Source organism: Frigoribacterium sp. CFBP 13707, from assembly GCF_014842245.1.
Classification (GTDB): Bacteria; Actinomycetota; Actinomycetes; order Actinomycetales; family Microbacteriaceae; genus Frigoribacterium; species Frigoribacterium endophyticum.
In genome coordinates, this window is sequence record NZ_JACYVL010000002.1 from 226395 (window position 1) to 282802 (window position 56408).

Genomic DNA, 56408 nt, shown 5'->3' on the forward strand with positions numbered 1-56408 from the left:
AGCTCACGACGGCGGGGGAGATCGAGCGGCTGCTGCCGCACCCTCCCGAGGTGCGCCTCCCGGTCTTCTGGGTCGACGCCGTGGCGCCCCTGGCCGACGCCGGCGAGGCCGGGGTCTCCGTGGCCCTGCGCCTGGCGCTCGGGCTCGACGCGACGTGCATCGTCGAGGACGACTGAGCCGCCCCGTCAGCCTGCCCCTGGCGATCGACGGTCGCCCGGCGCGACGAGAGGCCCGGACCCCCTGGGGGAGTCCGGGCCTCTCGTCGTCGGAGGGCGGTGCCGACGGAGGCTAGGCCCGCCCGCGCAGGACGGCCTGCTTGACCTCGGCGATCGCCTGGGTCACCTGGATGCCGCGGGGGCACGCCTCGGTGCAGTTGAAGGTGGTGCGGCAGCGCCACACCCCCTCCTTGTCGTTGAGGATGTCCAGGCGCACCTGGGCGCCCTCGTCGCGCGAGTCGAAGATGAAACGGTGCGCGTTGACGATCGCGGCGGGGCCGAAGTACTGGCCGTCCGTCCAGAAGACGGGGCAGCTCGAGGTGCACGCGGCACAGAGGATGCACTTGGTCGTGTCGTCGAACCGTTCGCGCTGCGTGGCGCTCTGGATCCGCTCCTTCTCCGGCTTCGACGAGGCCATCAGGAACGGCTGGATCTCGCGGTACGACTGGAAGAAGGGCTCCATGTCGACGACGAGGTCCTTCTCGAGCGGCAGCCCCTTGATCGCCTCGACGTAGATCGGCTGGGTGATGTCGAGGTCCTTGATCAGGGTCTTGCAGGCGAGCCGGTTGCGACCGTTGATGCGCATCGCGTCGGAGCCGCAGACCCCGTGGGCGCACGAGCGGCGGAAGGTCAGCGAGCCGTCCTGCTCCCACTTGATCTGGTGCAGGGCGTCGAGGACGCGGTCGGTGGGCAGCACCTCGACGTCGAAGTCCTGCCAGCGCGGCTCCGTGTCGACGTCCGGGTCGAACCGTCGGATGATCAGGGTGGCGGTGAAGGTGGGGATCGCGTCGGCGCCGGTGGGGGCGTTCTCGAGGACAGCGGTGCTCATGCTCAGTACTTCCGTTCCATCGGCTGGTAGTTCGTGATCACGACGGGCTTGGTGTCGAGGCGGATGTGGTCGCCCGCCAGCGACGAGTGGGCGTCGCCGGTGAGGTAGGCCATCGTGTGCACCAGCCAGTTCTCGTCGTCGCGCGTCGGGTAGTCCTCGCGGAAGTGCCCGCCGCGGCTCTCCTGGCGGGAGCGGGCCGAGTAGACGACGACCTCGGCGAGGTCGAGCAGGAAGCCCAGCTCGATCGCCTCGAGCAGGTCGGTGTTGAACCGCTTGCCCTTGTCCTGCACGGAGATGTTCTTGAAGCGGTCGCGCAGGTCGGCGATCACGTGGGTGACCTCGTCGAGGGTCTCCTCCGTGCGGAACACCTGGGCGTTGCGGTCCATGCTGTCCTGCAGCTCCTTGCGGAGGGTCGCGATGCGCTCGGTGCCGGTGGCGGCCCGCACGTCGTCGACGAGGCCCCGCACGAAGCCCGCCGGGTCGTCCGGCAGCGGCACGAACTCGGCCGTCCTGACGAACTCGACGGCGTTGTTGCCGGCGCGCTTGCCGAAGACGTTGATGTCGAGCAGCGAGTTGGTGCCGAGCCGGTTCGAGCCGTGCACGCTGACGCAGGCGCACTCGCCCGCGGCGTAGAGCCCGGGCACCACGGTCGTGTTGTCGCGCAGCACCTCGGCGTGGACGTTGGTGGGGATGCCGCCCATGGCGTAGTGCGCCGTGGGCAGGACGGGCACGGGCTCGGTGTAGGGCTCGACGCCGAGGTAGGTGCGGGCGAACTCGGTGATGTCGGGCAGCTTCGCGTCGATCACGGCCGGGTCGAGGTGCGTGATGTCGAGGTAGACGTAGTCCTTGTGCGGCCCGCCGCCCCGGCCCTCGCGGATCTCCGTGGCCATGCAGCGCGCCACGATGTCGCGCGGCGCGAGGTCCTTGATGGTGGGCGCGTAGCGCTCCATGAAGCGCTCGCCCTCGCTGTTGCGCAGGATGGCGCCCTCGCCGCGGGCGGCCTCGGAGAGGAGGATGCCGAGCCCGGCCAGGCCGGTCGGGTGGAACTGGAAGAACTCCATGTCCTCCAGCGGCAGGCCCTTGCGCCAGATGATGCCCACGCCGTCGCCCGTCAGCGTGTGCGCGTTCGAGGTCGTCTTGTAGATCTTGCCGAAGCCGCCGGTCGCGAAGATCACGGCCTTGCCCTGGAAGACGTGGAGCTCACCGGTCGACAGCTCGTAGGCGACGACCCCGGCGGGCCGCTCGACCCCGTCGACCTCGCCCATGATCAGGTCGAGGACGTAGAACTCGTTGAAGAACTCGATGCCGTGCTTGACGCAGTTCTGGTACAGCGTCTGCAGGATCATGTGGCCGGTGCGGTCGGCCGCGTAGCAGGCGCGACGGACGGGGCTCTTGCCGTGCTCGGCCGTGTGCCCGCCGAAGCGCCGCTGGTCGATCTTGCCCTCGGGCGTCCGGTTGAAGGGCAGGCCCATGTTCTCGAGGTCGAGGACGGCGTCGATCGCCTCCTTCGCGAGGATCTCGGCGGCGTCCTGGTCGACGAGGTAGTCGCCGCCCTTGACCGTGTCGAAGGTGTGCCACTCCCAGTTGTCGTCCTCGACGTTAGCGAGGGCGGCGGCCATGCCGCCCTGGGCGGCGCCGGTGTGCGAGCGCGTGGGGTAGAGCTTCGAGATGACCGCCGTGCTGGCGTTCGGCCCGGCCTCGATGGCCGCGCGCATCCCCGCCCCGCCGGCGCCGACGATGACGATGTCGTGCTGGTGGTAGTGGATGCCGTCGACGACGGAGCTCTGGGCGGAGGGTGCAGGTGTGGTCACGGTGCTTCCAGGTGGGACGTGGTGCAGGTGGACGGGGTGGTCGGTCGTGGGGCGTCGGCGCGGCGCCCGCCGACGGTCAGCGAGAGCAGATCGACGGGAGGAGGTCGGCCGGGGCGCCCGCGGGGCAGGGGTCGAAGGTCCAGATGACGAGCGAGCCGAGCAGCAGCAGCACGGCGCTGGAGACGACCAGGGCGCCGAGGAAGACCTTGCGGGTTGTCGGGCGGCCCACGTAGTCGTTGACGATCGTGCGCATGCCGTTCGAGCCGTGGATCAGCGCCAGCCAGAGGAGGAGCGTGTCGTAGACCTGCCAGAACGGGTCGGCCCACTTGCCCGCCACGAACGCGAAGTCGATGGCCTTGACGCCGCCCTCGCCCGCGAGCAGGTTGATGAAGAGGTGGCCGAAGATCAGCACGACGAGCACGAGCCCGCTCGCGCGCATGTAGATCCAGCCCCACTTCTCCCAGTTGGTGCTGCGCTGGGCGGTGCGGGCCGACCGGGGGGCCTCGATGGTCTCAGTGGTCATCGCTCTACTCCGAGAAGACGTTCATGAGGTGGCGGGGGGCGAAGCCGAGCATCAGCACGGCCCAGAGGCCGATCACGACCCAGAACATGACGCGCTGGTGCTTGGTGCCGGCGCTCCAGAAGTCGATGAGGATGATGCGCAGGCCGTTGAGGGCGTGGAAGAGGATGGCGGCGACCAGGCCGGTCTCGCCGAGCCCCATCACCGGGTTCTTGTACGTGCCGATGACCGCGTCGTAGGCCTCGGGGCTGATCCGCACCAGCGCCGTGTCGAGGATGTGCACGAGGAGGAAGAAGTAGATGCTGACGCCGGTGATCCGGTGCAGGACCCACGACCACATGCCCTCACGGCCGCGGTAGAGCGTGCCCTGGAAGCGCTTGGCGCGCTGCGGCTCGCTGATGGTGGGTGCACCCGGTCGCCCCGAGGGCGTGCCCGGTGACGCCAGTGTTCCCGTCGACTGCTCGGCCATGAGCTGCCCTCCTCGCGGCTGGGGCGGTCGGCTGTGGTCAGGGAGGACAGCCGTGTCCACCGTGTGTTCTCAGAACACCCCGAGCATACGGAACGCGCGGTGGGCACCGCTGCCGAGGCTGCCCTAACTAGTTCGATGTCGAGAGACGGTCAGCTCGTCGCCGACAGCTGCCGGGCCCGGGCGGAGGCGCGGGTCGGCACCGCCGGAGCCGCCACCGCGTCGGCGTAGTGCCCGAGCAGCTCGTCCCCGAGGCGCTCCCAGGTGCGGCCGACGACGGCGCGGCGCCCCGCCTCCCCGAACCGTGCCCGGAGGGCCGGGTCGTCGACCAGGAGCCGGACGGCCCGGCGGAGCGAGTGGTCGTGCAGGGGGTCGACCAGGAACCCGTCGACGCCGTGCCGGACGAGGTCGAGGGGCCCGCCCGCGGCGGGGGCCACGACCGGCGTCCCGCTCGCGTGCGCCTCCTGGACCGTCTGCCCGAAGGTCTCCGTGACGCCGGTGTGCACGAAGACGTCCAGCGCCGCGTAGGCGTCCGCCAGCTCGTCGCCGTGGAGCGCCCCGGTGAACACGGGGTCGAGGTGGCGGAGCCGCCGCCGCAGCGACGGCAGCGCCGGGCCGTCGCCGACCACGACGAAGCGGGTGCCGGGCGTGCGGTGCAGGGCCGCGAGCCGCTCGACCTGCTTCTCGGGGGCGAGGCGTCCCACGTAGCCGACCAGCGCCTCCCCGGGGGCCGCGCCGACCGCCGCGCGGAAGGCGGCGGACCCGCCCGTGCCGCGCCGGTTCGGGTGGTAGCGCACCGAGTCGACGCCGCGGCCCCAGGTCGCGAGCCGGTCGACCCCGGCGCGGCGCAGGTCGCGCAGCGAGGCCGACGACGGCACCAGGGTGACGGTGGCCTGCTCGTGCAGTCGACGGACCAGGCGCCAGGCGACCGCGGCGGTGACGGGGCCGAGGCCGCTCGTGCTCGCGTAGCGGGCGACGTCGGTCTGGAAGACCGCGACGCTCGGCAGCCCGAGGCGGGCCGCCGCCGCGATCGCGTGACCGCCGAGGAGGAAGGGGGAGGCGACGTGGACGACGTCGGGGCAGAAGTCCGCGAGGGCGCCCGCGACGACCGGCGAGGGCAGCCCGACGGGGAACTGCCGGTACGCCACGCTGGGCACGCGGTGCACCCTGGCGGGGCCGTAGGAGTCGTGGCCCCGGCCCGCGGGAGCGATGACGATGGCCTCGTGGCCGCGTCGCTCCAGGTGGTCGAGCACCCGCAGCACGCTCGTCGTCACCCCGTTGACGGTGGGCAGGAAGCTCTCGGTCACGATGGCGACCCTCATGGGGACCTCCTCGGCTCGGCGTCCTCCCAGGCTCCGCGGGCGGCGTGGCCGGACCGCGGCCGCGCCGTGGCCCCGCGGTGGCGGTCGCGTGAACGCGGGGAGTCGCGGCCGGGGCCCTCGCTAAGGTGGCGGACATGACACAGCCCGAGAGCGTCGAGCGCTTCTACAGCATCATCCCCGCCGGCGGCATCGGGTCGAGGCTGTGGCCGCTCAGCCGGGCCGACGCCCCGAAGTTCCTCCACGACCTCACGGGCAGCGGGTCGACCCTCCTCCGCGCCACCTGGGACCGCCTCGCGCCCCTCGCCGGGGAGCAGCGCATCATGGTGGTCACCGGGCGGGCTCACCGGGCGGCGGTCGAGGCGCAGCTGCCCGCCCTCGCCGACCACAACGTCGTCCTCGAGAGCGAGCCGAAGGACAGCACGGCGGCCATCGGCCTCGCCGCGGCCGTCCTCCGCCGCCGGGAGCCCGACGTGATCGTGGGCTCGTTCGCCGCCGACCACGTCATCTCCGACATCCGGGGGTTCCAGCGCGCCGTCGGCGAGGCCATCGTGGCCGCCGACGCGGGCTGGATCACCACGATCGGGATCACCCCGACCGAGCCGGCCATCGGCTTCGGGTACATCCACGCCGGCGCCGCGCTGGCCGTCGACGGGGCGCCGAGCGCCCTCCGCGTCGAGTCGTTCGTCGAGAAGCCGGACCTCGAGACGGCGGAGGGGTACGTCGCGGGGGGCGACTACCTCTGGAACGGCGGCATGTTCATCTCCCGGGCCGACCGCCTCCTGGAGCAGCTCGGCGAGACGCGGCCGGAGCTCCTGGCGGGCCTGGAGGAGCTCGCCGAGGCCTGGGACACCCCTCGTCGAGGAGCCGCCGTCGACAGGATCTGGCCCGGCCTGGAGAAGATCGCGATCGACTACACCGTCGCGGAGCCCGCCGCCGCGGCCGGCCGCCTCGCGGTCATCCCGGGGACCTTCGACTGGGACGACGTCGGCGACTTCGCGTCCATCGCGAAGCTGCACTCCGGCGGGCGCAAGAGCGACCTCGCCATCCTCGGCGAGAACGCCCGGGTGCTCTCGGACGCCTCCAGCGGCATCGTCGTGGGCCACAGCGGCCGGCTCATCTCGCTGATCGGGGTGAACGACATCATCGTGGTCGACACCCCGGACGCCCTCCTGGTCACCACGACGGCGAACGCGCAGCGCGTCAAGTCGGTCGTCGACGCCCTCAAGCTGAGCGGCCGCAGCGACGTCCTCTGACGGCCCGACCGGGCTGTCCTGTTACGGGCCCGTTACGCGACGGTCGCGGTCGTGTAACGCCTCGGTCTCACTCTCCCGGAGCGGTCGGAGGGGCTCCGCGCAGTAGGTAACCTGTCGCCATACGTGCCCGGCGTCTCGTGCCGGGCAGCACCTTGGAGGACAACTTGACTACAACTGCGCGCAGGGCCGTCTTCGGCGGCCTCGCCCTGGCGAGCACCGTCGCCATCCTGGCCGGCTGTGCCTCGGCTCCCGAGAGCGACGACGCCGCGGGCGGCAGCTCCAGCGACTTCGTGCCCTGCATGGTGTCCGACGCCGGCGGCTTCGACGACAAGTCGTTCAACCAGCTGGGCTACGAGGGCCTGACCGAGGCCGCGGAGACCGCGGGCGCCGAGGCCAAGACCGTCGAGTCGGCCGACGAGACCGTCTACGACGCCAACCTCTCGAACCTCGCCGACCAGGGCTGCGGCCTGATCGTCACGGTCGGCTTCGCCCTCGCCGACGCCACGAAGACGGCGGCCGAGGCCAACGCCGGCGTGAACTACGCCACCATCGACGACGCGTCGATCACCGCCGACAACGTCAAGCCGATCACGTTCAACACGTCGGAGGCGGCCTTCCTCGCCGGCTACGCCGCGGCGAGCTACTCGAAGAGCGGCACCGTGGGCACCTTCGGCGGCATGCAGTTCCCGACCGTCACCATCTTCATGGACGGCTTCGCCGACGGCGTCGAGTACTACAACGAGCAGAAGAGCGCCGACGTCAAGGTCGTCGGCTGGGACGTCGCGTCGCAGACCGGCACCTTCACCGGCGGCTTCGAGGCCGGCACCACGGCCAAGCAGAGCGCCCAGACCCTGATCGACCAGGGTGCGGACGTCATCCTGCCCGTCGGCGGCCCGATCTACCAGAGCGCCGCCGAGGCCATCCGCGACTCCGGCTCGGACGTCGTCCTGGTCGGCGCCGACTCCGACACCTACGAGACCGACAGCGCCAACAGCGACCTGTTCCTGACCTCGGTGCTCAAGGGCATCAAGCAGGCCACGAACGACGTCGTGACCCAGTCGGCCGACGGCTCGTTCTCGAACGAGCCCTACGTGGGCACCCTCGAGAACGACGGCGTGGGCATCGCTCCGTTCCACGACTACGAGGACAAGGTCGACGCCGGGCTCCAGGACGAGCTCGACACGATCAAGGCCGGCATCATCGACGGCTCGATCGAGGTCGAGTCGCCCTCGGCCCTCAGCTGAGCCGAGCCGGCACCCCCTCAGGCATCGTCTAGCATTGCCTGATCGAGGGCCCGGTCCGGACGGTCTCCACCGTTCGGCCGGGCCCTTCCCACGCCTACACCCGAGGTAGATTGACGAGATGAAGCTCGAGCTCCAGGGCATCACCAAGCGATTCGGCGCACTGACCGCCAACGACCACATCAGCCTCACCGTCGAGCCGGGCGAGATCCACGCCCTCCTCGGTGAGAACGGCGCCGGCAAGTCCACGCTCATGAACGTGCTCTACGGCCTGTACCAGGCCGACGAGGGCGAGATCCTGCTCGACGACGTCGTCCAGCGGTTCTCCGGCCCCGGCGACGCCATGGCGGCGGGCATCGGCATGGTCCACCAGCACTTCATGCTCGTCCCCGTGTTCACGGTGGCGGAGAACGTGATGCTGGGCCACGAGGAGACCCGCCCCGGCGGGCGGCTCGACCTGCAGGCCGCCCGCGCGAAGGTGCGCGAGATCTCCCGGCGCTTCGGCTTCGACATCGACCCCGACGCCGTCGTCGAGGAGCTCCCGGTCGGCGTGCAGCAGCGCGTCGAGATCGTCAAGGCGCTCTCGCGCGACGCCGAGGTCCTGGTCTTCGACGAGCCGACCGCCGTGCTGACCCCTCAAGAGACCGACGAGCTCATGGTCATCATGCGCCAGCTCCGCGACGCCGGCACGGGCATCGTCTTCATCACCCACAAGCTCCGCGAGGTGCGCGAGGTCGCTGACCGCATCACGGTGATCCGCCTCGGCAAGGTGGTCGGCGAGGCCGAGCCCACGGCGACCAACGCCGAGCTGGCGTCGCTCATGGTCGGCCGCGCGGTGGAGCTCACCGTCCAGAAGGCCCCCGCCGTCCCGGGCGAGGCCGCCCTGGTCGTGGAGGGGCTCCGGGTGCTCGACCCCATCGGCCAGGTCGTCGTCGACGACGTCTCGTTCGAGGTGCGCCGCGGAGAGGTGCTCGCGATCGCGGGCGTCCAGGGCAACGGCCAGACCGAGCTCACCGAGGCGATCCTCGGCCTCCAGGGCCGGGTCGAGGGCCGCGTCACGCTCGACGGGCGCGACATCACGGGGCTGAGCGTCCGCCGCGTGCTCGACGCCGGGGTCGGCTTCGTCCCCGAGGACCGCAACGAGGACGGCCTCGTCGGCGAGTTCACCGTCGCCGAGAACCTCATGCTCGACCGCTCGCAGTCCGGGCCGTTCGTCAAGCGCGGCTCGCTGCGCCTCGCCGAGCTCGCCGCCTTCGCGGTCGAGAAGGTGCAGGAGTTCGACATCCGCACCCAGGGCATCACCACGCCCGCCGGGCGCCTGTCGGGCGGCAACCAGCAGAAGGTCGTGCTCGCGCGCGAGCTGAGCCGCGACCTGCGCCTCTTCGTGGCGGCCCAGCCCACCCGCGGCATCGACGTCGGGTCGATCGAGTTCGTCCACAAGCGCATCGTCGAGACGCGCGACCAGGGCGTGCCCGTCATCGTCGTCTCGACCGAGCTCGACGAGGTCGTGGCCCTGGCCGACCGCATCGCCGTGATGTACCGCGGCTCGATCATCGGCATCGTCCCCGCCGACACCCCCCGCGACGTGCTGGGGCTCATGATGGCCGGCGAGACGCCGCACGGAACGGAGCAGGCAGCGTGAGCGACGCCAGCACCACGACCACCCCGACCCCGGCAGGCGGCCCGGCCGCCCCGGAGACGCGACCGGACGACTCGCGCGGGTCGCGCCTCCTGCGGGAGATCACGACCGGCAACGCGGCCATCTCGGTCCTCGCCGTGGTGCTCGCCCTCGTCGTCTCGGGCCTGCTGATCGGCTTCACCGACCCCACGGTCCAGTCGACCCTCGGGTACTTCGCGTCGCGGCCGACCGACTTCTTCCAGGCCTTCGGCCGGACGGTGGGCGGGGCGTACTCGTCGCTCTTCCAGGGCGCGGTCTACAACTTCCGGGTCGACGGCTTCGCCGCCGGGATCCGCCCGCTCACCGAGACGCTCAACTACTCGGTGCCGCTCATCGCGGCCGGTCTCGGCGTCGCCCTCGCCTTCCGGGTCGGCCTCTTCAACATCGGTGCCCGCGGCCAGATGCTCGTCGCGGCCGGAGCGGCGGGGTGGGTCGGCTTCTCGTTCGACCTGCCGCTCGCGGTCCACCTGCCCCTCGCGCTCCTGGCCGGCATCGCCGGCGGAGCCGTGTGGGGCGGGCTCGTCGGCCTGCTGAAGGCCAGGACGGGCGCGCACGAGGTGATCCTCACGATCATGCTCAACTACATCGCCTTCTACTTGATCTCGTTCGCCCTGCGCACGCCGGGCCTCCTGCAGGCCCCGGGCAGCCCGAACCCGAAGTCGCCCGCCACGCTCCCGAGCGCCGTGCTGCCCGACCTCTTCGGGGCCCGCTACAACCTCAACTGGGGCTTCATCCTGGTGATCGTCGTGACCGCCGTCGTCTGGTGGCTGATCAACCGGTCGACGCTCGGGTTCCGGTTCCGCGCGGTGGGCGAGAACCCCCACGCCGCCCGCACGGCCGGCATGGACGTCAAGAACATCTACCTGTACGCCATGCTCATCTCCGGCGCGCTGGCGGGCGTCGCGGGCTCGACGCAGGTGCTCGGCACGCTGACCACGGGCTTCACCGCGGGCATCGACGCCGGCATCGGCTTCGACGCCATCACGGTCGCTCTGCTCGGTCGCTCGCGCCCGTGGGGCGTCTTCGGCGCCGGCGTGCTCTTCGGCGCCCTCAAGGCCGGCGGCTACTCGATGCAGGCGGCCAACGGCGTGCCGATCGACATCGTGCTCGTCGTGCAGTCCCTGATCGTGCTGTTCGTCGCGGCCCCGCCGCTCGTCCGCAGCATCTTCCGTCTGCCCGCGCCGGGTGCCCGCAGGGCCCCCCGCGCCTCGAAGAAGGAGGCGGTGGTCACCAAGTGAGCACCCTCACCCCCGACGTCGCGGCTCCCGCCGCGCCCACGCCCGGCCTCGCCCGCGCCGTCACGCGCAGCTTCAAGGCCCCGATCGCGTTCGCGGTCTTCTCGGTCATCGCCGTCGTGCTCTTCGTCGGCCTGCAGCGGGAGGGCCGGAGCACCTTCCGCCTCTCGACGCCCACCGACTTCTTCGCCCTGCCCGACGCGGTGCTGCCGTCCGCCGCGACGGGCGTCGTCCTCACCGTCGTGCTGGTGCTGCTGACCGTCGGCGCGTTCCTCCTGGCCGTCCGCGCCGCGCGCGTGCCGATCTGGCTGGTCAGCGTGTTCGGCGTGGTCTTCCTCGTCGCCTTCCTCACCTGGACGAGCGCCGACGCGACGATCCCCGTGCCGGGCCTCCTGCTCGGGGCCCTCGCGCTCAGCACGCCGCTCATCTTCGGCGCCCTGGGCGGCGTCATCTCGGAGCGGGTCGGCGTCGTGAACGTCGCGATCGAGGGGCAGCTGCTGGCCGGCGCCTTCGTCTCGGCCGTGGTGGCCTCGGCCACCGGGTCGGCCGTCGTCGGCCTCGCCTCGGCCATGGTCGCGGGCGTGCTCGTCTCGATGGTCCTCGCGGTGTTCAGCATCCGCTACATCGTCGACCAGGTGATCGTCGGCGTCGTGCTCAACGTGCTCGTCACGGGCCTCACGAGCTTCCTGTACTCACAGGTGCTCACGAAGTCGGAGGCGCTCAACGAGGGCGTCCGCTTCCCGCAGCTGCCGATCCCCGGCCTGAGCCAGATCCCGATCATCGGGCCGGTGTTCTTCCGCCAGACGATCATCGTCTACCTGATGTACGTCGCGATCGCCGTCGTCTTCTACGGGCTCTTCCGCACCCGGTGGGGGCTGCGCCTCCGCGCCGTCGGCGAGCACCCGCAGGCCGCCGACACCGTGGGCATCAAGGTCAACGCGACCCGGTTCTGGAACGTCTCCCTCGCCGGTGCCATCGCCGGCCTGGGCGGGGCGTACTTCACCCTCGGCTCGCTGGGCAACTTCCAGAAGGAGATGACGGCGGGGGCGGGCTTCATCGCCCTGGCCGCCGTGATCTTCGGCCGGTGGGACCCGATCAAGGCCACGCTCGCGGCGCTGCTGTTCGGCTTCGCCTCGAACCTCCAGAACGTGCTCGGGGCCATCGGCTCCCCGGTGCCGAGCGAGTTCATGCTGATGCTGCCCTACGTCGTGACGATCTTCGCCGTCGCGGGGCTCGTCGGCCAGTCCCGCGGCCCGGCCGCCTCCGGCAAGGCCTACGTGAAGTCGTGAGCGTCGTCGAGTCCACCGACTGGGAGGCCCTCCGGGCCGCGGCCCGGGCGGCCATGTCCAAGGCGTACGTCCCCTACTCGAAGTTCCCCGTGGGGGCGGCCGCGCTGACGACCGACGGCCGGCTCGTCTCGGGCTGCAACATCGAGAACGCGTCGTACGGCATCACGCTCTGCGCCGAGTGCTCCCTCGTCACCGACCTCGTCATGGGCGGCGGGGGGCGACTCGTCGCCTTCGCCTGCGTCGACGGCAACGGCGACGTCCTGATGCCCTGCGGCCGCTGCCGGCAGCTGCTCTACGAGCACTCCGACGCCTCCATGGTGCTCGACACCGTCTCGGGCTTCCGCACGATCGACGAGGTCATCCCCGACGCGTTCGGGCCGCGCCAGCTCGAGGAGTTCCGCGCCTCGCAGGCGTAGGCGCCCCTCGGGGCGTGCACCGCGCCTCCTCGCCCCCGCCCTCCGTCCGGCGTCGTTCCGGGGCCGGCGAGACACCTCCGGAACGACGCCGCCACCGCTGAGGAGACCCCATGACCACCACCGTCGAGCCCTTCGACACCGTCGACCTGATCCGCGTCAAGCGCGGCTCGGGCGCCCTCAGCACCGCGCAGATCGACTGGCTGATCGACGCCTACACCCGCGGGTACGTGGCGGACGAGCAGATGTCGGCGCTGACGATGGCGATCTTCCTCAACGGGATGGAGCGCCGCGAGATCCGCGACATGACCCTGGCCATGATCCGCAGCGGCGAGACGATGGACTTCGCCGGCCTCGGCAAGACCACCGTCGACAAGCACTCGACCGGGGGAGTGGGCGACAAGATCACGCTGCCGCTCGCCCCGCTCGTGGCCTCGTTCGGCGTCGCCGTGCCGCAGCTCTCGGGCCGCGGCCTCGGCCACACGGGCGGCACGCTCGACAAGCTCGAGTCGATCCCCGGCTGGCAGGCGTCGATCTCGAACGAGCGGATGCGCGAGATCATGGCCGACACCGGCGCGGTCGTCTGCGCGGCCGGCTCGGGCCTCGCCCCGGCCGACGGCAAGCTGTACGCGCTCCGCGACATCACCGGCACCGTGGAGTGCATCCCCCTCATCGCGTCGTCGATCATGAGCAAGAAGATCGCGGAGGGCACGGCGGCCCTGGTGCTCGACGTCAAGTTCGGCTCGGGCGCCTTCATCCAGGACATCGAGCAGTCGCGCCTGCTCGCCCGCACGATGGTCGACCTCGGCACCGACGCCGGGGTCGCGACGACCGCCCTGCTCACCGACATGAACGTGCCGCTCGGCCTGACGATCGGCAACGCCCTCGAGGTGCGCGAGTCCGTCGAGACCCTCGCCGGCGGCGGCCCGGCCGACATCCGGGAGCTCACGGTCGCGCTGGCGCGCGAGATGCTGACCCTCGCCGGCCAGCCCGACGCCGACGTGGAGGCCGCGCTCGACGACGGCCGCGCGATGGACGCCTGGAAGGCCATGATCCGCGCCCAGGGCGGCGACCCGGACGCGGCGCTCCCGACCGCGCGCGAGACGCACGTCGTCACGGCAGAGCGCAGCGGGTACCTCACCGAGCAGCGGGCGCTGCCCTTCGGCGTGGGCGCCTGGCGCCTGGGCGCGGGCCGTGCCCGCAAGCAGGACCCCGTCCAGGCCGCGGCCGGCATCGAGCTGCACGCGAAGCCGGGCGACGCGGTGACGGCGGGCCAGCCCCTGTTCACGCTGCACACCGACGAGCCCGCGCGCTTCGAGCGCGCGCTCGAGGCGGTGCAGGGCGCCTGGAGCATCGGCGACGAGCGGACGACCCGCGGCCCGATCGTGGCCGAGCGCGTCTCCTGACGCCCGTCCCGGCGGCGTCCAGCCGGTGCGCCGGGCGTGCCCGACGAGCGCCCGGCTGGCTCGCCGTGGTCGTCCAGGGTCGGGGGCCCGCGCACGGGTAGGTTGGTCCCCATGAGCGCTCCGGACAAGGACTACCGACTGCCTGACGGCGGCCCCAGCATCGTCTCCCTCCCCAAGGTGTCGTTGCACGACCACCTCGACGGCGGGCTCCGCCCCTCGACGATCATCGAGCTGGCCGACGAGATCGGCTACGACCTGCCGGTCGGGGGCGACGCGGAGGCGCTCGGGCGCTGGTTCGTCGAGAGCGCGGACTCCGGCAACCTGCCCGACTACCTCGCCACCTTCGACGTGACGACGGCGGTCATGCAGACCGAGGCGGGCCTGCACCGCGTGGCCCGTGAGTTCGTCCTCGACCTGGCGGCCGACGGCGTCGTGCACGGCGAGGTCCGCTGGGCACCCGAGCAGCACCTCACCGCCGGCCTGTCGCTCGACGCGACCGTGGAGGCCGTCCAGGCGGGCATCGACCAGGCCGTGGAGGAGCTCTCCGGCCAGGGCCACGACATCTCCGTCGGCCAGCTGATCACGGCCATGCGCCACGCCGACCGCGGCCTCGAGATCGCCCAGCTCGCGGTGCGCCACCGGGAGAACGGTGTCGTCGGGTTCGACATCGCCGGCGCCGAGGCGGGCTTCCCCGCCAGCGCCCACCGCCCCGCCTTCGACCTCCTCGCGCGCGAGTTCTTCCCGGTCACCGTGCACGCCGGCGAGGCCGACGGCCTCGACAGCATCCGCAGCGCCCTCCTCGACGGCCGGGCCCTGCGCCTCGGCCACGGCGTCCGCCTCGCGGAGGACATCCGTGTCGTCGAGGCCCGCGGCGGCCAGACCACGGTCGAGCTCGGCCCCATCGCGTCGTGGGTCCGCGACCGCGAGATCGCCCTCGAGCTCTCCCCGCAGTCGAACCTCCAGACCGGGGCGATCTCGGCCTGGGGCTCCGACCTCGACGACCACCCCTTCGACCTGCTCTACCAGCTCGGCTACCGGGTCACGGTCAACACCGACAACCGCCTGATGAGCGACACGAGCCTCAGCAAGGAGCTCGCGCTGCTGGCCCAGGCGTTCGACTACGGCCTCGACGACCTGCTCGCGTTCCAGCTCAACGCCGCCGCGTCGAGCTTCCTCCCGCTGGAGGACCGCGACGAGCTGGCCGACCGCATCACGGCGGGGTTCGAGGCGGTCTGACGTGACGCTGCCCCCGGTGCCCGACTCCGCCGTCGTCATCGCCGCGCCCGTCACCGACTGGCGCGCGGCGGTGCACGCGGCGGCCGACGCGCTGGTCGCCTCCGGGTCGGCGCTGCCCGGCTACGGCGACGAGATGGTGCGGATGATCGACGAGCACGGCCCGTACGTCGTCATCGCGCCGGGCCTCGCGCTCGCCCACGCCCGGCCCGACGACCTCGTGCTGCGTGACGGCCTCGCCGTCGTCACCCTCGCGGCTCCCGTGGCCTTCGGGCACCCGCACAACGACCCGGTGAGCGTCGTGCTCGGCCTCGCCGTCGAGTCGGTGGGCGGTCACCTCGAGTCGATCGCCGACATCGCGAACGTCTTCAACGACGCCTCGGTCATCCCCGCCCTCGCCGGCGCGGCCTCCGCCGACGAGGTCCGTCGGCTGCTCGGCGCTCCCGCCGTGGCCGACGGCGGCCGCTCGACGCCCGAGGAGGGCTCCCCGTGAAGATCGTGACCATCTGCGGCGTCGGCATCGGCAGCAGCGGCATCCTCAAGGTCAACGCCGAGCGCGTCCTGGCCAAGCTCGACATCGAGGCGGACGTCGTCGCGGCCGACATCGGCTCCCTGGCGGGGGTCGCCGACGACGCCCAGGTGATCCTGACCTCCGCCGAGTTCGTCGAGGCCATCGGCCAGACCTTCGCCGACGTCATCGTCATCCAGAACCACTTCGACCAGCAGGAGCTCACCGAGAAGCTGCAGCGTTCGCTGGGCTGACGGAGCCGGTCCGGGCACGGACGCACGGACGCACGGACGGAGGCCGCCCCCCTCAGGGGAGCGGCCTCCGTGCTCGTCTCGCGGCGGACTAGGCCAGCAACGCCCGCATGCCCGCGTCGAGGTCGGCCACGGCCGCCTCGGCGGCGGCCCGGCGAGCCAGGGCGTCTCCGTCGGTGCTCGACGCGTCGATGTAGACCTTGAGCTTCGGCTCCGTGCCGCTCGGGCGCACGATGACCCTCGAGCCGTCGGTGAACCAGAAGCGGAGGACGTCGCCCGCGGGGAACTCCCCGAAGCCGTCCACGAAGTCGTCGACGTGGTCGACCCGTCGCGTGCCGACCTGGCGGGGCGGCGACTGGCGGAGTCGCGTGGTCAGCTCCGTGATGCGCTCCAGGTCGTCGACGCGCAGCGAGATCTGCGAGGAGGCGTAGGCGCCGAACTCCGCGTCGAAGTCGCGCAGGTGCTCGGCGATGCTCGAGCCCCGGCCGTGCAGCTCGGTGGCCAGGGCCAGGATCTCGACGGCGGCGGAGATGCCGTCCTTGTCACGGACCTTCGCGGGGTCGACCAGGTAGCCGAGGGCCTCCTCGTAGCCGTACAGCAGGCCGCCGACGCGGGAGACCCACTTGAAGCCGGTGAGGGTGTCGCGGTAGTCGAGGTCGTAGCGGCGGGCGACCTCGCGGAGGGCCGGCGACGAGACGATGCTCGCCGCGAGGGTCCCGTCGACGTCGTCCCGGCGGGCGCGCTCGGCGGCACGCCACCCCAGCAGGGCCCCGACCTCGTTGCCGGTCAGGCGCCGCCACCCCTCGGGGCCCGGCACGGCGACCGCGAGGCGGTCCGCGTCCGGGTCGTTGGCGATGACGAGGTCGGCGGAGACGCGGTCGGCGGTGGCGAAGGCCAGGTCGAGCGCCCCGGGCTCCTCGGGGTTCGGGAAGGCGACCGTGGGGAAGGCGGGGTCGGGCGCCGACTGCTCGGCGACGGGCACGGGCTCGGTGAAGCCGGCCGTCGCGAAGACGCGACGGGCGACCTCCCACCCGACGCCGTGCATGGCCGTGTAGACGACGCGGGGCTGCGAGCCCGACGCGGCGGTGCCGGCGAGGGCCGCGGTGCGCGCCACGTACTCGCCGACGAGGTCGTCGCCGGCTTCCCGGTGGTCGTCGGAGCGGGGGATCTCCGACACCGGCCGGCGCGCGGCCTCCTCGATCAGGGCGGCGATCTCCGTGTCGACCGGCGACACGATCTGCGACCCGGCGTCGAGGCCGCCGAGGTACACCTTGTAGCCGTTGTCGGCGGCGGGGTTGTGGCTCGCGGTCACCATGACCCCGGCGCTGACGTCGAGGTGGCGGACGGCGAAGGCGAGCACGGGGGTGGGCAGCGCCCGGGGCAGCAGCGTGGCGGAGACGCCCGCCGCGGCCATGATCTCCGCCGTGTCGCGGGCGAAGACGTCGCTGTTGGTCCGGCCGTCGTAGCCGATGACGATCGACGGCGTGGCCTCACGGCCGACCAGGAACGCCGCGAAGCCCGCTGCCGCCTGGGCCACGAGCACGCGGTTCATGCGGTTCGGGCCGGCTCCGAGGGCGCCTCGGAGGCCCGCCGTGCCGAACTGCAGACGGCCGTCGAAGCGGTCGCGCAGCTCGGCGGTCGCCGCGTCGTCGCCCGACCGCGCCGCCGTCAGCAGCGCGGCGAGCTCGGCGCGGGTGACCTCGTCAGGGTCCTGGTCGAGCCAGGCCTGCGCGTCGGCGAGGAGGTCCGTGGTCGCGTCGCCGCTCACAGGGCCGCCACGATGCGGGAGAGCAGGTCGCTGATGGCGGCCTCGGCGTCGCGGCCGGCCTGCAGCACCTCCTGGTGCGACAGCGGCTCCTTCTGGATGCCGGCGGCGAGGTTGGTGATGAGCGACATGCCGAGGATCTCCATGCCGGCCTGGCGGGCGGCGATGGCCTCGAGGGCCGTCGACATGCCGACGATGTGGCCGCCCATGGCCTTCGCCATCTGCACCTCGGCGGGGGTCTCGTAGTGCGGCCCGCGGAACTGCGTGTAGACGCCCTCGTCGAGCGAGGGGTAGATGCCCTTGGCGAGCTCGCGGAGCCGCGCCGAGTAGAGGTCGGTGAGGTCGATGAAGGTCGCGCCCTCGAGGGGGGAGTCGGCGGTCAGGTTGATGTGGTCGCTGATCAGCACGGGGCTGCCGGGCTTCCAGGTCTCCTTGATGCCGCCCGCGCCGTTGGTGAGGATCATCGTGGTCGCGCCGGTGGCGGCCGCGGTGCGGACGCTGTGCACGACACGGCGGACGCCGTGGCCCTCGTAGTAGTGCGTGCGGGCGCCGATGACGAGGGCGTGCTTGCCGCTCGGCAGCAGGATGCTGCGGATCGAGCCGGTGTGGCCGACCACCGCGGAGGCGCTGAAGCCGGTGATCTCGGTGGCGGGCACCTCGGCGACGGTCTCGCCGATCAGGTCGGCCGCCGCGGCCCAGCCGCTGCCCAGCGTGAGGGCGATGTCGTGGCGCTCGACGCCGGTGGCCCGGGCGATGTCGGCAGCGGCGGTGCGGGCGACCTCGAACGGGTCGGCAGCGGGGTCGTCGAGGGGGTGCGTGGGTGTCTCGGACATGCGCTCCACTCTAGGGTCTGCTCCCCGGGCCGGCGGGCGCCGCCGCGGGCGTCAGTCGATGCTGAGCAGCACGTGCCCCGACGACACCGTCTGGCCGACCGTGGCCGAGATGCCCGAGACGACGCCGTCGCGGTGGGCCGCGACCGGCTGCTCCATCTTCATCGCCTCGAGCACGAGCACGAGGTCGCCCTTGACGACCGACTGGCCCTCCTCGACGGCGAGCTTGACGACGGTGGCCTGCATGGGCGACGTCACCTGCGAGCCCGTCGCGGTGACGACGGTCGACCCGCCGGAGCGCCGGCGGGGAGCGGCGGCGGGAGGCGCGGTGCGGGCCCCCAGACCGGCCGGCAGCGAGACCTCGACGCGCTTGCCGCCGACCTCGACCACGACGGTGGTGCGCTCGTCGAGCGCGCGCGGCGCCTCGGCCTCGCCGCTCCAGGCGGGGATGTCGTTCTCGAACTCGGTCTCGATCCACCGGGTGTAGATCGAGAAGGGCGCCCCGTCGGCCGGGGCGAAGGCGGGGTCGCGCACGATGGCGCGGTGGAACGGCAGGACGGTGGGGAGGCCGGCGACCGTGAACTCGTCGAGGGCGCGGCGCGAGCGCTCGAGGGCCTCCTCGCGGGTGGCCCCGGTGACGATCAGCTTGGCCAGCAGGGAGTCGAACGACCCGCTGATCTCGTCACCCGCCTGCACGCCGCTGTCGACGCGGACGCCGGGGCCGGTCGGGGCGGAGAACACGTGGACGGGGCCGGGGGCGGGCATGAAGCCCCGCCCGGCGTCCTCGCCGTTGATGCGGAACTCGAACGAGTGCCCGCGGGCGACGGGATCGCCGTACTCGAGCGCGCCGCCCTCGGCGAGGCGGAACTGCTCGCGCACGAGGTCGATGCCGGTGACCTCCTCCGAGACCGGGTGCTCGACCTGGAGGCGCGTGTTCACCTCGAGGAAGGAGACGGTGCCGTCCTTCCCGACGAGGAACTCGCAGGTGCCGGCGCCGACGTACCCGACCTCGCGGAGGATGGCCTTCGACGCGCTGTAGAGGGCCTCCACCTGGGCCTCCGTCAGGAACGGCGCGGGCGCCTCCTCGACGAGCTTCTGGTGACGGCGCTGCAGCGAGCAGTCGCGCGTGGAGACGACCACGACGTTGCCGTGCTGGTCGGCGAGGCACTGGGTCTCGACGTGCCGGGGCTGGTCGAGGTACTTCTCGACGAAGCACTCGCCGCGGCCGAAGGCGGCGACGGCCTCGCGGGTCGCGGACTCGAAGAGCTCGGGGACCTCCTCGCGGGTGCGGGCCACCTTGAGGCCGCGGCCGCCGCCGCCGAACGCCGCCTTGATGGCGACGGGGAGGCCGTGCTGGTCGACGAACTCGAGCACCTCGTCGGCCCCGGAGACCGGGTTGAGGGTGCCGGGGGCGAGCGGGGCGCCGACCCGCTCCGCGATGTGGCGGGCGCTGACCTTGTCGCCCAGCTGCTCGATGGCCTCGGGCGAGGGCCCGATCCAGACGAGCCCCGCGGCCGTGACGGCGCGCGCGAAGTCGGCGTTCTCGGCGAGGAACCCGTAGCCGGGGTGAACCGCGTCCGCCCCCGAGCGGCGGGCGACGGAGAGGATCTTGTCGATGACGAGGTACGTCTCGGCGCTCGTCGTGCCCTCGAGCGCGTAGGCCTCGTCGGCGAGGCGGGCGTGCTGGGCGTCGCGGTCCTGGTCGGCGTAGACGGCGACGGAGCCGATGCCGCTGTCGCGGGCGGCCCGGATCACGCGGACGGCGATCTCTCCACGGTTGGCGATGAGGACCTTGCTGATACGAGGCATAGTTCCTCACCCTATTGCGCGGTCGACCCTTTTCTTTGGCTGACGTGCACAAGAACACGCGGGAGGCGCGTGATGCTTCCTACGAGGACGCCCCGGTCGGAGAGGTCCAGAGCTCCTGCCAGCCGACGCCGAAGCCTCGCACGAGCGAGCGGAGCACCGGCACGGAGAGCCCCACGACGGCGCTCGGGGTGCCCTCGATGTGGCTGATGAAGGCGGAGGCGCGGCCGTCGATGGTGAAGGCGCCGGCCACCTCGAGGGGCTCCCCGGTGGCCACGTAGGCGTCGAGCTCGGCCGGGTCGAGGTCGTCGGCGAAGGTGAGGTCGGCGGAGGCGACGGCTCCCGCGCCTCCGGACGGGTGCTGCTCCGTCGCTCGGGGCGCGCCTCCGCGGTGGTCGATCAGCCAGTGGCCCGACCAGAGCGTGCCGTGCCCCACCTCGGCCATGCGGCGCCAGCGGTCGAGCGCGAGCCGCGGCAGGTGCGGCTTCCCGTGCACCTCGCCGTCGAACTCGAAGGCGCTGTCGCCGCCCAGGACGAGGCCGTCGAGCGGGCGGCCGTCGACGGTCACGTCGAGCACGGCCTCGGCCTTGGCCTTGGCCAGGAGCGACACGGTCTCGGAGGCCGTCAGGCGTCGCCCCGCCTCCTCCTCGGCCCGCGCGACCGCGGCGTCCTCGTCGACGCCGGGGCTGATCAGGACGGGCTCGACGCCCGCGGCCCGGAGCAGGGCGAGGCGGGCGGGGGAGGTGCTGGCCAGGTAGAGCGCGACGGTCATGCCCGCCAGCCTGTCAGACTCGACGCATGGGAGACATGCTGGGCCGCGAGGTCGAACTGGACGTGACGGGCATCGCACACGGGGGCATCTCGGTGGCCCGCCTCGACGGGCGCGTGGTGTTCGTCAGCGACACCCTGCCGGGCGAGAGGGTGGTCGCCCGCGTCACCGACGACAAGAAGAAGTCGTTCTGGCGCGCCGACACCGTGTCGGTGGTCGAGGCCAGCGAGCACCGGCGCCCGCACGTGTGGTCGGCCGCCGCCCTCGAGGTCGACCCGGTCGACCGGGCCGGCGGCGCCGAGTTCGGCCACGTCGACCTCGCCCACCAGCGCGAGCTCAAGTCGCAGGTGCTGCGCGACGCGCTCGTGCGCACCGGCGGCGTCCCCGAGGCCGAGGCGACCGTCACGGTCGAGGCCCTGCCGGGCGACGACGAGCGCCGAGGGACGGGCTGGCGCACGCGGGTCCGCCTGCACCTCGACGCCGACGGCCGACCCGGCCAGTACGCGGCGCGCTCGCACCGCGTCGTGCCCGTCCGCGACCTGCCGCTCGCCACCGACGAGGTCGCCGCCGCGGCCCCGCTCGGCGAGGCCTTCGCCGGCGAGGAGCACGTCGACGTCCTCGCGCCGAGCGTCGGGGGAGCGCGCCTCGTCATCGGGCGCCAGGCGCCCACCACCATCACCGAGACGGTCGGTGACCGCAGCTTCCGCCTCGACGACCGCGGCTTCTGGCAGGTGCACCGCGAGGCCGCGGCGACCCTGACGGCCGCCGTGCAGCAGATGGTCGACGTCGACCTCTTCGACCCGCGCGCCGACAACCTCGACCTCTACGGCGGCGTGGGCCTGCTGGCGGCTGCGCTCGGAGACGCCTTCGGCCCCTCCGTCCGCGTGACGAGCGTCGAGAGCGACGAGCGAGCCACCGAGCACGCCTCCGAGAACCTCGCCGAGTGGCTCGGCGCCTCGGCCGAGACGGGCCGCGTCGAGCGCTGGGTCCGCCAGCGCGCCGACCGCGCGACCGCCGCCGAGCGCGACCGCGCGCGGGCCGCGACCGTCGTGCTCGACCCGCCGCGCTCGGGCGCCGGCAAGGAGGTCGTGGCCGCCCTCGGCGAGCTGTCGCCGGCCCAGGTCGTCTACGTGGCCTGCGACCCGGTCGCCCTCGCCCGCGACGTCGCCCTGTTCCGCGACGCGGGCTACGACGCCGTCCGTCTCCGGGCCTTCGACCTCTTCCCGAACACGCACCACGTCGAGACCGTCGTGCAGCTGCGCCGACGCTGACGCGGCCGCCCCGGGCGGATACGATGGCGTCGTGCACGGCCGGGATCAGGGACCGGCCGCACGCCGACAGAAGGACCCACCGTGACTGACGCCACGACCGACGCTCCGGTCTCGCCCCCGCCCGCTCCGCCCGTGAGGGTCGCCATCGTCGACGACCACGAGTCCGTGCGCCTCGGCATCCAGGCCGCGTGCCAGAACGAGGGCTTCGACGTCGTGCTCACCGCCGCGGGGGTGCAGGAGCTCGTCGAGGCGCTCGCCGGCCGCGAGGTCGACGTGGTCGTGCTCGACCTCTCCCTCGGCGACGGCTCGACCGTCACCGAGAACGTCAAGCGCGTCCAGGCCACCGGCTCGGCCGTCCTGGTCCACAGCATCGCCGACCGGGTCGCCAGCGTGCGCGAGGCGCTCGCGGCGGGCGCGGCCGGTGTCATCCCCAAGTCGTCGGCGACGAAGACCGTGATGGCCGCCGTCGCCACGGTCGCCCGCGGCGACGTGCTGAACAACCTCGAGTGGGCGAGCGCGATCGACGCCGACCGCGACTTCGCGAAGGCCCAGCTCGGTCGGCGCGAGCGCGAGATCCTCCACCTCTACGCCTCGGGCCTCCCGCTCAAGCTCGCCGCCCAGCAGCTCGGCATCGGCTACTCGACGGCCCGCGAGTACCTCGACCGCATCCGCGTGAAGTACGTCGAGGTCGGCCGCCCGGCACCCACCAAGGTCGACCTGCTGCGTCGCGCCGTCGAGGACGGCATCCTGCCGGGCCTCGACGCGGACGGCGGCGATGGCCGCTGAGCGCGCGCTCACCGCTCCCGCCCCGCCCCGCGCCTCGCGCAACCCGATCAGCCAGGCCCTCTTCGACAAGGTCCTCGGCCGGGTCATCGCGCTCGCGGGCCTGATCTTCGGGCTGCAGGCCTTCCCGAGCATGCTCGCCCAGATCGGCAGCATGCAGGTGGCGTGGGCCTGGATCATTGGCCTGGCCATGTTCGGCGGCTTCGTCGCCATCGGGGTGGCGAGCCTCCTCGTCCGCGGCGTCGAGACGGCCAGCGCCTTCGTCGCGGTCGCCTACCTCATCGCCCTCATCACCTGGCCGCTGGCCGTCCAGGACCCGAGCGTCGTGCAGCCCTCCGTGCCCTGGCTCTGGTACCTCTGCACGGTGGCCACCGCGGCGGCCGCCTTCGCCTTCTCGGCCTGGATCGCGACCGGCTACCTCTTCGTCGCCCCGCTGGTCTACGGGCTCATCCGGCTGACGCCCTCGGGGGGCGGGGCGACGGTCTCCCGCGCCGCTCTCGACTCCGTCTACGCCGTGCTGCTCGGCGGCGCCGTCCTCATCCTCGTCCTGATCCTGCGGCAGGCCAGCGCCAACGTCGACGCGGCCCAGGCGACCGCGGTGGCGCGGTACTCGAACGCGATCCGCGAGCACGCGACCGAGCTCGAGCGCGTCGAGGTCGACGCGATCGTCCACGACAGCGTCCTGACGACCTTCATCCAGGCGGCGCGGGCCTACAGCGCGGAGGAGAAGGTCCTCGCGACCTCGATGGCCCGGAACGCGGTGGCGCACCTCTCCAGCGCCGCCAGCCAGACGCCCTTCGACGAGTCGGCGACGACCCTCGGCTCCATGCGCGACCGGCTGGTCGTCGTCACGAGCGAGATGGGCGCCGACGTGGAGGTCAGCACGCGCGGCATCGACGGCCACGGCATCCCCTCGCCGGCGGCCGAGGCGCTCTACAGCGCGGCCGTCCAGGCCGTCGTCAACAGCTGCCAGCACGCCGGCGGCGACGACGTCCGACGGTGGGTGACGGTCGAGTGGACCGAGACCGGCGGAGCGCTCGTCGAGGTCGGCGACACCGGCCGGGGGTTCGACCCCGGGCACGTGCCGGAGGGGCGCCTCGGCGTCCGGGTCTCCATCGTCGAGCGGCTCGCCAACGCGGGCGGGCTCGCCTGCATCGACTCGCGCCCCGGGGAGGGCACCGTCGTGCGCCTCGCCTGGCCGAGCGGCGACGTCGTCGGCCCCGCTGACGCCGCCCGCGAGGAGGCCGCGTCGTGAGGGTCAGCGTCCCGCGCTGGCTGATCGTCCTGCTGGCCGCCGTCTTCTCCGGCTACCACCTCGTCCTCGCCGCCGTCAGCCTCGACCGCTTCGACGACCCGTGGCCCGTCGTGGCGTGCATGGTCGTCTACGTCGTCGTGACGGTCATGGTGCTCTGGCCCTCGGGCCGCGCGCGCATGCCCGTCTGGCTCGCCGCGTTCGCGCTGGCCGTCAGCGTCGTCATGCCGCTCCTCGTGACGTCGCAGCTCGACCCGTCGCAGAAGAACGGCTACGCGACCTGGTACGTCGCGGCGATCGGCACGCTGATGGTCATCGTCGCCACCCGTCGCCGCCAGGGGTTCGCCTGGCTCGGGGTCGGCTTCATGGCCGTCCACGGCGTGACCTGGGGCGGGCTCGGCGCCGTCGCCGACCTCGGGGTCGTCGGCAGCGTCTCGTGGGTCGCCTTCGCGCACGCGATGACGGCCACCCTGACCCGCGCCGGCCGGGAGACGCGCGAGTTCATCCTCGCCGAGCACGAGGCGGCCGACTGGCAGGCCGCCCAGGAGGCGCACGTCAACGAACGCCAGTACCGCCTCCTCCAGACCAGCCGCACCGCACGGCCGATGCTGCAGGAGATCGTGGCCCAGGGCGGCGACCTCACGCCCGAGCAGCGGCAGGAGTGCCTCCACCTCGAGGGCGCGATCCGCGACGAGATCCGCGGCCGCCGCCTCCTCGACGACGACGTCCGGCGAGAGGTCATGGCCGCCCGACGCCGGGGCGCCGTCGTCAGCCTGCTCGACGAGGGCGGCATCGACGACCTCGATGCCCGGGAGCTGCGACGCATCCACCAGGCCCTCGCCGAGGCACTGCACGGTTCGTCCGCCGACCGCATCATCATCCGGACGGCCTCCGGCGGAGGCGACGACGCGGTGACGGTCGTGGGCCTCGGCTCGGCCGACCTCAGCTCCAGCGCCCTCGGTCGAGGAGTCGCGGCGGAGGCCGACGAGGACGACGACGGCGACGAGGTCCAGCTCTGGCTGCAGATCCCGCGCTCGGTGCCGGAGCAGGCGGCTCCGTAGCGGCCACGCCCCGGTCGTGCCCGGAGCAGGCTGGGGGCCCCCGGACGACGAAGGAGGGCCGGACGATGAGTCCGGCCCTCCTGGGGAACGTCACTGGGTCAGGGCGGTAACCCGAATACCGCCCTGACCCGCCCCCGGTCGAGGAACCCGCTTACCCTAGTCGGCCCTCGATCGGCGGTGCTACTCAGAGAGAGACACCTAGCACTGATGACTATGCCGGTCGACCCAGGGTGTCCACAGTCGTCATTTAGGGGGACACCGAGGGGACGATAGGTCGGTCTACCCCCGTTCGGGAGCACTGACCGCGCGGATCTCGCCCTGGCCAGCCCCGCGGGACCGACTCGACCGGGGGACAGGGCGGGGTACGTCGGCGGGGCCCCGCGGGGTCAGCGGACCGGGCTGCGCCAGGCGCCCGGGCCGTGAGGGAGCGGGCGTCGGACGACCCGGGCCCGCGACGACCACTCCGAGGGGCTCGCCGGCACGGCCTCGGTGTCGCGCCGGCTCCGGGTCTCGGCCTCCACGGCGGCGAGGACGGCCGTGACGGCGGCGAGCTCTTCCGGGGTCGGCGAGCCCGCCACGACGCGGAGGACGTCGTTCACAGCGGGATGTTCCCGTGCTTCTTGGGAGGCAGCTCGGCCCGCTTGGTCCGCAGCGCGCGGAGCGCCTTGATGACCGAGACCCGGGTGGCCGCCGGCTCGATGACGCCGTCGAGCTCGCCGCGCTCGGCGGCCAGGAACGGGCTGGCGACGTTGTAGGTGTACTCGCTCGCCAGCCGGGCCCGCACCGCGGCGACGTCCTCGCCGGCGGCCTCGGCGGCCTTGATCTCGCCCCGGTAGAGGATGTTGACGGCGCCCTGGCCGCCCATGACGGCGATCTCGGCGGTCGGCCAGGCGAGGTTGATGTCGGCCCCGAGCTGCTTGGAGCCCATGACGATGTAGGCCCCGCCGTAGGCCTTCCGCGTGATGACGGTGACCAGCGGCACGGTGGCCTCGGCGTACGCGTAGAGGAGCTTGGCCCCGCGCCGGATGACGCCCGTCCACTCCTGGTCGGTGCCCGGCAGGTAGCCGGGGACGTCGACGAGCGTGAGGATGGGGATGCCGAAGGCGTCGCAGAAGCGGACGAACCGGCTCGCCTTCTCGCCGGCCTCGATGTTGAGCGTGCCGGCCATGGCCGAGGGCTGGTTGGCGATGACGCCGACCGAGCGGCCCTCGACGCGGCCGAAGCCGATGACGATGTTGGGGGCGAAGAGGGGCTGGACCTCGAGGAACTCGCCGTCGTCGACCACGTGCTCGATCACCGTCGTGACGTCGTAGGGCTGGTTGGGGCTGTCCGGGATCAGCGTGTTCAGCGTGCGGTCGGCGTCCGTCGTCTCGAGCTCGACCGGCCGGTCGAAGACGTGCGGCTCCGAGAGGTTGTTGTCGGGCAGGTAGGAGAGCAGCGACCGGGCGTAGTCGAGGGCGTCGTCCTCGTCGCTCGCGAGGTAGTGCGACACCCCGCTGACCTTGTTGTGGGTCAGCGCTCCGCCGAGCTCCTCGAAGCCGACGTCCTCGCCCGTGACGGTCTTGATCACGTCGGGGCCGGTGACGAACATGTGGCTCGTCTTGTCGACCATGATGACGAAGTCCGTCAGCGCGGGCGAGTACACCGCGCCTCCCGCGGCCGGGCCCATGATGAGCGAGATCTGCGGGATGACGCCCGAGGCGGCGGTGTTCAGCCGGAAGATCTCGCCGTACTTGCCGAGGGCGACGACGCCCTCCTGGATGCGCGCTCCGCCGCTGTCGAGGATGCCGATGATCGGCACGCCCGTCTTCAGCGCCAGCTGCATGACCTTGATGATCTTCTCGCCCGCGACCTCGCCCAGCGAGCCGCCGAAGATCGTGAAGTCCTGCGAGTAGACCGCCACCTGGCGGCCGTGGATGGTGCCCGTGCCGGTGACGACGGCGTCGCCGTAGGGGCGCTTGGCCTCCATGCCGAAGGCGTGGGTGCGGTGGCGGACGAACTCGTCGAGCTCGACGAACGACCCGGGGTCGAGCAGCCCGTCGATGCGCTCGCGGGCGGTCATCTTGCCCTTGGCGTGCTGCTTGGCGACGGCGGCCTCGCCGCTCGCCGTCACGGCCTCGTGGTACCGGTTCTTCAGGTCGGCGAGCTTGCCCGCCGTCGTCCGCAGGTCGGGCTGGGGGGCCGCCGGGCCGTCGGCCTCGGGGCGGGTGGTGTCGGAAGTCACGCGCCTCACTCTACCCAGGGGGCGCTCCCCGGCCGTTGGAGCTCGTCGCACGTCGATCGGCTCCCGCGCTGTGGGACTCCTCACACGCCTAGGCTGACGGCGTGACGTTCCCGCTCGCCTCCGCCCGCTCGCCCCGCCTCGTCCACGTCGCCGAGACGGGCTCGACCAACGCCGACCTGCTGGCCGACGCCTCGGCCCCGCACGGCGCCGTCCTCGCCACGCTCTCGCAGACGGCCGGCCGCGGCCGGCTCGACCGGCGGTGGGTCGCCCGGCCGGGCCGCACCGTGGCCGTCAGCGTCCTCCTCGAACGCGGCTCCCTGCCGGTCGACGCGCTGGGCTGGGTGCCCCTGCTGGCGGGCCTCGCAATGCGCGCCGCCGTCGCGTCGCTGGTGGGCCCCGACCGCGTCGGGCTCAAGTGGCCGAACGACGTGCAGGTCGGCGGGGCCAAGGTGTGCGGAGTCCTCGCCGAGCTGCGCCCCGGCGCGTCGGCCGTGGTGGTCGGCGCAGGCGTCAACCTCACGACGCCCCGCGACGAGCTGCCCACCGACTCCTCCACGTCGCTCCGGCTCGAGGGGGCCGGGGGCTCCGCGGAGTCGCTGGCCGACCTGGTCGTGGCCGGCTGGCTCGACGAGGTGCTCGCCGGGTTCGACGCGCTCGCCGCCGCCGGGGGCGACGCCGTCTCCTCCGGCCTGCACGCCCGCGTCGCCGCCGAGTGCAGCTCGCTCGGCCGCGAGGTGCGGGTGGAGCTGCCCTCGGGGGAGCTGCTCGCGGGCCTCGCCGTCGCCGTCGACGAGGGCGGCCGTCTCGTCGTCCGCACGCCGTCGGGCGCCGAGCGGTCGGTGGCCTCGGGCGACGTCACCCACGTCCGCCATGGGTGACGCGGTGGGCACGGCCGACCAGCAGCCGCCCGAGGTCGTGGTCGCCCGGCTGCGCCCCCACGCTCGGGTCCTGTTCTGGCCCTCGGTGGCCCTCATCGCGATCTGCGCCGGCGCCGGGTGGCTGAGCGGCCTCGTCGAGGCCGGGTGGCAGAGGTGGGCCGTTCTCGGAGCGGCCGCGCTCCTCGCCCTGCTGCTCTGGGCGGTCCCGCTGCTCGTCTGGCTGGGTCGCCACACCGTGATCACCACGCGGCGCCTCATCGTCCGACGAGGCTTCTTCGTGCGCACCCGACAGGAGCTGCTGCACAGCCGGGGCTACGACCTGACCGTGCGTCGGAACGCCGCGCAGAGCCTGTTCCGCAGCGGCGACGTGCTCGTCGGCACGGGCCTCGACCGGCCGGTCGTGCTCTGGGACGTGCCGTCGGCGGACCTGGTCCAGGCCACGCTGCACGACCTCATGGAGGCGGCGTCCGAGCCGCTCGCGCGGCGGCGTCCGGTCGAGCGGCCGGAGCCCTGGGGCGACGATCGCGGCTGGACCGAGCGGCCCGGCCGCTGAGCGCCGACGTCGCCCTGCTCGCCGACTGGCGTCCGAGCCCGAACTGGAATAAGGTATGTCGATGCGAATCTCTGTGATCGGTTGCGGTTATCTCGGTGCGGTCCACGCGGCCTGCATGGCCGAGCTCGGGCACGACGTCGTCGGGGTCGACGTCGACGAGAGCAAGGTCGCCGAGCTCGCCGCCGGTCGGGCCCCGTTCTTCGAGCCGGGGCTGCCGGAGGTCCTGGCCCGGGGGGTCGCGAGCGGTCGGCTGCGCTTCACGACCGACATGGCCGAGACGGCGGGGGCCCGGGTCCACTTCGTGGCCGTGGGCACGCCCCAGACCGCCGGCAGCCACGCCGCCGACCTCCGCTACGTCGACGCGGCCGTGGGTGGCCTGCTGCCGCACCTCTCCGACGGCGACCTCGTGGTCGGCAAGTCGACCGTCCCCGTGGGCACCGCAGCCCGTCTCGGCGACCTGGTGCGCGCCTCCTCGGGGGCGGACCTCGCCTGGAACCCGGAGTTCCTCCGGGAGGGCTTCGCCGTGGCCGACACCCTCTCGCCCGACCGCTTCGTCTACGGCGTGCCCGGCGGCGAGGGCGGCGAGCGGGCGACCGCCCTGCTCGACGAGGTCTACGCAGGCCCGCTGGCCGCCGGCATGCCGCGCCTCGTGACGGACTACGCGACGGCCGAGCTGGTGAAGGTGTCGGCCAACGCCTTCCTGGCCACCAAGATCTCGTTCATCAACGCCATGGCCGAGATCGCCGAGGCGACGGGGGCCGACGTCACCCAGCTGGCCGACGCGATCGGGCACGACGCGCGCATCGGTCGCCGGTTCCTCAACGCCGGCCTCGGCTTCGGCGGCGGGTGCCTCCCGAAGGACATCAGGGCGTTCCAGGCCCGGGCCGACGAGCTGGGCCTCGAGTCGCTCGCCTTCCTCGCCGACGTCGACGCCGTGAACATGCGTCGACGTCGGTACGTCGTCGACCTGGCTCTCGAGATGCTGGGCGAGGTGGTCGGAGCGAAGGTCGCCGTCCTCGGCCTCGCCTTCAAGCCCGACAGCGACGACGTCCGCGACTCGCCCGCCCTGGACGTCGCGCGTGCCCTCCAGGAGGCGGGGGCGCACGTGGTGGCCTACGACCCGGAGGCCAACGCCACGGCAGCGCTCGTCGCTCCCGGCCTCGAGTACGTCGACAGCGTCGACGAGGCCATCCAGGGAGCGGCGCTCGCGCTGGTGCTCACGGAGTGGCGGCAGTTCCGGGGCCTCGATCCGGAGGCCGTGGGCCGCTCGATGGCCCATCGGCGGGTCATCGACGCCCGCACCGTGCTCGACCTCGCGCTCTGGCGTGATCACGGTTTCGAGGCGCGGGGTCTCGGCAGGCCCTGACGAGAGCCCTAGCATCGACGTCATGACTCCCCGCGCCGCGTCCGTCGTCCTCGTCGTGTCGACGGGGCTCGTGCTCGCCCTGACCGGGTGCGTCAGCGGCGGAGACTCCGAGCCGACGTCGACTCCCACGCGGTCCGCGTCCGTGCCGTCGGCGACCCCCTCGCCCACGGACGCCCCGACGCCCACGGCGTCCAGCGGCCCGCCGGTGCCCGATGTGCCGACCGCCGACCCCGCCCCCGTCAGCCCGGTGCCCGTGCCGACCGACGAGGCCGGAGGCTGGACGGACGACACCGCCTACGACGCCTGCGTCGAGGCTGCCGGCGCTGCCCTCGGTGAGGACTACACGTGGTACCCCCGCTCCAGCCAGGCCCTCTTCACCGCAGGGGCAGGGCTCTCGATCGACGTCGACGGAGTCTTCTCCGGCAGTGACGTCGGCATCGCCAAGGTCACCTTCCGCTGCTCCGTGGCGGGCACGCCGTCGTCGCCGCAGGTCTCGGGCGAGATCGTCAGCTGACCGGCCGCGCTGCACGGTCGACCCGGGCCGGCGGGCGACGGACGACGACGAGGGGCGGACACGTCGGGCCCGGTGATCCGCCAAGATGGAGGGGGCTCGACGAGCCCCGACGACGGCATGTGAGCGCGTCCCCCTGACCGGGCGGACACCCGCGCGGAGGACGAGGAGACGAGATGGCCTACAGGATCGGCGTGATCGGCGGAGGGCAGCTCGCTCGCATGATGGTGCCGCCCGCCGTGCACCTCGGCGTCGAGATCACCGTGCTCGCGGAGGCGGTCGGGAGCTCCGCGCGGCTCGCGGCGAGCGAGGTGGGCGACTACCACGACGCCGAGACCGTCCTCGCGTTCGCCCGCGACGTCGACGTCGTCACGTTCGATCACGAGCACGTCCCCCAGGACGTCCTCACGGCCCTCGTCGAGGCCGGCGTGGCCGTGCACCCGGCGCCGGCCGCCCTCGCGGTCGCCCAGGACAAGATCGTCATGCGACGTCGACTGACCGAGCTGGGCCTGCCGGTGCCCGAGTGGGCCGAGGTGCGCGACGCGGCCGACCTTGCCGGCTTCCTCGCCGAGCACGGAGGTCGCGCGGTCGTCAAGACGCCCCGGGGCGGCTACGACGGGAAGGGCGTCCGTGTGGTCGACGATCCGGCGGGGGCCGACGACTGGTTCGCCGTGCTCGCCGAGCAGGGCGAGGACGCTGTGTTGCTCGTGGAGGAGCTCGTCCCGTTCGAGCGCGAACTCGCACAGCTGGTCGCGCGTCGTCCGAGCGGAGAGATCGCGGTGTGGCCGCTGGTGGAGACCGTGCAGCGCGACGGCGTCTGCGCCGAGGTCACCGCGCCCGCACCTCGGAGCGAGCCGGAGCTCCAGCAGGCAGCCGAGCAGATCGCGCGCCGCGTCGCCGACGAGCTCGGCGTGACGGGCGTGCTCGCCGTGGAGCTCTTCGAGACGGCCGACGGTCGTCTGCTCGTCAACGAGCTCGCGATGAGGCCCCACAACACGGGCCACTGGAGCATCGACGGAGCGGCCACCAGCCAGTTCGAGCAGCACCTCCGCGCGGTGCTCGACCTTCCGCTCGGCGACACCGGCGCACACCACCCGTGGAGCGTCATGGTCAACGTGCTCGGGGGGCCCGCGACCGGCACGATGGCCGACCGCCTGCCCGCCCTGATGGCCGCGGAGCCCGGCGCCAAGGTGCACGACTACGGCAAGGACCCGCGCCCGGGCCGCAAGGTGGGCCACGTGACGACGACGGGCGCCGAGCTCGCCGACGTGCTCGCCCGAGCGCGCGCCGCTGTCCGGTTCTTCGAGGACTGACGGCTATCCTCTCCCTCGTGCCTGACCCGATCGCCTCTGAGCCGACCACCACGACGCGGCCGAACGACCCCGCCGTCGCGCCCTCGGTCGCCATCGTCATGGGGTCCGACAGCGACTGGCCCACCCTCCGCAGCGCCTCCGACATCCTCAGCGAGCTCGGCGTGGCGCACGAGGTCGAGGTCGTGTCGGCGCACCGCACGCCCGAGAAGATGATGCGGTTCGGCCAGCAGGCGGCGGGGCGCGGCATCAGGGTCGTCATCGCCGGGGCGGGGGGAGCGGCCCACCTGCCCGGCATGCTCGCGTCGCTGACGACCCTGCCCGTCATCGGCGTGCCCGTCGCGCTCGCGAAGCTCGACGGCCTCGACTCGCTGCTCTCCATCGTGCAGATGCCGGCGGGCATCCCCGTCGCGACCGTGTCCATCGGGGGAGCGGCGAACGCCGGTCTCCTGGCCGCCCGCATCCTCGGCATCTCCGACCCCGCGCTCTCGACCCGGCTGGCCGACTACGCCACGGGGCTGGGCGAGCTCGTCGAGGAGAAGAACGCCGCCCTCCAGCGGTCGCTGTGAGCGCTCAGCTGCCCGTGCGGCACCCCGACCTGACCTCGCCGTCGTTCATGACGAAGCGGGCCTGGACGCTGGTGCTGCTGAACGTCGTCGTGCCCGGCTCGGCCCAGGTGCTGGCGGGCAGCCGGCGACTCGGCCGCTGGGGCCTCGCCTCCACCCTGGTCTTCTGGGCCGTCGCCCTCGTCACGGCGGCGCTGGCTCTCTTCTGGCGCACGCCCCTCTTCGACGTGGCGACGAACGTGGCCGCGCTGACCGTGGTGCAGGTCTTCCTCGTCTACTACGCCGTGCTCTGGTCCGTGCTGACCATCGACACGCTGCGCCTCGTGAGGATCATCCGGACGCTGCCGACCGCGAGGGGCTTCCTCGCGGGCGTGATGGTGCTGCTGCTCGCCGGCACCGTCGGGCCCGCGGCCTGGGGCGCCTACCTCACGGGCGTGCAGCACGGCCTGCTCGACTCGCTCTTCACCTCGCGCCTCGCGGCGGCGGACCCCGTCGACGGCCGCTACAACATCCTCCTGCTCGGGGGAGACGCGGGTGCCGACCGCACCGGGCTCCGCCCCGACAGCATCTCGGTGGCCAGCATCGACGCCGAGACGGGAGCCACGACGATCATCGGCATCCCCCGCAACCTCTACAACGCGCCCTTCAGCGAGGGCTCGCCCCTCTGGGGCGAGTTCCCCGACGGGTACGCGTGCGGCGACGACTGCCTCGTCAGCTACCTCTACACCTACGGCGAAGAGCACCCCGATCTCTACCCCGACGCCGAGTCGAAGGGCAGCAACCCCGGCATCGAGGCCATGCGCGACGCCGTCTCGGGGGTCACCGGCCTCACGCTGCAGTACTACGTGCTCATCGACATGCAGGGCTTCGTCGAGCTGATCGACGCGCTCGGCGGCATCACGGTCGACAACACCGAGGGGCGCCTGCCCATCAACGGCGGTGTCGACAGCGCGGGGGAGCCGATCAACGTGGACGGCTGGATCGAGCCGGGGAAGCAGGTGCTCGACGGCTACCACGCGCTCTGGTACGCCCGCGCCCGGCACGGGTCGGACGACTACCACCGCATGGCGCGACAGCGCGAGGTGCAGCAGGCCCTCCTGTCGCAGTTTCAGCCCGCCACCGTCCTCGCCAAGTTCCAGTCGGTGGCCTCGGCCGGGGCGCAGACCGTCGACACCGACATCCCCCAGGGCGCGCTCAGTGCCTTCGTGGAGCTCGCCCTGGAGGCGAAGGAGCAGCCGATCGCCGACCTCGAGATCGTGCCGCCGACCTACTCGAACGTCTACCCCGACTACGCGGTCATCCAGGCCGACGTCGCGGCGGCGACCGCGCCGGCTCCCGCTGCTCCGTAGGGGCTGCAGCTCGGGCCGGCAGGGCGAGGGTCAGAGGTCGGCGTGCAGCTGCCAGACCTTGTCGGCCGAGTCGCGCCAGCTGAACGCCCGGGCCCGGTCGAGCCCGGCGATGCCGAGCCGCGACGAGAGCTCGAGATCCGTGACGACCTGGAACATCGCCTGCGCGAGGCGCTCGGGGTAGCCCTCAGCGTCGTGCCGGGGCACGACGACGGCCGCCTCGTCCGCCACCTCGACGAGGGCGGGGGCATCGGAGACGATGGTCGGGGTCCCGAGGCTGAGCGCCTCCACGACCGGGAGACCGAAGCCCTCGGCCAGGCTCGGGAGGACGAAGACGGAGGCGCGTTGCAGCAGGACGGCCAGCTGAGCGTCCGAGACGAACCCGAGGGTCCGCACCCGCTCCGGCTCGAGGCCGGCCGCAGCCGCCACGTCGGCGACCCGGACGTCGCCCCAGCCCTCGGGCCCCACCACGAGGAGGGGGAGGTCGGGGGCGTCGGCGTGGGCGAGGGCACGGATGAGGGGCTCGAGCCCCTTGCGGGGCTCGACCGTCCCGACGCTGAGGACGTACCGGTCGGGCAGGTCGAGGGCGTCCGCCACCGCGTCCGCGTCGTCCGGCACGCGGAGGTCGTCGCTCACCGCGCCGCCGACGACGCGCAGCCGGTCGCCGAACGGGAACAGCTCGGCGAGCTCGGACGCCACGGCGTGGGTGGGGACGACCACGGCGTCCGCGTAGCGGTGTGCACGCTTGGTCATGGCCTTGTGCCACCGGACGCCGCGGGGCGTCAGGGTCTCCGGGTGAGTCCACGGGACGGTGTCGTGGATCGTCACCACCGTCTGGTCGCCGGGCTGCAGCGAGCGGTCGTGTCGGCCCAGGGGCGCCAGGAGGCTCGTCGCGTGCACCATTCCCCGGCCTGGCAGGCCGACGAGGCCGGTCTGCCAGGCCACGGCCAGCTCTCGGCGTCCCAGCGGGGACTTGGTCAACCGCGAGAGACCGGGAACGAGGTCGGTGAGCTTGTCGTAGTCGGCCTGGGGGTGCGCCGCGACGACGCCCTCGACGTCGCAGCCCCGGGGGGCCGTCGCGACCAGGGCGCGCGTGAGCTCGCTGGTGTAGCGCCCGATGCCCCCGGGGACGGGAGCGAGGACCTGGTCGACGACCACACGGAGGGTGGTCATCGCCCCCCCGCGGCCTCGCCGAGGACGCCGGAGGAGCTCGCCTCCGCGAGTGCCGCCTGCCAGGGGCGCATGGGGGCGAGGCCGGCCCGCCCCCACGCGTCGTGCCCCAGCACGCTGTAGCTCGGGCGGGGCGCGGGGCGGACGAACGTCGAGCTGTCGGTGGGCAGGACGCGTTCGGGGTCGAGCCCGGCGAGGCGGAATGTCTCCCGGGCGAAGTCGCACCAGCTCGTCTGCCCGGAGTTCGTGCCGTGGTACACGCCCGCCGGCGCGTCCGCGTCGAGCAGCGCGACGATCTGGTGGGCGAGGTCGAGGGTCCAGGTGGGCTGCCCGACCTGGTCGGCGACGACCGAGAGCGTGTCGCGGGCCGCGGCCAGCCCCAGCATCGTCTTCGGGAAGTTGGCGCCGTGGCGGCCGTAGAGCCACGCGGTGCGCACGACGTACGTGCCGTCGGGGTTCGCCGCGAGGGCGGCCCGTTCGCCGACGGCCTTGGTGCGGCCGTAGGCGTTGAGCGGTGCGTAGGGTGCGTCTTCTGCGTAGGGCGCCGTGGCGTCGCCGGCGAAGACGTAGTCGGTCGACACCGTGACCAGCTTGGCACCGGAGGCGGCTGTCGCCTCGCCGAGGAGGCCGACGGCGGTGCCGTTCACCGCCAGGGCAGCGTCCTCGTCGGTCTCCGCGGCGTCGACGGCCGTGTAGGCGGCGGCGTTGACCACCACGTCGTGGCCCTCGACCGCGGCGAAGACGGCGTCACGGTCGGTCACGTCGAGCTCGGCGCGGCCGAGGAGGGTGACGTCGCGCCCGAACAGGGCCTCGACGAGGTCGGAGCCGAGCATGCCCCGGGCGCCGGTGACGAGGTACTTGGCGTGCTGGGCGTGGCTCATGCGAGGGCCGCGCGCTCCTTCAGGGGCTCCCACCACTGACGGTTGTCGCGGTACCACTGGACGACGTCCGCGAGGCCCTCGGCGAACGGCACCTGGGGCTCGTAGCCGAGCTCGGAGCGGATCTTCGAGATGTCGACGGAGTAGCGGAGGTCGTGGCCGAGGCGGTCCTGCACGCGGTCGACGTACGACCAGTCCTTGCCGGTCGCGTCGAGGAGGAGCTGTGTGAGCTCCTTGTTGGTCAGCTCCGTGCCGCCGCCGATGTTGTAGATCTCGCCCGCGCGGCCGTCGACCAGGACCATCGCGATGCCGCGGGTGTGGTCGTCGACGTGGAGCCAGTCGCGGATGTTGTTCCCCTCCCCGTAGAGCGGGACGTGCACGTCGTCGATGAGGTTGGTGACGAAGAGGGGGATGACCTTCTCGGGGAAGTGGTACGGGCCGTAGTTGTTGCTGCACCGGGTGATCGAGATGTTCATCCCGTGCGTGCGGTGGTAGCTACGGGCCAGGAGGTCGCTGCCGGCCTTCGACGCGGAGTAGGGCGAGTTCGGCTCGAGGGGGCGGTCCTCCGCCCAGGAGCCCTCGGCGATGGAGCCGTAGACCTCGTCGGTCGAGACGTGGACGAAGCGCGCCAGGTCGTGCCGGAGCGCGGCGTCGAGGAGCTGCTGCGTGCCGAGGACGTTCGTCTCGACGAAGATCGAGGCGTCGCGGACGGAGCGGTCGACGTGGGACTCCGCCGCGAAGTGGACGACGGCGTCCACCCCGGGGAAGAGTGTGTCGAGGAGTGCCCCGTCGCGGATGTCGCCCTGCACGAAGCGGAAGCGCGGCGACTCGGCGACCGAGATGAGGTTCTCGAGGTTGCCCGAGTACGTCAGGGCGTCGAGGACGACGACCTCGGCGCCCTCGAGGCCGGGGTACGCGTCCTCGATCGTGCGACGGACGAAGTTGGAGCCGATGAAGCCGGCTCCGCCGGTGACGAGGATTTTCACGCTGTCTGCTTTCAGGTGGGGACGGGGCTCAGGCAAGTGTACAAACGACGAGGGGGTCCGGGGGCGTGTCCCCCGTTCTGCCGATACCCGATGTGGGGGTGGTCGTTCCCCCCGCTCCGTGGGAGCGTCGTGGGATGACTGTGCCCGACCCGACCGCACCGGCCCCGCGGGGCGAGGGGAGCCTCGACCGCCGGCGACTCCTCGGCTACGCCGCCGCCAGCGCCGTGACCGGGGTCGCGCTGACGGGCGTCGGCGACGCCGCCCACGCCGCTCCGAGGCTCGGCGAGACGACCGCTGCGGTGCAGAGCACCGCTCAGGCCCTCGTCGCGGCTCAGGAGTCCGCCTGGGGCGGGTTCACCAACGGCAGGGTCCCGTCCGACGTCCTCACGACGGTCTCGGCGTCGGTGGCCGGCTCGGGGTTCCTCCGCGACGACGCCGCCCGCCAGTACCTCTCGATGAGCCTCGCATTCCGTCAGGCGGTCGGCAGGACGCTGACCATCACCGAGGGGTACCGCGACTACGGCAGGCAGGTCGACTACTGGAACCGCTACCAGGCGGGCACCGGCAACCTGGCCGCGTACCCCGGCACGTCCAACCACGGCTGGGGCATCTCCTGTGACTTCGGCGCCGGCGTCGAGACCGCGGGCAGCACCGCCAAGCGCTGGATGGACGCGAACGCCCCCTCCTACGGCTGGCGGCCCACCGGCAACGGGTTCTCCCGTCCGGAGCCGTGGCACTTCGACTACACCGGGACCTGGACCGGCCCCTCGAACGTCAACAAGACCGTCAAGGCCGAGGACGTCGACACGGTCATCATCCGCTGCACGGGCCCGCTGAGCGAGTACCCGGTGGCCGGCTACACCGTGCTCGTCGGGGTCCGGAGCCTCCGGCACCTCTCCACGATCGACATGGTCAACTCCATGCGCGTCGTCGGCACTCCGTACTACGAGCTCGACTGGGTCGGCTTCTACAACGTCCTGACGTCCATGGGCGTCCCTCGGTCGGCGATCCGCGCCGATGCCGACTACTTCTGGGGCTGACCAGCCCGCGCTTCCTCCCGCTCACCGTCGAAAGGACACACGTTGCTCATCCTCCGTTGCACGGACACGCTCCCCGGGGTCGGCCTCGGCTACACCTGCATGGTCGGCGTCCGCAGCCTGCGCCACATGACCTCGCCCGGCATGGTGGACGCCATGACCGCCGTCGGCGTCCCGTCGAAGCAGCTCAACAGCGTGGGCTTCTACAACGTGCTCAGCTCCCTGTCGATCCCGGCGTCGGCCGTCACCGGCGGCGCGGACTACGCCGCTCGCTGACGTCGGCGGCGGGCCGGCGGTGCACGATACTGGTTCACCATGACCGCGTCGCTCCTCGTCCGACGGCCCTCCGTCGCCTTCCTGGCCGGATGGCTCTTCGCCGCGTTGCTCTTCGCGGGGTGGTCGCTGGCCACGCCGATCTCCTCCGCGCCCGACGAGCCGAGCCATGTCGTGAAGGCCGCCGCGACCGTCCGGGGCGACCTCACGGGCGGGCCCACGGACGCCACGGGCATCGAGGCCTTCACGTTGCCGAGGGACGTCTCCGACCTGGGCGGCGCCATGGCGTGCACGGCCGCCCAGCCCACCGTCCCCGCGACGTGCCAGCCCGACCTCGACTCCTTCGGTGACGATGAGTTCGCCGCGACCAGCGGGGTGGGGTCGTACAACCCCCTCTACTACGCCCTCGTCGGCTGGCCCTCGCTCTTCCTCGGCGGTGACGCCGCCGTCATCGGGATGCGCCTGGTGTCGGCGCTGGTGAACGCCTTCTTCGTCGGCGTGGTCGCCTGGGCGGCGGCACAGATGCGGAGGGGATCAGCCGTGGCCGCGTGGTCCGCCGTGGCCCTGACCCCGATGGCGACCTACCTGGGGGGGATGGTCAACCCCAACGGGGTCGAGGTCACCGGGTGCCTGGCGCTCGCCGCGATGGCCTGGCTGATCGTCCACGACCCCGACGGCCCTCGACTCGGCGTCCGCGCCGGTGCCCTCGTCGTCGCCGGCGTGGTCGCCGGGAACGCGCGATCGGCCTCGCCCCTCTTCGTCCTGCTCATCGTGGTCGCGGTGCTGCTGACCGTGCCCGTCCGGGACGTGGGGGACCTCCTCCGGCGACGCCCGGTCTGGCTCGCGGCGGCCGTGGCGGCCGTCGGCCTCGGCGCCGCCGCGGCGTGGACCGTCCTGGTGGCTGCGCCGGCGGGGTTCATCCCGTCCTCGGACCCTGCCCGCGACACCCTCCTGCCGGCCGTCCTGCACACCCTCGCCGCGACCGAGAACTACGGCACGGAGATGATCGGTGTGCTCGGCTGGTTCGACACGGGCCTGCCGCAGCCCGTGTACTACGGCTGGACGGCCGGCGTGGGCCTCGTCGTCGCCGGGGCGCTCGGCTTCGCCCGTCGTCGGGCCCTCGTCGGGGCCGGCCTCCTGATGGTGGCCCTCCTGCTCGTCCCGTCGGTGCTCCAGGCCCCGAGCGCCGCCGCCTTCGGCTACATCTGGCAGGGGCGCTACTCCCTCCCGGTGTTCGTCGGCATGGTGATCGTCGCGGGGCTCGCCTGGCAGCACGCGCGTCCGTCGCACGAGCGGTGGCTCCGCCTGGTCGTCGTGGTGGTCAGCGCCGCGACGGTGGGGCAGGTAGCCAGCTTCGCCACGGCCTATCGGCGGTACTCGGTCGGTGTCTCCCGGCCGTTCCGCGACGTCCTCGAGCCCGGGTCCTGGCAGGCCCCTGGCGGTCTCGTGGCCGTCGCCCTCGTCTTCGTCGTCGGCGCCGTGGGCCTCGGAGTCCTCGGGGTGCTCGTGACCCGAGCCGTCGAGGCGGCCGCTGCCGAGATCCCCTCCCGCGCAGACGCTCCCGCCTCGGCGGACGCTCCGTCCTCGGTCGACGCGTCGCCGGTCCGGGTGGACGGCGGCGAGGAGCCGGCGGCGGGGACGGACCCCGCCCTCGACGTCGCGCCGGGCCGGGCGACGCACGCGCCGCGCGCGTGAAGCTTGGTACTCTGCCGGGGTGCAGATCCGCGAACTGAAGATCCCTGACAGCTACGAGATCACGCCGAAGCAGTTCGGCGACGACCGGGGCGTGTTCCTCGAGTGGTACCGGTTCGACCGTCTCGCCGAGGTCGTCGGGCACTCCGTCGACCTCCGGCAGGCGAACACCTCGGTGTCGAGGAAGGGCGTCGTCCGGGGGATCCACTTCGCCGACGTGCCGCTCGGTCAGGCCAAGTACGTGACCGCCACCCACGGGGCCGTGCTCGACTACGTCGTCGACATCCGCGTGGGCTCTCCGACCTTCGGGCAGTGGGACAGCGTCCTGCTCGACGACGTCGACCGCCGTGCCATCTACCTCGCCGAGGGTCTCGGGCACGCCTTCGTGGCGCTGACCGACGACGCCACGGTGAGCTACCTGGTCACCGACACCTTCCGGGCCGACCGCGAGCACGGCATCGACCCCCTCGACCCCGAGATCGGCCTCGTCTTCCCGCCCGAGGCGGGGGAGGCGCTGCTCTCCCCGAAGGACACCGCGGCGCCCGGGCTCTCCGAGGCCGCCGCGTCCGGCCTCCTGCCCACCTGGGACGCGATGCGCGAGTACTACGCCTCCCTCGACGCGAAGGAGTCCCGCGCGTGAAGGGCATCATCCTGGCCGGCGGTTCCGGCACGCGGCTCTGGCCCATCACCAAGGGCATCTCGAAGCAGCTGATGCCGATCTACGACAAGCCCATGGTGTACTACCCGCTGTCCACGCTCATGATGGCGGGCATCCGCGAGGTGCTCATCATCACCACGCCCGAGTACAACGACCAGTTCCGGGCCCTGCTCGGCGACGGGTCCCACCTGGGCATGACGATCGAGTACGCCGTGCAGCCCTCGCCCGACGGGCTGGCCCAGGCCTTCGTCATCGGCGAGGAGTTCATCGGCGACGACAGCGTCGCGCTGGTGCTCGGCGACAACATCTTCCACGGGGTGGGCCTCGGCTCGAACCTGAGCAAGAACGCGGCCGTCGACGGCGCGACCATCTTCGCGTACCACGTCGCCGACCCGAAGGCCTACGGGGTCGTCGAGTTCGACGACGACTTCCGCGCTGTCTCCATCGAGGAGAAGCCGGCCAGCCCCAAGAGCAACTACGCCGTCCCCGGGCTCTACTTCTACGACAACCGCGTCGTCGAGATCGCGAAGACCATCGAGCCGAGCGCCCGCGGGGAGCTCGAGATCTCCACGGTGAACGAGCGGTACCTCGACGCCGGCGAGCTGCAGGTGCAGGTGCTCGACCGCGGGACCGCCTGGCTCGACACGGGCACCTTCGAGTCGATGATGCAGGCGTCCGAGTACGTCCGCGTCATCGAGGACCGCCAGGGTCACAAGATCGGCTGCATCGAGGAGATCGCCTGGCGCAACGGGTGGATCGACGACGCCGCGCTCGCCGACCTCGCCGGTCCGCTCGCGAAGAGCGGCTACGGCGTCTACCTGCGCTCGCTGCTGGCGTCCTGACGACACATGCCCGACACGGGTGAGCTCATCCGACGGATGACGGCGGAGTTCACCTCCGTCGTCGTCCGGCTCGAGGCCGCCGAGGCGCGGGTCGCCGAGCTGGAGGCGGACCTCGTCCGTGCCCGGTCGGCTCCCCGGACGTTGGTGCGTCGGATCGTCCGTCGCCTGCGGCCCCGCCCGTGATCGAGCGCCCCGTCCGGACACTGGCGGTGTTCCCGTACTACGCGGACAACCCCTGGCAGGAGACCGTGCACCAGGGGCTCGTCGACCGGGGAGACCGGGTCGTCGGGCTGGCGGACGTGTCCGACGTCGGATCCGTCCGCGCTCAGCTCGGCGGCTTCCTGCCGGACTCGCTGCACCTGGGCTGGTCGACCCCGGTCACGCAGACCGTGCCGGACGTCGTCGAGTCCATGCGCCGGGTCCGGGTGTTCCTCGAGACGGTCAGGGAGCTGCGTCGTCTCGGGGTCCGCGTCGTGTGGACCGTCCACAACGTCCTCTCCCACGAGCTCCACCACGTCGTGCCGGAGATCGCGCTGCACCAGGGCCTCGCGGACGAGGTGGACGTCGTGCACGTCATGAACCCCCGGACGGCGAAGGTGGTCCGGCCGCTGTACAGCCTCCCCCCGGCGTCGACCCGGGTGCTGCCGCATCCGAGCTACCCGGGGGTCGACGTCGGCGGCGTCGCCGACGAGTCCCCGTCGTCGGGCCGCACGCCCGTCCGTCTGCTGCTCGTCGGGGAGATCCGCCCCTACAAGGGCATCGTCCCCTTCGCCCAGCTCGTCCACGCCGCTCGCTCGGAGGGCGTCGACGTCACGCTCGAGATCCGCGGCCGAGTGGGCGGTGGCCTCGCGGTGTCGGATCTCGTGTCGGAGCTCTCCGACCTCGACGGCGTCTCGTTCGTCCCCGGTCGCGTCGCGGAGGCCGACCTCGCCCCCGTGCTCAGCGGGGCCGACGCCCTCGTCGTCCCCTACGCCGCCGGGCTCAACTCGGGGGTGGCCGTGCTCGCGGCCTCCGCCGGTCGGCCCCTGCTGGTCGGCCCCGCCCTGCGCGGCTCGTGGTCGCTCGAGCCGACGTGGCAGCTCCCGCTCTGGCCAGCACGTGCCGGCGACGAGACGGCAGACCACCACGGACACGAGGTCAGCCCACGCAGCGGCGTGGCTGCGCTGCGCGGCGCCGTCGCGCGTGTGGGCGACGAGGGTCCGGCGCTCCGGCGAGCCGCCCGCGAGGCGGCGCGGCTGACCGCCCCCGAGACCCTCGCGCACGAGTACGCCGAGCTCTTCCTGCCCACGGTCTGACGCGGCCGAGCCCCGCCCCGCCTGGCCCGGCCCAGCCGTCAGCGCCCGAGCGCGTCCCTGAGCGCTCGGGCACGGTCTCCGACCGCGTCGGCGTAGCGGACGACGCGACGGGCCCGGACCTCGGCCAGGGCCCGCTCGCGGTCGTTGGCGAGGCCCTCCAGCGCCGCGACGCGGGCGGACACCCGACCGATGGTGGCTTCCAGCAGACGCACGTTCTCCGCCTGGGCGGCCTCGACGGCCTCGAGCCGCGTGATCACGTCGTCACGCTCCACCAGCCCGCGGCCTGCGCCCTTGAGGCCCTCGACCTCGGACTCGCCGAGCAGGTGGTCGGGCGTCGTGGTCGACAGGCCCATCTCGGTGAGCATCGTCGAGAGACTGTCGTCGCGGGTGAACCGACCCGCGGCTCCCTCGGCCGACGTCACGCCCCGCAGTGCCCAGTAGGCCTTGAGGGTGCCCGCACGGAGGCGGCGGAAGTCGCGCATGCCGTGGTGGTTGGGGCTCGGCTGGACGTCGGGGTTCGACTCGTAGGCCACTCCCGCGATCTCCACGCGGTGTGCGTACTGCTCCCAGGACCGCCACGGGAAGTGCAGCACCTCGAGGGCCAACGCCTCGTCGGGCACGGCGCCCTGGGCGAGCGTCACGAGGTGGTTTCCCTGCACCACCGACACGTCAGCGTCGCCGACGTGGATGGCGTTCCCGCTCGGGTGCGAGATGAGGCCGATGGCGTGCAGCTCGGCGGCGTCCCGCTCGTCGCGCCACACGAGACGGTGCAGACCGCCCCCGCGCTCGGCCAGGGGCCCGACCATGTTCACGACGGGCACGACGAACGCGCGCACGGCGGGGTCGAGGCGCGAGAAGACCTCGCCGAGGGTGAGGCTCCGGTCACGGGCGACGAGGAACTCGTCGGCGTCGGCGTTCACGACCCAGTCGGCTCCGTGGACGGTGTAGGCGTCGCGGGCCATGGTGGTCACCGTCGCGCTCTGCTGTTTGCGGTGGACCGGGTCGTGCCTCAGGTCGACGGTGATCGAGGAGGTGCGGGCGAAGTCCTCGAGGATCTCCCGCGTCCCGTCGGTGGAGCCGTTGTCGGTGACGACCAGGACGTCGACCCCCTGCGCGACGTGGTACGCGAGCCACTCCGGGAGGATGTCTGCCTCGTCGCGGATCATCAGGGTGAGGGCGAGTGTCATCGGGGAACGGTGCTTTCGAGACGGGGACGGGTGGCGTCAGCAGGGGGCACGGGCGACGATGTGGTCACGGTCGGGGAGACCGGGCTCGCCCACGGACGGACAACGCGACGCGGAGCGCGGCGCGCAGCGGCCAAAGGTACCATCCGTGGTACTTCGCAGCGAGGAAGCGGTACGCGCTCCGGTGGTGCACCAGTCGCATCTGACGGGAGGAGTTCTGGGTGGAGTGGGCTCCGACGTGCATGACACGTGCCGAGGGCTCGTAGACGTTCGTCCAGCCGGCGCGGCCGAGCCGGTACCCGAGGTCGACGTCCTCGAAGTACATGAAGAAGCTGTCGTCGAAGCCCCCCAGGGCGTCGAACGCGGACCGGCGGACGAGGAGGCACGCGCCGGACAGCCAGCCGGTCGTCCGGCGCGCGTCGTGAGCGCCGTCGAGGTGGTACTCACGGGTCCACGGATTGTCAGGCCAGACGTTGGCGAGCAACGCGTGGCCGAGGCCGGTGCGCAGCGAGGGCACCCGCCTGGCGGAGGGGTAGACGGAGCCGTCGGGCTCGATGATGGCCGGCCCGACGGCGCCCACGGAGTCATCGCCCTCGGCGGCGGCGACGAGGACGTCGAGGCTGCCCGGCTCCATCACGACGTCGGGGTTCGAGATCAGGATCCAGCGGCACTCGGGGCGGAGCCGGCGCACGGCTGCGTTCACCGCGCCTCCGTAGCCCAGGTTCTCGCCCAGCGCCACGAACTCGGCGCCACGGGCCGTCGTCGTCGATGCCAGGCCGTCGACGTCGTCGGAGTCGTTGTCGGCCACGACGACCGTGACGGGCCCCGAGGCGCTCGCCGCCGCCGTGGACGCGAGGAACTCGTCGAGGTAGCGGCCGGAGTTGTAGCTCACGGTGACGATCGCGACGTCCGTGCTCATGCGGCGTACACCGTCTCGTGGATCGCCGCACACCGACGCCAGGTGAAGTCGGCGGACCGCCGCTCCCCGTCCGCCACGAGCCGGGACCTCTCGGCGTCGTCGTCGAGGAGGGCCGCCAGCGCTCGCTCGATGGACGCGTCGTCGGGCTCGGTGTAGGCCGCTGCGTCCCCGGCCACCTCGGGGACGGCGAGCCGCCTCGTCGTCAGCACCGCGCCTCCCGAGGCCATCGCCTCCAGCACCGGCAGCCCGAAGCCCTCGCCGGTGCTCGGGTACACGACCACGACGGACCCCCCGAGGAAGGCCGCGAGCTGCTCGAGCGGGAGGTAGCCCAGGTACCTCAGCGGGGCTCCCGGCCTGTCACCCGCGGAGCGCAGTGACGCGACGGCCTCCGTGTCCCAGCCGAGACCGCCGGCGACGAGCAGGGGCGGTGTCCCCAGGCGGGTCGACAGCAGCCGCTCGTGGGCCCGGATGAGCGCGGGGACCGACTTGCGCGGCTCGACGGTGCCGAGGAAGGCGATCCACCGGTCGTCCGGGGAGAGTCCGTGGGCGGCCCGGAAGGCCCCGAGCTCGGCAGCGTCGGGACGGTGGAACAGCTCCCGGTCGACGCCCAGCGGCGCGACGGCGGAGGGCACTCCGCGGGGCACGAAGCGGGAGATCTCGGTCGCGGTGGCCTGACTGGGTGTCAGCGTCGATCGGGACCACCGACGGGCCAGGCGGATCCAGGTGCGGAAGAAGGTCCGCTTGAGCCGGCCGTGCGCCGCGGGCTCGCTGAAGAAGGTGGCGTCGTGGAGAGTCACCACCGATCGCCCGGCCCAGACGAGCGGGAACGTGTAGTGGGGGCAGTGCAGGCGGTCGAGGTCGAGGCGCCGAGCCAGCACGGGGAGGCCGAGCTGCTCCCAGAGGAGACGCAGGGGCCGCACGGAGACCAGCCCCGGCGCCACAACGTACCGGTGCCCCGGTGCCCTCTCCGACAGCCATGCACGGTCGGCGCCCTTGACGACGACCGTGAGTGCGGTGCCGCCCTCGTCCAGGCCCTGGAGGAGACCGGCGATGTAGCGCGCGACGCCGCCCCGGCTCGCGGGGATCGACGTGGCGTCGAGGAGGACGGAGACCACCGAGATCAGGCGTGGAGCTCGCGGCCGGCCGTGGCCACCCGCGTCATGCCCGCATGGCGGTCATCGTCGGTCATGACGAAGCGGGCGGCCTCGCGCAGGATCGCGATGTGCTCGCCGGACTTCTTCGCGAGGAAGCAGTGGATGAAGTAGGGACCGCCGCCGAACTGCAGGTCGTTGAGTCGGTACTCGACGGTCGTCGTGCCGTGCAGCGGCTCATGGACGAGGCCGATCTTCCGGCTGTCCGTCCCGTAGACGAGGTGACCGTGCTGGTTCTCGATCTTGAAGCCGGAGTTCCACTCCGGGAGCGGGGTGCTGTGCGACAGGGTCATCCTGATGACCAGGTCGTCACCGGGCCGCAGTTCCTCCCCGGGAGCACGACCGGGCGACGCGATCTCGACGCGCTCGACCTTGCCCGGGGTCGCGTCCTCCTCGGGGTTGGCGGCCTCGGCCTCGGCGACGCGGCGACCTTCCAGGATCTCGCGGAAGTTCTTCACCGCGTGCCGTGCGGAGCCCTGGAACATGACCTCACCGTGGTGGAGGACCACGGCGCTGTCGCAGAGCTCCTGGACCTGGCCGAGCGAGTGGCTCACGAGGACGATCGTGCGGCCCTCCTGCTGGAACTCGCGGATCTTGTCGAGGCACTTCTTCTGGAACTGCTCGTCACCGACGGCCAGGACCTCGTCGACCAGGAGGACGTCGGGGTCGGTGTGGATGGCGACGGCGAAGGCCAGCCGGACGTACATGCCCGACGAGTAGAACTTCACCTGCGTGTCGATGAAGTCGCCGATGCCGCTGAACAGCAGGATGTCGTCGAACTTCGCCTCCGCCTCCTCCTGCGTGATGCCGAGGATCGCGGCGTTCAGGAAGACGTTCTCGCGCCCGGTGAGGTCGGGGTGGAACCCCGCGCCGAGCTCGATGAGGGCGGCCAGGCGCCCACGACGGGAGACTTCGCCGGTGGTCGGCTCGAGGATGCCGCCGATGACCTTGAGCAACGTGGACTTGCCCGAGCCGTTCGGGCCGAGCAGCCCGATCGTGGTGCCGGCGGGGATCTCGAGAGAGACGTCCTTCAGCGCCCAGAAGTCCTCGCTGTGGCGACGGCCAGCGCGCCCCAGCGTCACCACGCGCTCCTTGAGCGAGTTGTCGCGGCGGATGACGAATCGCTTGGAGACGTTCGTGATGCTGACGACCGTCGGGGCGTCGGCGAACTCGACGTCGTCGACCGCCAGGATGTTGTCCGTGGTCATGTCGGGCCTTTCTCGGAGCTCGGAGCTCAGATCTCCTGGGCGAAGTTGCCCTGCAGGCGGGCGAAGACCCGCTGGCAGAAGAACAGTGCGACGAGACCGACGACGATCGCGATGCACATGCGGAGGAGGAGGTGGTCGGGGTACTGGTCCGGTCCGCCAGCCGTCCAGAAGGCGCGGTGGAAGCCCAGGATCCCGAGGGTGATGGGGTTGTTTGTGTAGAGGGGGAGCACCCAGGCCCACGGGCCCTCCGTGGCGCGGGAGAAGACCATCTGCCACGAGTAGACGATGGGGGAGGCCCACATCAGCAGCATCATCAGGACCTCGACGAGGTACGCCATGTCACGCAGGTAGACGTTCAGCGCCGAGAGCAGGATGCCGAGGGCCGTCCCCCAGACCAGGATGATCAAGGTCGCCGGGAAGAAGAACAGGATGCCCGTGGTGGCCGGGAACGACTGGAACGCGAGCGTGGCCAGCAGCAGGATGACGAGCTGGATGAAGAAGTTGAACAGTGCACCCCCCACCGCGGAGAGCGGGTAGATCTCCCGGGGCACGTAGACCTTCTTCAGCAGCCCCGCGTTGGCCACGACGGACCCCGTGGCGCCCGAGACGATCTCGCTGAAGAGGCCGTAGAGCGTCAGCCCCGCGAAGATGTAGATCGCGAACTCGGGGATCGCCCGGGCCGAGCCGAGGATCTGGCCGAGGATCAGCCAGTAGATGCCGAGCTGCACCAGGGGGCGGATCAAGGTCCAGGCGAAGCCCAGGGCGCTGTCCTTGTACCGGGACTTGAGGTCTCGGCGGATCAGCAGGTCGAGCAGCTGGCGCTGCTGGAAGACCTCTCGGACCGAGCCCCAGGTGCCCCCGGCCGGACGACCGGCGGGGACCATGGGCTCGTCGCGCAGACGCGCGAACCTCTCGCTGACGGTGCTGCTCATGGTGATACCTCGCTCATCGGGAAAACACGGAACTATACCTCGGCGACCGTGGGAGGTCGACGACGGCCGAGGTCGTCAGCGGCCGTTCTTGCTGTCGCGCATCGTCTGGATGCGCGTGGTGACCTTGCCCCGGAGCTCGCCGACTCCGCCTGCGGTGAGGTAGTGCCGAGCGAGGAGCACGTCGCGGCGGATGCCGTGGCGGCTGTTGGCGATCTCGTGGAAGCGCTGTTCCGGCGACTTCTCGATGGACGGGACGACGACGCCGCCCTGGTGGCGTACGGCGTCGGCGGCGACGTGGGCACGGTCGGGGGCCACGTGCGGGTCGTGGCAGAACTGGATCAGGGGAGCCAGCGCCTTCTCCCAGGTGAAGTCCTGGCGCACCCGGGCGACGGCCTCGCGAGCCGCCGCGATGGCGGTCTCGTCGAAGAGCATGGACTCGAGGGCGTCGGCGAGCCCCTCGACGTCGCGCTCGGTCACGGCCACGCCCATGCCCTCGGCGGCCACGAGGTCGCCGAAGCTGTCGCCCCTGGTCGTCACGATGGGCAGGTTCGCCCACATGTAGTCGAGGATGCGCGTGCGGAACGAGAACGTCGTCTCGATGTGGTCGAAGTGGGTGCTGACCCCGGCGTCCGCCTCGAGCAGGTAGTTCTGCCGGTCGTCGAGAGCCACCCAGGCCTCGTTGAAGAAGACGTTCTTGCCGGTCAGGCCCAGCTGCTCGGAGATCTCCCGCGTCTTGGACACGATCGCCATCTCGGGGACGTCCGGGTTGGGGTGCGCCACGCCGAGGAAGAACAGCCGCACGTTCGGACGACGCTCCGCCAGGAGGCCGATCGCCCGCACGAGGGTCGGCGTGTCGAACCAGTTGTAGATCCCGCCGCCCCAGATGACGACCTTGTCGTCGTCACCGATGCCGGGCACGACGCCGCGGATCGCCTTGCGGGTGTGCTGGGGCGGCGTGCTGTCCATGCCGAACGGAGCGATGGAGATCAGGTCGCCCAGGTTCTCGTCGGCGGCGTAGGTGTCGGGGTTGATGCGCCCCACCGCGGCCAGCTGGCCCATCCAGAACAGGCGCTGCCTCTCGGAGGCGCAGAGGAAGTAGTCGCCCCGCTGGAGCTGCTCGTTCACGACCTCCGTCGTGACGAGCACCTGGTTGCGCCAGGCCGCGTCGCCCATCTCTCGCCCCTGCTCGAGCTGCTCGAGGTGCATGGGGTCGTAGAGGTCGACGACCATGACCTTGTTCGACCGCTGCAGCGTGAGGAAGTGGCGGAGGGCGAAGCCCTGGAAGAAGATGACGTCGGCCCACTCCTCGTGGACCTTCATCGCCTTCTCGTCCTGCAGGCGGACCCGCTCGACCTCGAACTGGTCGGAGGCGCGGTTGGCGACGTTCCAGGTGACGAGACGGACGTCGTTGTGCTCCGAGAGGGCCTCGGAGATCTTCCAGGCGCGCATGCCCGGGCCAGCCATCTTCTCGCCGAGCGCGTCGCCCGTGATGACGAGGACGCGCTTCCGCATCATCGGCCGGTTGACGCCGAACGCGTCCTGGATCTTCGTGAAGCCGTCGAGGAAGTAGTCGTCGCCGAAGAGCGGGTGGAAGATGTTGCCGAAGAGCCGGAACACCTCCTTGTCGGTCTTGACGCGGCGCGACTGGATCTCGTCGCGGCGCTTCTTCAGCTTGGGCAGGTCGGCGACGAACTGGTCGAGCGCGAACAGGCCCGCGACGGTGTCCTTGTGGACGGGGGTCGTCTCGTCGAACTCGTCGGCACCGCCCTCGAAGCGGCGGAGGTCGTACGACTCGGAGTCGAGCTTCCCCTTCGCGACGGCGCGACGGGCGAGCAGGGCGAAGGCCGCCGGGAGGATGGTCCCCAGGCTGTCCTCGGACAGGTTCTTGTAGAGCATGTGGAGGGCGTTGCGCTCGAGCAGGTACATCTCACGGTGTTCGCCGAAGCTCTTCATCGAGCCGTGGTGCTTGTGGTACACGATCGAGTCCGGTGCGAAGCGGACCCGGTAGCCGTAGAGGTTGAGGCGCCATCCGAGGTCGACGTCGTCGTAGAACATGAACATGTCCTCGTCGAAGCCGCCGATGTCGAGGAAGAGCGCACGGCGCACGAACAAGGCCGAGCCGGTGCCGAAGAGGAGGTCGCGCTGCTCGTCGAACCGTCCGTCGTCGAGCTCGTTGGTGTGGTTCTTGTAGCCCATGCCGAACCAGGACAGGCCGGACTCGACGAAGTCGATGGCCTTGCCGTCCCAGTCGAGGACCTTGCTGGCCACGGCGCCGATGCGGGGGCTGGCGGAGAAGGCGGCGATGCCCTCGCGGATCCAGTCGCGGTGCGGCTTGGCGTCGTTGTTGAGGAAGGCGACGAAGTCACCGGTCGCCTTGCGGGCGCCCAGGTTGCTCCCGCCGGTGAAGCCGAGGTTCTCGGACGACACGAGCAGGGTCACGTTCTCCTGGTCGCCGAGGGTGGCACGGAGCCGCTCCTCGCTGTCGTCACCGGAGCCGTTCTCGACCACGACGATCTCGAGCTGCTTCGCGGGCCAGTCGACGTCGTTGAGGCGGGCGACGCACTCGAGGGTGTCGTCGGTGCCGCGGTAGTTGATGATGACGACCGAGACGGTGCCGGTGGTGGTGACGGTCAAAGCGGTAACTCCCAGTGGTCGGCGACGTTCGGTTCGGCCCGTGGCCAGCCCCAACTATAACCACGTCCCCGGAGGAGCCCCGAGGCCTGCCACAATGGCCGGATGCTCGCCACCGTCGTCGTCGTCGACTGGCGGCAGCCGGAGCTCACCCGTCGGTGCCTCCGCTCGCTGTCCGCCCAGGTCCGTGCCGGTGAGGTCGAGGTGGTCCTCGTGGTCAACGAGGCGACCGCAGGCCAGGTCGAGGCCTACCGGACGGAGTTCCCGTCCGTCCACGTCGTCCCCGTCGAGCGGAACCTCGGCTTCGCGGGCGGGGTCGCACGGGGTCTCGAGGCCGTGGCTGCCGACGTCGTCGTGCTCCTCAACAACGACGCGGTCGCGGAGCCCGGCTTCGTCAGGGCGGGCCTCGCGGAGCTCGACCGCCGGGGGCCGTCGACCGCGGCGGTCGCGGCCACCGTCGTCCTGGAGGGCCGTTTCGAGCTCGCGCGAGGTCCCGGCACCGTCGACGACCTGGTGGGGCTCGACGGCCGCCGCTGGCGGAGATCGGCCGACGGAGCGGGCGAGCGGCTGCTGAACGGCACCGGCGTGCAGGTCGACGTGAACGGCAACGGAGCAGACCGGGAGTGGCTGACGCCCCTGGACGGCCACGGGGGCGCCGACGGCAGCCCCGACCCCTTCGGGTTCTCCGGCGGGGCCGTCTTCCTGAGACGCTCGGCCCTCGACGAGGCAGGCGGGTTCGACGAGTCCCTCTTCATGTACTACGAGGACGTCGACGTGTCGTGGCGACTCCGCCTCGCCGGCTACGACATCGGCTGGGCCCCGGCCGCCGTCGTGGTCCACCGCCACGCGGGCAGCTCGAGCAGCAGCGGTGAGCTCGTCCGGTACCAGAGCATGCGGAACCGGATCGTCGTCGTCGTGCGCGTCGGCTCGGTCCGGGTCGTCGCCCGCGTGCTCGCCAGGACGGCCCTCCGCTGTGCACGGGACCTCCTGCCCGGGGGGACGCGCCAGCTCGCGGCCCGGCAGTGGGCTCGGCTGCTCGCCGAGATGCCGCGGGCGATCCGGGGAGCCGTCCGGGCCCGACGCCTCGACGGTCGGACGGCCCGCGACCGCGGCCGGGTCGAGGGTCGGCTCCTCCGGACGGTCGCCCTGCCCCACGAGTGAGGGGTGTCCGGGGGACACGGCATGAAGTAGCGTGACCTGCGGAAGACCCATCGGGCCTCGCCGGGACAGGCCGCGGGGCGGCGTCGCACCACCGCCACCGTTCGGTTCCTTCCCCCGAACGCCCCAGGGAGGCGCTCCTCGTGAAGAAAGCAATCGCCATGGTCGCGGCCGCACTCGTGCTGGCCTCCGGCATCGTCGGTGTCTCGACGGCCGTGCCGTCGAGCCCGGCCCAGGCCCTCTCCGGGGCGGACTTCGACCCGGGCAACATCATCGCCGACTCCGTCTTCTACAACGGCGGCGCCATGTCGGAGGGGCAGATCCAGTCGTTCCTCGACCAGCAGATCGGCTCCTGCAGCAACGGCAACTGCCTGAACGTCGTCAAGACGACGACGTCGACTCGCGCTGCCGACCCGATGTGCGCCTCCTACCAGGGCGCCGCCGGCGAGAGCGTCGCCAGGATCATCTCGAAGGTCAGCGCCGTCTGCGGCATCAACCCGCAGGTGATCCTCGTGACCCTGCAGAAGGAGCAGAGCCTGGTCAGCGGGTCGGTGGCGAAGGCGCCGTCGGCGGCGCGTCTCGAGCGTGCGATGGGGTACGCCTGCCCCGACAACGTCGGCGGCGCCTGCGACCCGACCTACGCGGGCGTCTACAACCAGATCTACCGCGCCGCCTGGCAGTTCAAGCGCTACGGCAACCCGCCCGGCACGAGCCAGTACTTCACGCAGTACGCCCCCGGCACCACCAAGAACGTGCTGTACAACCCGAACGCCTCGTGCGGCTCGAAGGCCGTCGCCATCCGCAACCAGGCCACCGCGGCTCTGTACTACTACACGCCGTACACGCCGAACGCCGCTGCGCTCGCGTCGCTGAACGGCACGGGCGACTCCTGCTCGGCGTACGGCAACCGGAACTTCTGGGTCTACTTCAACAACTGGTTCGGCTCGCCGACCGGCACGACGAAGGCCGTCGGCGCGGTCGACGCCCTGAGCGCCGGCGTCGAGTCCGTCTCCGTGCGGGGGTGGGCGCTCGACCCGTCGTCGCGCTCGTCGATCCAGGTGCACGTCTACGTGGGCTCCGTCGGGACGCCCCTGGCCGCCGACCGCGACCGGCCCGACGTGGGCCGCGCGTTCCCGTCCAACGGCTCGGCCCACGGGTACGACGCGACCTTCCGCGCGGCGCCGGGGCTCCAGCAGGTCTGCGTGTACGCCGTCGGGCTGGGGTCCGCCAGCACGACCGAGCTGACGTGCCGCACCCTCGACGTGAAGCCCGCGTCGCCCTTCGGCGCCGTCGACGTGGCGAGGGCAGCGCCGGGCGGCGTCCAGGTCTCGGGCTGGGCGATCGACCTCGAGACCTCGGCTCCGCTCGACGTGCACGTGTACGTCGACGGCGTCGGCCGCTCCCTCCGCGCCGACCGCGACCGGCCGGACGTGGGTCGCGCCTGGCCCGCCTCGGGCTCTGCCCACGGCTACGCCGGCACGGTGCCCGCGGCGGCCGGGCCGCACACCGTCTGCGTCTACGGCATCAACGTCGCCCAGGGCTCCAACAGCCTCGTCGGCCCCTGCCGGACGGTCGACGTGCCGTCCCGGGCACCGACGGGCTCGCTCGACGTGGTCGCCGGGTCGCGCGACGGGCGCATCACCGCGGCCGGCTGGGCCCTCGACGGCGACACGGTCGATCCGATCGTCACGCACGTCTACGTCGACGGCCGGCCCACGGTCGTGACCGCGGACGCGTCGCGCCCCGACATCGCGCGCAAGTACCCCGCCTACGGCGACCGACACGGGTGGACCGCGTCGATCGCCGCTTCGCCCGGCGACCACACCGTGTGCGCGTACGGCATCAACGTGGGCAGCTCGGACGACAACGCCCTGCTCGGGTGCCGGGCCGTCACGGTGCCGCCGACCAACGCCGTCCCGATCGGCTCGGTCGACGTGGCCTACGGCGTCCCCGGGGGAGTCAGGGTCGCCGGCTGGGCCATCGACCCCGACACCTCTGCGCCCATCCAGGTGCACGCCTACCTCGCCAAGCGCGGGACGCAGCTGACGGCGGACCGTCCGCGTCCCGACGTCGGACGGGCCTACCCGTCCGCCGGTGCCGCCCACGGCTTCGAGATCGATCTGCCGTACCCCGCGGGGGGCACCCAGGAGCTCTGCGTGTACGCCATCGACTCCTCCGGTGGTGAGAACCCGAGCCTCGGCGGCTGCCGGGCCATCAGCATCCCGAGCTCGAACTAGGCCTCCAGGGCGGGGCGGGGGACCCGACCGCCCCTCGCCCGTGGGGTACGGTTGTCGATCGTCGAGGCGGCGCCTCGGGCGGGGGAGTCGCCCTCGAGCGACACGGGGAGCGAGTGGACATGCACGACCAGGCGGAGAAGACCGGCCCTCATGGAGCGTTCCTCGGGGCGGCCGTCAGGCTCACCGTCCTGTCGTCGCGCCTCGTCGCGCCCCGCCCCTCCGGCGCCCCGGCGCTTCTCGTGCTCCTGGGGTACCCCGCTGTCGTCCTCGTCGTCTTCGTGGTCCTGGTCGTCCTCGGGGTGTCCGGCAGCTCGACCGGCTCGTTCTGGGAGTTCTTCGGGCGGGGTCCCGACCCAGACCTGATCGCTGGCGTGCCTCGCAAGATCCGCACCGACGAATGGCTCGTCCAGTCGGGCTGGGTCGTGTCACAGGCGCAGCAGGGGTTCCCCGCCGTGAACCAGACGCTCCCGGGCGGCATGGACGCCACCGTCCAGAACGACCTGCCGTCGTGGGACTGGTCCACGCTCTTCCGCCCCCACGTGTGGGGCTTCCTCGTCCTGCCGCTCGACCAGGGGATGGCCGTCCGGTGGTGGCTCCCGTTCGCAGCCCTGTTGATCGCCGCCTACGGCTTCGCGGTGACCCTGATGCCGCGACGCCCCGTCACCGCGGCCCTCCTGGCCACCGCGCTGGGTGCCTCCCCGCTGCTCCAGTGGTGGTTCCTGCCGACCACGCTCTGGCCCGTCGCCTGGGCCGCGACGGCCCTGACCACGCTCGTGTGGTGCCTCCGCCCGGGGCGACGGCGGGTCCGCTGGGCGGCGGCGGCCGTCACCGCCTACGTCACCGTCACGATGACGATGAGCATCTACGTGCCGTTCATCGTGCCGGCGGCCGTGGTCGTCGTCGTCGTCGGCGTCGGGCTGCTGCTCGACGCCCGCCTGGGCCTCCGGCGGTCGGTGGGGGCCCTGCTGCCGCTGCTCGCCGCCGTCGGTGCCGCCGGGGTCGTGCTGGGTGCGTGGATCGTGACGAGGCTGGACACGGTGCGTGCGCTCCTCGGCACGGTCTACCCCGGGCAGCGGCTCGAGGCCACGGGCGCCATCGACTTCGGCGGGGCCGTGGCCGCCTTCAGCGGCCCGTTCCAGCGAGCCCTGCAGGACGGCGAGACGGGAGCGCTCGGACCCAACGCGTCCGAGACCGCGGCGCCGCTCGTGATCGGGCTGGCGATGTCCGTCGTCCTCGTCTGGCTCGTCTCCGAGCGATGGCGTCGGGAGCGCCGCATCGACGCCGTCGCCCTGTCCGTCGTCGTCGCGCACGCGGTCGTGCTGGCGTTCCTGTTCGTGCCCCACTGGGACGCTCTCGCCCACCTCCTCCTGCTCGACCGCACCACGGTCGCTCGCGTCCGGTCCGCCTTCGACCTGCTCAACCTCGTCTCGGTGGTGGTCGCGACCGCCCGGCTCGACGCGCTGCGTGCCAGGAGCACCTGGTCGACGGCCGTGTTGGCCGGTCTCGTCGTGCTCGCGCCGTCGACGGTGGTCTGGGCCGTGCTCCGCGCGACCGGCTCGACGGTGCTCTCAGTGTCCTCCGCCTGGACCGTCGTGGTGGCTCTCCTCGTCGTCGCCGTGGTCGCGGCGTCGCGCCGGGTTCCCCTGGTGGGCGCGGGCGCGTTCCTGGCCGCGTCGTTGGTCGTCGGGCTGGGGGTGAACCCCCTCTACCGAGGCGTGTTCGACCTGACCGAGACCGACATGGGCCGCGAGGTCGCGGCCGTCGCCGCGCAGGACCCGGACGCGCAGTGGCTCGGCATCGGCACGTTCTGGGCCGGCGCCGTGCTGGTCGAGAGCGGCGTCAGCACGTACAACGGCGTCCAGACGGCGCCGCCCGAGGAGATGTGGGACGAGATCGACGACGACGCGAGTGACGAGGACGCGTGGAACCGCCTCGCGAACGTGTCCTGGGTCCCCGGCGTCGGGGAGCCGACGGTGACGAACCCCTACCGTGACCAGATCCAGGTCACCTTCGACGCCTGCAGCGCGTTCGCCCAGGAGCACGTCGACTACGTCGTCTCGGAGTCCCGGCTCGACGATCCCTGTGCCGTCGAGGTCGACCGCGAGGAGCAGGGGTCCGCCCCCCTCTGGCTCTACCGCGTCGACTGAGCCGTCCCGGCGCTCTCGGTCGTCGCCGCGCGCGGGAAGACCCACCGAC

53 protein-coding genes (2 of these 53 cut by a window edge) are annotated in these 56408 nt (G+C 72.3%); 32 read left to right on the forward strand and 21 right to left on the reverse strand.

The window, feature by feature from the left end; genetic code table 11:
• Positions 1-176 carry the 3' portion of a hypothetical protein gene (locus IFT45_RS04800; RefSeq protein ID WP_192126976.1) on the forward strand. It extends 172 nt beyond the left edge of the window, so the window shows 176 of its 348 coding nt (coding positions 173-348); the start codon falls outside the window, past its left edge; the stop codon is at positions 174-176.
• A 112-nt stretch (positions 177-288) separates the two neighbouring features.
• Here the strand turns inward: IFT45_RS04800 and IFT45_RS04805 are convergent, their stop codons facing one another.
• The 5 genes from IFT45_RS04805 to IFT45_RS04825 all read right to left on the reverse strand — a co-directional run bounded on the left by IFT45_RS04805 (position 289) and on the right by IFT45_RS04825 (position 5163).
• Positions 289-1044, reverse strand: coding sequence for a succinate dehydrogenase iron-sulfur subunit (locus IFT45_RS04805; RefSeq protein WP_056053230.1), 756 nt, complete (start codon positions 1042-1044; stop codon positions 289-291).
• Positions 1045-1046: 2 nt separating this feature from the next.
• Entirely contained in the window at positions 1047-2855 is a 1809-nt protein-coding gene (gene sdhA / locus IFT45_RS04810) for a succinate dehydrogenase flavoprotein subunit (RefSeq protein WP_056053232.1), read from the reverse strand.
• A gap of 76 nt (positions 2856-2931) precedes the next feature.
• Entirely contained in the window at positions 2932-3378 is a 447-nt protein-coding gene (locus IFT45_RS04815; protein WP_167258631.1) for a succinate dehydrogenase hydrophobic membrane anchor subunit, read from the reverse strand.
• Between the two features lie 4 nt (positions 3379-3382).
• Positions 3383-3844, reverse strand: a complete 462-nt coding sequence (gene sdhC, locus IFT45_RS04820; RefSeq protein ID WP_082514271.1) for a succinate dehydrogenase, cytochrome b556 subunit — start codon at positions 3842-3844, stop codon at positions 3383-3385.
• A 149-nt stretch (positions 3845-3993) separates the two neighbouring features.
• Positions 3994-5163: a glycosyltransferase family 1 protein gene (locus IFT45_RS04825; RefSeq protein WP_056053238.1), complete on the reverse strand. Its 1170-nt coding sequence runs from the start codon at positions 5161-5163 to the stop codon at positions 3994-3996.
• Between the two features lie 134 nt (positions 5164-5297).
• Here IFT45_RS04825 and IFT45_RS04830 point away from each other — a divergent pair, with 134 nt between their 5' ends.
• The 10 genes from IFT45_RS04830 to IFT45_RS04875 all read left to right on the forward strand — a co-directional run bounded on the left by IFT45_RS04830 (position 5298) and on the right by IFT45_RS04875 (position 15673).
• Positions 5298-6416: a mannose-1-phosphate guanylyltransferase gene (locus IFT45_RS04830; protein ID WP_056053241.1), complete on the forward strand. Its 1119-nt coding sequence runs from the start codon at positions 5298-5300 to the stop codon at positions 6414-6416.
• 164 nt (positions 6417-6580) lie between these two features.
• Positions 6581-7660 (forward strand): BMP family protein, encoded by a 1080-nt coding sequence (locus IFT45_RS04835; RefSeq protein ID WP_056053244.1) that lies wholly within the window; start codon positions 6581-6583, stop codon positions 7658-7660.
• 118 nt (positions 7661-7778) lie between these two features.
• Positions 7779-9299: an ABC transporter ATP-binding protein gene (locus tag IFT45_RS04840; RefSeq protein WP_192126977.1), complete on the forward strand. Its 1521-nt coding sequence runs from the start codon at positions 7779-7781 to the stop codon at positions 9297-9299.
• A complete protein-coding gene (locus tag IFT45_RS04845; protein ID WP_192126979.1) occupies positions 9296-10573 on the forward strand; it encodes an ABC transporter permease in 1278 nt (425 codons plus the stop codon). The genes IFT45_RS04840 and IFT45_RS04845 overlap by 4 nt, the downstream gene beginning before the upstream one ends.
• Positions 10570-11859: an ABC transporter permease gene (locus IFT45_RS04850; RefSeq protein ID WP_056053248.1), complete on the forward strand. Its 1290-nt coding sequence runs from the start codon at positions 10570-10572 to the stop codon at positions 11857-11859. Before IFT45_RS04845 ends, IFT45_RS04850 begins: the two co-directional genes overlap by 4 nt.
• Complete coding sequence (locus IFT45_RS04855; RefSeq protein ID WP_371741137.1) at positions 11856-12275, forward strand: cytidine deaminase; 420 nt, start codon at positions 11856-11858, stop codon at positions 12273-12275. The genes IFT45_RS04850 and IFT45_RS04855 overlap by 4 nt, the downstream gene beginning before the upstream one ends.
• A 110-nt stretch (positions 12276-12385) precedes the next feature.
• The gene (locus IFT45_RS04860; RefSeq protein ID WP_056053251.1) at positions 12386-13678 is read left to right on the forward strand and encodes a thymidine phosphorylase; all 1293 of its coding nucleotides are present in this window, start codon (positions 12386-12388) and stop codon (positions 13676-13678) included.
• A 111-nt stretch (positions 13679-13789) separates the two neighbouring features.
• Positions 13790-14914 carry an adenosine deaminase gene (locus IFT45_RS04865; RefSeq protein WP_192126981.1) on the forward strand — a complete coding sequence of 375 codons (1125 nt, stop codon included), beginning with the start codon at positions 13790-13792 and terminating at the stop codon, positions 14912-14914.
• A 1-nt stretch (position 14915) separates the two neighbouring features.
• Positions 14916-15404: a PTS sugar transporter subunit IIA gene (locus IFT45_RS04870; protein WP_056053258.1), complete on the forward strand. Its 489-nt coding sequence runs from the start codon at positions 14916-14918 to the stop codon at positions 15402-15404.
• Positions 15401-15673, forward strand: a complete 273-nt coding sequence (locus IFT45_RS04875; RefSeq protein WP_167258650.1) for a PTS sugar transporter subunit IIB — start codon at positions 15401-15403, stop codon at positions 15671-15673. The genes IFT45_RS04870 and IFT45_RS04875 overlap by 4 nt, the downstream gene beginning before the upstream one ends.
• An 88-nt stretch (positions 15674-15761) precedes the next feature.
• Here IFT45_RS04875 and IFT45_RS04880 read toward each other — a convergent pair whose 3' ends face one another.
• The 4 genes from IFT45_RS04880 to IFT45_RS04895 form a co-directional block, all read right to left on the reverse strand.
• Positions 15762-17438, reverse strand: coding sequence for a phospho-sugar mutase (locus IFT45_RS04880; protein ID WP_192126983.1), 1677 nt, complete (start codon positions 17436-17438; stop codon positions 15762-15764).
• Positions 17435-18268 (reverse strand): purine-nucleoside phosphorylase, encoded by an 834-nt coding sequence (locus IFT45_RS04885; protein WP_192126985.1) that lies wholly within the window; start codon positions 18266-18268, stop codon positions 17435-17437. The genes IFT45_RS04880 and IFT45_RS04885 overlap by 4 nt, the downstream gene beginning before the upstream one ends.
• Positions 18269-18319: 51 nt before the next feature.
• Positions 18320-20074: a biotin carboxylase N-terminal domain-containing protein gene (locus IFT45_RS04890; RefSeq protein WP_056053271.1), complete on the reverse strand. Its 1755-nt coding sequence runs from the start codon at positions 20072-20074 to the stop codon at positions 18320-18322.
• A gap of 79 nt (positions 20075-20153) precedes the next feature.
• Positions 20154-20843 (reverse strand): nucleoside triphosphate pyrophosphatase, encoded by a 690-nt coding sequence (locus IFT45_RS04895; RefSeq protein ID WP_192045426.1) that lies wholly within the window; start codon positions 20841-20843, stop codon positions 20154-20156.
• Positions 20844-20869: 26 nt separating this feature from the next.
• Between IFT45_RS04895 and IFT45_RS04900 the strand changes: the two genes are divergently transcribed.
• The 4 genes from IFT45_RS04900 (at position 20870) to IFT45_RS04915 (ending at position 25207) form a co-directional block, all read left to right on the forward strand.
• Positions 20870-22111: a class I SAM-dependent RNA methyltransferase gene (locus tag IFT45_RS04900; RefSeq protein WP_192045427.1), complete on the forward strand. Its 1242-nt coding sequence runs from the start codon at positions 20870-20872 to the stop codon at positions 22109-22111.
• An 81-nt stretch (positions 22112-22192) separates the two neighbouring features.
• Positions 22193-22897, forward strand: coding sequence for a response regulator transcription factor (locus tag IFT45_RS04905; RefSeq protein WP_056053280.1), 705 nt, complete (start codon positions 22193-22195; stop codon positions 22895-22897).
• Positions 22887-24149, forward strand: coding sequence for a sensor histidine kinase (locus IFT45_RS04910; protein WP_056053284.1), 1263 nt, complete (start codon positions 22887-22889; stop codon positions 24147-24149). The genes IFT45_RS04905 and IFT45_RS04910 overlap by 11 nt, the downstream gene beginning before the upstream one ends.
• Positions 24146-25207 (forward strand): hypothetical protein, encoded by a 1062-nt coding sequence (locus IFT45_RS04915; RefSeq protein WP_056053287.1) that lies wholly within the window; start codon positions 24146-24148, stop codon positions 25205-25207. Before IFT45_RS04910 ends, IFT45_RS04915 begins: the two co-directional genes overlap by 4 nt.
• A 386-nt stretch (positions 25208-25593) precedes the next feature.
• Here IFT45_RS04915 and IFT45_RS04920 read toward each other — a convergent pair whose 3' ends face one another.
• Entirely contained in the window at positions 25594-25806 is a 213-nt protein-coding gene (locus tag IFT45_RS04920; RefSeq protein ID WP_192045428.1) for an acyl-CoA carboxylase subunit epsilon, read from the reverse strand.
• Positions 25803-27431 (reverse strand): acyl-CoA carboxylase subunit beta, encoded by a 1629-nt coding sequence (locus IFT45_RS04925; protein ID WP_056055730.1) that lies wholly within the window; start codon positions 27429-27431, stop codon positions 25803-25805. Before IFT45_RS04925 ends, IFT45_RS04920 begins: the two co-directional genes overlap by 4 nt.
• A 101-nt stretch (positions 27432-27532) precedes the next feature.
• Here IFT45_RS04925 and IFT45_RS04930 point away from each other — a divergent pair, with 101 nt between their 5' ends.
• The 7 genes from IFT45_RS04930 to IFT45_RS04960 all read left to right on the forward strand — a co-directional run bounded on the left by IFT45_RS04930 (position 27533) and on the right by IFT45_RS04960 (position 33964).
• Positions 27533-28309, forward strand: a complete 777-nt coding sequence (locus tag IFT45_RS04930) for a biotin--[acetyl-CoA-carboxylase] ligase (RefSeq protein ID WP_192126987.1) — start codon at positions 27533-27535, stop codon at positions 28307-28309.
• The gene (locus IFT45_RS04935) at positions 28302-28862 is read left to right on the forward strand and encodes a PH domain-containing protein (RefSeq protein WP_192126989.1); all 561 of its coding nucleotides are present in this window, start codon (positions 28302-28304) and stop codon (positions 28860-28862) included. Before IFT45_RS04930 ends, IFT45_RS04935 begins: the two co-directional genes overlap by 8 nt.
• 61 nt (positions 28863-28923) lie before the next feature.
• Positions 28924-30228: a UDP-glucose/GDP-mannose dehydrogenase family protein gene (locus tag IFT45_RS04940; RefSeq protein WP_192126991.1), complete on the forward strand. Its 1305-nt coding sequence runs from the start codon at positions 28924-28926 to the stop codon at positions 30226-30228.
• 22 nt (positions 30229-30250) lie between these two features.
• Complete coding sequence (locus IFT45_RS04945) at positions 30251-30742, forward strand: hypothetical protein (protein ID WP_192126993.1); 492 nt, start codon at positions 30251-30253, stop codon at positions 30740-30742.
• A gap of 173 nt (positions 30743-30915) precedes the next feature.
• Positions 30916-32052, forward strand: a complete 1137-nt coding sequence (locus IFT45_RS04950; protein ID WP_192045432.1) for a 5-(carboxyamino)imidazole ribonucleotide synthase — start codon at positions 30916-30918, stop codon at positions 32050-32052.
• A 98-nt stretch (positions 32053-32150) separates the two neighbouring features.
• On the forward strand, positions 32151-32618 hold the full coding sequence (purE, locus tag IFT45_RS04955) for a 5-(carboxyamino)imidazole ribonucleotide mutase (protein ID WP_192127380.1): 468 nt from the start codon (positions 32151-32153) through the stop codon (positions 32616-32618).
• Entirely contained in the window at positions 32615-33964 is a 1350-nt protein-coding gene (locus IFT45_RS04960; RefSeq protein WP_192045433.1) for an LCP family protein, read from the forward strand. The genes purE and IFT45_RS04960 overlap by 4 nt, the downstream gene beginning before the upstream one ends.
• A gap of 30 nt (positions 33965-33994) precedes the next feature.
• Here the strand turns inward: IFT45_RS04960 and IFT45_RS04965 are convergent, their stop codons facing one another.
• The 3 genes from IFT45_RS04965 to rfbB are packed head-to-tail and all read right to left on the reverse strand — an operon-like array spanning position 33995 to position 36995.
• A complete protein-coding gene (locus IFT45_RS04965; RefSeq protein ID WP_192126995.1) occupies positions 33995-35134 on the reverse strand; it encodes a glycosyltransferase family 1 protein in 1140 nt (379 codons plus the stop codon).
• Positions 35131-36012, reverse strand: coding sequence for a dTDP-4-dehydrorhamnose reductase (gene rfbD, locus IFT45_RS04970; RefSeq protein ID WP_192126997.1), 882 nt, complete (start codon positions 36010-36012; stop codon positions 35131-35133). The genes IFT45_RS04965 and rfbD overlap by 4 nt, the downstream gene beginning before the upstream one ends.
• Positions 36009-36995: a dTDP-glucose 4,6-dehydratase gene (gene rfbB, locus IFT45_RS04975; RefSeq protein WP_192045436.1), complete on the reverse strand. Its 987-nt coding sequence runs from the start codon at positions 36993-36995 to the stop codon at positions 36009-36011. The genes rfbD and rfbB overlap by 4 nt, the downstream gene beginning before the upstream one ends.
• 134 nt (positions 36996-37129) lie before the next feature.
• Between rfbB and IFT45_RS04980 the strand changes: the two genes are divergently transcribed.
• Genes IFT45_RS04980 through IFT45_RS05010 form a run of 7 tightly spaced genes read left to right on the forward strand, consistent with a single transcriptional unit; the run spans position 37130 to position 42792 of the window.
• On the forward strand, positions 37130-38035 hold the full coding sequence (locus IFT45_RS04980) for a D-alanyl-D-alanine carboxypeptidase family protein (protein ID WP_192045437.1): 906 nt from the start codon (positions 37130-37132) through the stop codon (positions 38033-38035).
• Positions 38036-38077: 42 nt separating this feature from the next.
• Positions 38078-38308: a hypothetical protein gene (locus IFT45_RS04985; protein ID WP_192045438.1), complete on the forward strand. Its 231-nt coding sequence runs from the start codon at positions 38078-38080 to the stop codon at positions 38306-38308.
• A gap of 39 nt (positions 38309-38347) precedes the next feature.
• Positions 38348-40000: a DUF2142 domain-containing protein gene (locus tag IFT45_RS04990; RefSeq protein ID WP_192126999.1), complete on the forward strand. Its 1653-nt coding sequence runs from the start codon at positions 38348-38350 to the stop codon at positions 39998-40000.
• Positions 40001-40019: 19 nt separating this feature from the next.
• On the forward strand, positions 40020-40637 hold the full coding sequence (locus IFT45_RS04995; RefSeq protein ID WP_192045440.1) for a dTDP-4-dehydrorhamnose 3,5-epimerase family protein: 618 nt from the start codon (positions 40020-40022) through the stop codon (positions 40635-40637).
• On the forward strand, positions 40634-41497 hold the full coding sequence (gene rfbA / locus IFT45_RS05000; protein ID WP_192045441.1) for a glucose-1-phosphate thymidylyltransferase RfbA: 864 nt from the start codon (positions 40634-40636) through the stop codon (positions 41495-41497). The genes IFT45_RS04995 and rfbA overlap by 4 nt, the downstream gene beginning before the upstream one ends.
• A gap of 6 nt (positions 41498-41503) precedes the next feature.
• Positions 41504-41680, forward strand: coding sequence for a hypothetical protein (locus tag IFT45_RS05005; RefSeq protein WP_192045442.1), 177 nt, complete (start codon positions 41504-41506; stop codon positions 41678-41680).
• Positions 41677-42792 carry a hypothetical protein gene (locus IFT45_RS05010; protein WP_192127001.1) on the forward strand — a complete coding sequence of 372 codons (1116 nt, stop codon included), beginning with the start codon at positions 41677-41679 and terminating at the stop codon, positions 42790-42792. Before IFT45_RS05005 ends, IFT45_RS05010 begins: the two co-directional genes overlap by 4 nt.
• Before the next feature lie 38 nt (positions 42793-42830).
• Here the strand turns inward: IFT45_RS05010 and IFT45_RS05015 are convergent, their stop codons facing one another.
• The 6 genes from IFT45_RS05015 to IFT45_RS05040 all read right to left on the reverse strand — a co-directional run bounded on the left by IFT45_RS05015 (position 42831) and on the right by IFT45_RS05040 (position 50820).
• Positions 42831-43979: a glycosyltransferase family 2 protein gene (locus tag IFT45_RS05015; protein ID WP_192045444.1), complete on the reverse strand. Its 1149-nt coding sequence runs from the start codon at positions 43977-43979 to the stop codon at positions 42831-42833.
• A gap of 64 nt (positions 43980-44043) precedes the next feature.
• The gene (locus tag IFT45_RS05020; protein ID WP_192045445.1) at positions 44044-44895 is read right to left on the reverse strand and encodes a glycosyltransferase family 2 protein; all 852 of its coding nucleotides are present in this window, start codon (positions 44893-44895) and stop codon (positions 44044-44046) included.
• Positions 44892-46010 (reverse strand): glycosyltransferase family 1 protein, encoded by a 1119-nt coding sequence (locus IFT45_RS05025; protein ID WP_197982204.1) that lies wholly within the window; start codon positions 46008-46010, stop codon positions 44892-44894. The genes IFT45_RS05020 and IFT45_RS05025 overlap by 4 nt, the downstream gene beginning before the upstream one ends.
• 5 nt (positions 46011-46015) lie before the next feature.
• Positions 46016-47254: an ABC transporter ATP-binding protein gene (locus tag IFT45_RS05030; RefSeq protein WP_192045446.1), complete on the reverse strand. Its 1239-nt coding sequence runs from the start codon at positions 47252-47254 to the stop codon at positions 46016-46018.
• Positions 47255-47280: 26 nt separating this feature from the next.
• Positions 47281-48186: an ABC transporter permease gene (locus tag IFT45_RS05035; RefSeq protein ID WP_192045447.1), complete on the reverse strand. Its 906-nt coding sequence runs from the start codon at positions 48184-48186 to the stop codon at positions 47281-47283.
• Between the two features lie 75 nt (positions 48187-48261).
• Positions 48262-50820, reverse strand: a complete 2559-nt coding sequence (locus tag IFT45_RS05040) for a glycosyltransferase (RefSeq protein ID WP_192127003.1) — start codon at positions 50818-50820, stop codon at positions 48262-48264.
• Between the two features lie 102 nt (positions 50821-50922).
• On the opposite strand from IFT45_RS05040, the gene IFT45_RS05045 reads away from it, so the two are divergent.
• The 3 genes from IFT45_RS05045 to IFT45_RS05055 all read left to right on the forward strand — a co-directional run bounded on the left by IFT45_RS05045 (position 50923) and on the right by IFT45_RS05055 (position 56359).
• A complete protein-coding gene (locus IFT45_RS05045) occupies positions 50923-51978 on the forward strand; it encodes a glycosyltransferase (protein ID WP_192127005.1) in 1056 nt (351 codons plus the stop codon).
• Between the two features lie 140 nt (positions 51979-52118).
• Positions 52119-54212, forward strand: coding sequence for a hypothetical protein (locus IFT45_RS05050; protein WP_192127007.1), 2094 nt, complete (start codon positions 52119-52121; stop codon positions 54210-54212).
• A 119-nt stretch (positions 54213-54331) separates the two neighbouring features.
• Positions 54332-56359 carry a hypothetical protein gene (locus tag IFT45_RS05055; protein ID WP_192127009.1) on the forward strand — a complete coding sequence of 676 codons (2028 nt, stop codon included), beginning with the start codon at positions 54332-54334 and terminating at the stop codon, positions 56357-56359.
• Here IFT45_RS05055 and IFT45_RS05060 read toward each other — a convergent pair.
• Positions 56344-56408, reverse strand: the 3' portion of a protein-coding gene (locus IFT45_RS05060) for a GtrA family protein (protein WP_192045452.1). The gene runs 415 nt beyond the window's last position; the window shows 65 of its 480 coding nt (coding positions 416-480); the start codon falls outside the window, past its right edge; its stop codon occupies positions 56344-56346. The two genes, IFT45_RS05055 and IFT45_RS05060, sit on opposite strands and share 16 nt — an antisense overlap.

Excerpts from the sequence above, each read along its gene's own strand:
- IFT45_RS04815 (WP_167258631.1), bottom strand. The coding sequence starts at position 3,378 with ATGACCACTGAGACCATCGAGGCCCCCCGGTCGGCCCGCACCGCCCAG.
- IFT45_RS04885 (WP_192126985.1), bottom strand. The coding sequence starts at position 18,268 with ATGTCCGAGACACCCACGCACCCCCTCGACGACCCCGCTGCCGACCCG.
- IFT45_RS04935 (WP_192126989.1), top strand. The coding sequence starts at position 28,302 with ATGGGTGACGCGGTGGGCACGGCCGACCAGCAGCCGCCCGAGGTCGTG.
- IFT45_RS04910 (WP_056053284.1), top strand. The coding sequence starts at position 22,887 with ATGGCCGCTGAGCGCGCGCTCACCGCTCCCGCCCCGCCCCGCGCCTCG.
- IFT45_RS04895 (WP_192045426.1), bottom strand. The coding sequence starts at position 20,843 with ATGACCGTCGCGCTCTACCTGGCCAGCACCTCCCCCGCCCGCCTCGCC.
- IFT45_RS04890 (WP_056053271.1), bottom strand. The coding sequence starts at position 20,074 with ATGCCTCGTATCAGCAAGGTCCTCATCGCCAACCGTGGAGAGATCGCC.
- IFT45_RS04830 (WP_056053241.1), top strand. The coding sequence starts at position 5,298 with ATGACACAGCCCGAGAGCGTCGAGCGCTTCTACAGCATCATCCCCGCC.
- IFT45_RS04860 (WP_056053251.1), top strand. The coding sequence starts at position 12,386 with ATGACCACCACCGTCGAGCCCTTCGACACCGTCGACCTGATCCGCGTC.
- IFT45_RS04980 (WP_192045437.1), top strand. The coding sequence starts at position 37,130 with ATGACTGTGCCCGACCCGACCGCACCGGCCCCGCGGGGCGAGGGGAGC.
- IFT45_RS04805 (WP_056053230.1), bottom strand. The coding sequence starts at position 1,044 with ATGAGCACCGCTGTCCTCGAGAACGCCCCCACCGGCGCCGACGCGATC.
- IFT45_RS05045 (WP_192127005.1), top strand. The coding sequence starts at position 50,923 with ATGCTCGCCACCGTCGTCGTCGTCGACTGGCGGCAGCCGGAGCTCACC.
- IFT45_RS05035 (WP_192045447.1), bottom strand. The coding sequence starts at position 48,186 with ATGAGCAGCACCGTCAGCGAGAGGTTCGCGCGTCTGCGCGACGAGCCC.
- IFT45_RS05020 (WP_192045445.1), bottom strand. The coding sequence starts at position 44,895 with ATGAGCACGGACGTCGCGATCGTCACCGTGAGCTACAACTCCGGCCGC.
- IFT45_RS04865 (WP_192126981.1), top strand. The coding sequence starts at position 13,790 with ATGAGCGCTCCGGACAAGGACTACCGACTGCCTGACGGCGGCCCCAGC.
- IFT45_RS04950 (WP_192045432.1), top strand. The coding sequence starts at position 30,916 with ATGGCCTACAGGATCGGCGTGATCGGCGGAGGGCAGCTCGCTCGCATG.
- IFT45_RS05055 (WP_192127009.1), top strand. The coding sequence starts at position 54,332 with ATGCACGACCAGGCGGAGAAGACCGGCCCTCATGGAGCGTTCCTCGGG.
- IFT45_RS05005 (WP_192045442.1), top strand. The coding sequence starts at position 41,504 with ATGCCCGACACGGGTGAGCTCATCCGACGGATGACGGCGGAGTTCACC.
- IFT45_RS05015 (WP_192045444.1), bottom strand. The coding sequence starts at position 43,979 with ATGACACTCGCCCTCACCCTGATGATCCGCGACGAGGCAGACATCCTC.
- IFT45_RS04900 (WP_192045427.1), top strand. The coding sequence starts at position 20,870 with ATGGGAGACATGCTGGGCCGCGAGGTCGAACTGGACGTGACGGGCATC.
- rfbD (WP_192126997.1), bottom strand. The coding sequence starts at position 36,012 with ATGAGCCACGCCCAGCACGCCAAGTACCTCGTCACCGGCGCCCGGGGC.
- IFT45_RS04990 (WP_192126999.1), top strand. The coding sequence starts at position 38,348 with ATGACCGCGTCGCTCCTCGTCCGACGGCCCTCCGTCGCCTTCCTGGCC.
- IFT45_RS04825 (WP_056053238.1), bottom strand. The coding sequence starts at position 5,163 with ATGAGGGTCGCCATCGTGACCGAGAGCTTCCTGCCCACCGTCAACGGG.
- purE (WP_192127380.1), top strand. The coding sequence starts at position 32,151 with ATGGGGTCCGACAGCGACTGGCCCACCCTCCGCAGCGCCTCCGACATC.
- sdhC (WP_082514271.1), bottom strand. The coding sequence starts at position 3,844 with ATGGCCGAGCAGTCGACGGGAACACTGGCGTCACCGGGCACGCCCTCG.
- IFT45_RS04840 (WP_192126977.1), top strand. The coding sequence starts at position 7,779 with ATGAAGCTCGAGCTCCAGGGCATCACCAAGCGATTCGGCGCACTGACC.
- IFT45_RS04940 (WP_192126991.1), top strand. The coding sequence starts at position 28,924 with ATGCGAATCTCTGTGATCGGTTGCGGTTATCTCGGTGCGGTCCACGCG.
- IFT45_RS04945 (WP_192126993.1), top strand. The coding sequence starts at position 30,251 with ATGACTCCCCGCGCCGCGTCCGTCGTCCTCGTCGTGTCGACGGGGCTC.
- IFT45_RS05030 (WP_192045446.1), bottom strand. The coding sequence starts at position 47,254 with ATGACCACGGACAACATCCTGGCGGTCGACGACGTCGAGTTCGCCGAC.
- IFT45_RS04965 (WP_192126995.1), bottom strand. The coding sequence starts at position 35,134 with ATGACCACCCTCCGTGTGGTCGTCGACCAGGTCCTCGCTCCCGTCCCC.